Raw genomic sequence first — 57,671 nt, forward strand, 5'->3', positions numbered from 1 at the left:
GTCTTCCGCGGGAAGTGGTTATCGACGGCGCCAGGCTGCTATTCCGTCCGCTTGAAGAGGTAAAGAATTACCGATGCAATCTGTTCGAGCAGCGGGATATCTTACTGACAGGTGAGCAGATTATGGACGCGCGTGGAGATAGCTACGAACTGAAGGTCGTATTTGAGTTTGAGGCCAGTAACACCGACGAATTCGGTTTAAAACTGCGGGTGGGTAGCGAAGAGGAGACTGTACTGTCGTATCGTCCCGATGACGGTCTGTTCCGTTTCAACCGTGAACGTGCTGGTATAGGCCCAGGAGGAGAGAGAAGAGTGCCTTTGGACTTACACGAGGGCCGTCTGGAGCTTCGGGTTTTTGTCGATAAAAGCTCCGTGGAAATATTCATCGGCGACGGTGAATACGTCCTCACAGGAAGAGTGTATCCGGGAGTGGAATCTACGGGCATTCGAGCGTTCGCGAGCGGAAAGTGTACGATTGCTTCGTTTCAGAAGTGGGATATATCCACATAGAAATGCATGACACACAGGAACCCGACCATCAATGGTCGGGTTCCTGTTTTTTTGTAGGATTGTAATTGTGTGATTTACACAAGCTTATTTTGAAGATAGGCATCAATTTTTGCGAGGGCTTCTTCTGTACCGCCAGATTGCTGGAAGCTATCGTTTATTTTTTGTACCCCCTCTCTATACGCCGCGTTCGACATTACCTCATGTACGGCATCTCTTAACGATTGTACATTGATTTGGTCTTTGGTTATTCGATAGCCAGCCTGAAGTTCTGTTAACCGCTGCGCGACCATGGGCTGATCCTTGTCCTGAGGCAGTACAACCAAGGGTACATTAAAGTGAATCCCTTCATTCACACTGTTCATTCCACCATGAGTAATAAATACATCCGAATGACGTAATACCTCCAATTGAGGAACATAGGGCGAGATGATAAAGTGCTCTGGGGCCGGATTGATTTTTGAAAAATCAGCTTTCTCGCCAGCTGCAATCACGACGATACCTTCAAAATCGGAAAAAGCTTCAATACAGGTGTTGAAAAAGTCCTCAACATGATCCAAAACCGTTCCCATCGAAATATACAGAACTTTTTTATCTTGTAGTGCGTCCAAAGGAAATGAATTTTCCCCTTTGCGTTCTGGGAAGCTGGGACCAATAAAGAGATTCTCTTCACCAAAGCTGTCAGCGTCTGGTTGGAAATATCGGCTGGTGTATACAACGTTTAGAGCCCCTGTATTGTTCATAAATTGAACCATATCTTTGGGAGCAACACCGAATCTTTCTTTCATGAGATGTAGTGAGGTCGTGGCCTGTTCATCAAGTTGAAACGGCTCATTTCCATTAGAGCGAAAGAGATTGGTAGCCATCCGATTCTGCGAAATCAGAAAAGATGGGGAGGAAGCAATACCAGGGATTTTCAAATAGTCTCTAACTAACTCGCCAGCTCCGAATCTATCATAGAATACAAAGTCAAAATCAGTGCTTTCAGACAGTTGCTTAGTGATTGCTAATATGTCCATCGAAGTCTGAATATGAATATTCATAAATGCACTCAACCCAGCCGGAGTACTGGAATCAATAGAAGCAGTCCTGATCAGATCGGTATGCAGGTGAACCGTTGCTCCAACGGCTTCGAGTCTGTCCTTGTATTTCTCAGTTGTAATGTAATGTACTTGGTCCCCTCGTGCTGCAAAGGCTTGCGTCATCCCGATCGTAGGGTTTACATGTCCTTCTGCCGGAAAGTTAACCATTAATATGTTTAACATTCATCATTACTCCTTTTCTCTACAATTAAGATCGCAGTTTTCACTGAATCTCTCAATCCATAATAACAATAATATTTATTTTTTCAAATGATATCCTTTCACGATCGTGAAACACATGTTGGCATGAAATGTGTATAACAAATATTTAACTCGTGCATAGTAAAGGCGAACTCTACTTAGCAAGGGAGGTTTTTTCTAAGTGAATGTTCAAAGAGCGCAAGAAATAGCGTCCTCTTCCATAATGGCGAATGTGTTGTGTGATGGTTTACCCATTTATATTCAGCATGTGAACGAGCAGAGTGAGACGGCACGCATTTATGCGCTGAACCATCCAGAAGAGGAACGGGAAGTACCTTTGTACACGTTAACGGAAAGAGATCAGGTACTGGAATAAGAAAGGAGCGCTATGAAAAATGAAACCAAATCAACAGAAAGTAGTCGAGGCAGACCGTTTGAATTTTCGTGACCAGACGGATGATGTGGTTAGAGAAGTGCCGGCCACGACGGATGCCAGCGAAGCAGTTGCAGCAATAACCTCACATATCAATAAATACGATGTACCGGATGAGTTGGAGGAGAAATAGAGAATGACCGAGCGCGCACAGGATAACCTGTTGCGTGCTTTTTATATGATGCATAAGGATAACCAAAGATTTAGCAGCTCTGTAAGGGGCTGCTTCTTTTTATTGTTTCGAAAGCATCATAAATATTTTTAAAAAAGTATTGCATATAGGTTTACTAGGTATTATGATAACAACAGATTTATATTTTTTTGTTTTTTACAATGGTATAAGGTTTAGACCTTAAAGATTTATGATCGGAGTGTTCATATGTTAATCCAAACTCCTCTGCGCTTTGAAAAAGTATCAGCTAAAAAAGTGAGTGATTTTATTAGAGAGCAGTTGGAAGAGGCTATTATTTTAAAGGAATTGCTTAGCGAGGAGCAACTACCGACAGAACGGGAACTCGCAGAAATATTTAATGCCAGTAGAATTACAGTTCGTGAGGCGTTATCTCAATTGGAATCCAAGGGACTCATTGAAAAGAGAGTAGGTGCCAAGGGAGGGACCTTTGTTCTTCCAGTGACAGCAAACTCTCATAAACGTACCCGGGAAGAAATTGCAAAAGATTGGGAGCACATGCTGAAGGTCTTTGAATATCGGATGATTGTGGAGCCAGAGGGTGCTTTTTTAGCGGCTGCGCGGATCACCACGGATGAACTGGACCTGCTTCAGCATTACCTGGAACAGAGTATTGAAGCGGACTGTACCCGAGAATGGTTTCGGGCCTTGGATGTTAAATTCCATCTGGCCATTGCCAAAGCATCTGGCAATCCATTTTGTGAAGATGCGGTTAGGCAGATTCGTACCAAGATTAACCCGGCACTTGATCTCATGCCCTATGATGATCAGATTCGGACGGTGAATTACGACGTCCATACAGAAATTTTGAGTGCACTTCGGGCACGAGATGCTGAGAAGTCGCGGGAAATGATGAAGCATCATATCGGACATTCCGCAGATGCCATTTATGCAAGAGTAGTTGCAAAAGGCTAACGATATCATACAGAAAAAGAATACGATTCGAGTGGGGAGGGTGAAAACATGAACATACACGAGCTTTTGGCTTTATCTAGACCACTTCAAGAGCAATTGATCACATGGCGAAGGGATTTTCATCGCCATCCTGAAACGGGTTATGAAGAGATTCGTACATCGGGCATTGTAGCTGAGCACTTACGTAGCCTCGGGTTGGAGGTGACAACCCAGGTAGGGAAAACCGGGGTTGTGGGTCTGTTACGGGGAAAAAGCCCAGGGCCTACCATCGGTCTAAGGGCAGATATGGATGCATTACCGATTCAGGATCAAAAAACGGTCCCCTATCGTTCGGAGATCCCAGGTAAGGCCCATTTATGTGGGCATGATGCCCATACAGCCATACTGATGGGAACTGCACAGTTACTTGCTCATTTGGAGCGACCTGAAAGAGGAAATATCAAATTTGTCTTTCAGCCGGCTGAAGAAGGTTTGGCAGGGGCCAAGGCTATGATCGATGACGGTGTATTGGAGAATCCAAAAGTGGATGCGATGGCAGGACTACATATGTTCCCGGGTCTGAAGACAGGAACACTGGGGGTCAGCAAAGGGGTCGCTTTTGCATCGGCAGATAGCTTAACCATTAAGATTCTAGGCAAAGGCGGTCATGCTGCCCGTCCACACGAGGGAATAGACGCCATTGCCGTGTCCGCGCAGGTTATTTCTGCCCTGCAAAACATTCCAAGTCGTATGGTTGATCCCCTTGAAACCATGGTCATTACGATTGGCAAAATTAGTGGCGGGTATATGGGAGCGGCCATTGCACCGGAAGTAGAGATGATCGGTACCGTGCGTACCCTATCTGCGGAACTGCGTAACCGGATGCCTGAGCTGATCGAACAGGTGGTCCGTGGGGTATGTGAGTCGTTCGGAGCTGGATATGAGCTGAGTTATCAGCAGGGCTACCCGGTTGTGCAGAACGACCCGGATATGGTCGATCTGATGACGGAAACGAGTGAGCAGTTGTTTGGCTCCAAGGAGTGGGACTACATCAAACCGTCAACAGGCGGGGAGGATTTCGCTTTTTATTGTGAGCAGGTACCCGGCGTGTTTTTCCGGCTGGGATGTGGGAGAGGTGATGAAGATACCAGCTATCCATTACATCATCCCAGATTTGATTTAGATGAAATGGTACTGCCTTATGGGGTAGCCATGATGTCGGCCACCGCGCTGAATTTTTTGAAGACAACATAAAATTGGGATTAAGACGCTCAAATGCAGCTGTGTGGCAATATACAACCTTAATGGAGTGGAGTGGACAAGATGAATAGACATAAGTGGTTTAGAGGCGGGATTACGTTACTGATTGCTGCGATGATCCTGGCAGGCTGCGGTACCCAATCCACAGGCGATAGTAAAGACAGCGCAACATCGACCGACAGTAAAGTACTGACAATTGCTAATGCTACGGATATTGAAAGTTTTGATCCACATAACAATAACAATACGGCGAGTGAAGCTGTTCTGGTTAACGTATTTGACTACTTATTGAAAAATGATAGTCAGCAAAAGAAAGTACCTGGACTCGCTACTTCCTGGGAAAAGGTAGATGATACCACTTGGCGTTTTCATCTGCGCGAAGGGGTAACCTTCCATAACGGTGATCCATTCACAGCCGAAGATGTGAAGTACACGATAGAAAGAGTAGCAAAGGATAACACACTCAAACAAAATTCCTACTTTAAAAATATCAAAGAAGTGAAAGTGGTAGATGAACATACGGCAGACATCATCACCGATGGACCTGATCCGTTGCTGTTGAATCGTTTATCCAAAATGGGAGCTGGCATCTTACCTTCCAAGTATATTGAGAAAAATGGGATAGAGGCATTCCTTAAGAATCCGATAGGTACGGGCCCTTATAAATTTAGCCAATGGATCAAGGATGACCGGGTGGTACTCGTTAAAAACGATAAGTATTACGAAGGTCAGCCCAAATGGGATCAAGTTGTCTTCCGCTCCATTCCAGAAGCCTCTACGCGTGTATCTGAACTGCTCGCAGGCTCGATTGACATTGCATCTGGTATCCCTTCCACGGATATAGAACGTGTTCAAGGCGAAGAGGGTAAAAAAATCGTTAAGGCTCCGATCCAGCGTGTGCTGCAATTGATTTTACGTCAAAGTCAGGGCAGTGTTACGGCTGACTCCAAAGTGAGAGAAGCGATAGATCTCGCGATTGATAAAAAAGGAATCGTAGACAGCATCGCAGGCGGTGCTGGGATTGTAACCCGTACTTCCGTTACACCAGGCAACTTTGGTGCCGATCCTTCCTTATATGAGAAAACATTATATGATCCGGCTAAAGCTAAGGAACTGCTGAAGCAGGCCGGTTATGCTGGCGCAGGCCCGACATTGACCCTTTCAGTATCCTCAATATACAAAGAGTATGCCGAGGTCGTAGCCGCTATGTTAAATAAAGAAGGATTCAACATTAAATTGGACGTGCTGGAGCCAAGTGCTTTCAGTGAGCGTTACAGTTCCAAATCTTTCAAAGAAATGTTTATGATCGGCATTGGTAATTCTCTATTTGATGCTTCCAACAACTATAATCGCTATCTGGTAGAAGAGGCAAAAGGCGAAACGGATTATAACAATCCGAAGGTAGAGAAGCTGCTGCAGCATGCGCTGACGAATTTGGATACAGCCTCGCGTGAAAAAGAGTATCAGCAAGTGCAACAGATTTTGGCTGAAGATCGTCCAGCCGTATATCTGTTCCAAATGGAAGGGATTTATGGCACCGGTAACGGTGTGAATTTCCAACCGAGAAGCGATGAGATGTTCTATGCACAGGATATTACACCTGCTAAATAAAGAAGAGAAATGAACGGGCGGGGACCTCAATGAAGGTTCCTGCCCGTCCTTTTAAAAAAAGCCTGCTGGTTATGGAGGTGACAGATTGAAAACGTATATCGCTAAATCACTGCTTCAGGTTATCCCTGTACTGTTGATTGTCTCCCTTATTGTATTCATCCTGGTGAGGGTAACTGGGGACCCTGTGGCCCTTATGCTGCCGGAGACCGCTACAGCTGAGGATCGTGCAGTGTTAACGCAGGCGCTGGGGCTAGATCAGCCCTTATATACGCAATACATTAAATTTATTGGCAGTGCCTTACAAGGAGATTTTGGCACCTCGTTTCGCTATGGTGAATCGGCTTTGCCGTTAGTATTGGAACGGCTGCCTGCCAGTTTTGAATTGGCAGTAGCCGCCATGATTTTTGCGGTCATCATTGCTGTGCCGTTGGGCGTCATCTCAGCAGTCAAACGGGATACCTTTACCGATTTAATCATTTCCAGTTTATCCGTAGTCGGAAAGGCCATGCCTAACTTTTGGATGGGGATTATGCTCATCTTATTATTTTCCGTCATGTTAGGGATGCTTCCGGTGTCCGGCCGGGGCGGGATGGATCATTTAATACTCCCGGCCTTTACACTGGGTGTCGGCCTTTCTGCACAGATGACCCGACTCATTCGCTCCAGTATGCTGGACATTTTGAATCAGGACTATATTCGAACAGCCCGAAGTAAAGGGATTCTAGAAATCGTGGTTATCGGAAAACACGCTTTCCGTAATGGATTGATTCCGGTCGTTACGATTATGAGCTTGCAATTTACGAGCTTGATCGGCGGTACACTGATTACAGAGACGGTATTTGCATGGCCGGGTTTGGGACAGTTACTTGTCGTCGCTGTGAATACGCACGACATGGCTATCGTTCAGGCTGCTGTATTTGTGATTGCCTTTATTGTGGTGGTCAGCAATATTTTAACCGATGTCGTTTACCGACTGCTTGATCCAAGGATTAAATACAACTAGAGAGGGGAGGGGGAAGCGTGGCAGGCATTCATGATGTACAAGCCCTTGGTCCAGATCTAAACCTGGATGGCAAAAAGCAGACACAACCGTCCGGTATCGGACGCATATGGAAGCAACTATTACGAAGTAAAACCGGAACGGTCGGCGCAGTAATCTTACTGCTCGTTAGTTTAACGGCATTATGTGCCCCTATGCTGGCCAGTCACAATCCTGCGGAAATTGACCCGCTTAACCGTCTGAAGCCGCCTATGTGGCTGGATGGTGGATTGCCGAAACATTGGCTTGGTACAGATAACCTAGGACGAGATATGTGGAGTCGTATCGTATATGGAGCGAGAGTTTCGCTTATCGTCGGTATTGGTGCAGTTCTGGTCTCAGGCACCATTGGCGCAATACTCGGCCTCCTCGCCGGGTTTTATGGTAAATGGGTGGATGCCACCATAATGAGAGTTGCCGACGCCTTTTTGGCTATTCCGGCTATTCTGCTGATGCTGGTTGTCTTGGCCGTGGTAGGACCTGGCATGACTACGCTCATTTTCGTCATTGGCGTTACAAATTGGGTTTCTTATACGAGAGTTGTCCGGGGCGAGGTATTGAGTATCAAGGAACGAGACTTTGTTAAAGCAGCCAAGGCGATTGGCTCTAAAAATAGTAGGATTTTGTTGAAGCACATTTTACCGAATGTCCTGTCTTCGTTTATCGTCATTTCCGGTATGAATGTAGCAACGACGATTATTATGGAAGCTTCTCTTAGTTTCCTCGGGTTAGGGATTACACCGCCGGCAGTGTCCTGGGGTGGCATGCTGAGCGATGGGAGACAGTATATAGCCACGAGCTGGTGGGTGGCAACGTTTCCCGGTCTGGCGATTACCATCACAGTCCTGGGCGTCATTTTTCTAGGTGACTGGCTTCGCGACGTGTTAGATCCCCATATGAAAGCGAAAGAATAGCAGAAAGCGGGGGATCGGAAAAGATGACCACGAGATTGCTTGAAGTGAATCATTTGAAAACCTACTTTAAAACGGAGGATGGCATCGTTCCTTCGGTCAACGGTGTCAGCTTCACTGTGAATCCAGGCGAAACAGTAGCTATTGTTGGAGAGTCCGGTTCCGGTAAAAGTGTAACCTCCTTGTCTATTATGGGTTTAGTGGCAGCACCAGGTAAAGTCGTGGGCGGGGAGATTCTGCTTGAAGGACGAGACTTGCTCCAATTGTCCAAGGGAGAAATGCGCAAATATCGGGGAAACGAGGTATCCATGATTTTTCAGGAGCCAATGAGTTCGTTGAATCCTGTATTTACGATTGGCAACCAAATCAGTGAGGTCATCCGGCAGCATCAGAAGCTGAGCAAACCCGAAGCACGGCAGAAAAGTATAGAGATGCTGGAAAGGGTAGGTATACCTGGCGCGTCGAAAGTGGTAGGTTATTTCCCACATCAGTTGTCGGGAGGAATGCGTCAGCGGGTGATGATCGCAATGGCCTTGGCCTGCCAGCCAAAACTGCTCATCGCTGATGAGCCGACGACGGCTCTGGATGTAACGATACAGGCTCAAATTTTGAATTTAATCCACAAGCTGAGCAAGGAAGAGAATACAGGCATCATTCTTATTACCCACGATTTAGGTGTCGTCGCGGAAATGGCTGACCGGGTAGTCGTGATGTATGCCGGGGAAGTAGTCGAGGAAGCGGACGTATTTGAATTGTTCGAAAAGCCGGGCCATCCCTATACGATCGGACTGCTAGGATCACTCCCTAAGCTTACGGAACAGAGAGAATGGCTGGATTCCATTCCCGGTACCGTTCCTAATATGATGCAGATGCCAAGTGGTTGTCCATTTCATCCCCGCTGTCCTTATGCCCAGGAACAGTGCACAAGGATTCATCCTGAAATACAGGCTAAGAATCCAGGACACTATGTCAGATGTTTACGGATGGAGGAGGTGTCAGTATGAACGAGACAGCACAGAAAACACCGCTTCTCGAAGTGAATGGGCTCAAGAAATATTTTCCGATGAACAAGGGCTGGTTTTCCAGAAAGAGCGGTTATGTACGGGCGGTTGATGATTTGAGCTTTAAGGTGATGCCAGGAGAAACCTTAGGTATTGTAGGGGAATCAGGGTGTGGCAAATCAACAACAGGACAAATGATTACACAACTGCTAGAACCCACGGCAGGCGAAATTCGTTTTCAAGGGCAAAGCCTGTCTGATTTAACAGACGAAGAAGTCCGTAAAGTCAGACGAGATTTACAATTTGTATTTCAAGACCCGTATTCCTCTTTAAATCCAAGAATGAAGGTTTTTGATATCGTCGCGGAACCGCTGCATGTACACGGGATTGCTAGAGGCAAGGAGCTTAAAGCTGAAGTTTTTCGACTGTTGGAAACGGTAGGGTTAGGCGCGCATTTAGCGGATCGGCATCCCCATGAATTCAGTGGCGGGCAGCGTCAACGGATTGGCATAGCGAGAGCACTGGCTATGAAACCGAAGCTCATTGTTTGTGATGAACCTGTATCCGCGCTGGATGTGTCAATTCAGGCTCAGATTTTGAATTTGTTAAAGGAGCTTCAGCAGCAGTTCCAGCTTACCTACATTTTTATTGCCCACGGGTTGCCCTCCGTCAAGCATATTAGCGACCGCATCGCGGTGATGTACTTGGGCAAAATCGTGGAGCTTGCAGATCGTGACGAGTTGTTTGCAAGACCGCAACATCCGTATACAAAAGCATTGCTTGAGGCAGTGCCTGTTCCTGATCCGAGGCTGCGTAAAGAACGGATCACATTGACGGGGGAAATCCCCAATCCTGCCAATCCGCCTTCGGGCTGTACTTTTCACACGCGTTGCCCCTATGCACAAGAGATATGCCGACTACAGAGTCCATTGCTCGAAGAGCATACTCCAGGACATATTGCTGCCTGTCATTTTCCTCTGCATGAGCAGGTGGCTCACGAATAGATGAACTTTTGGAAGTAGGCGTTAACCAAAAAAAGGAGATTACTCATGAATAAACGATCAATTGTACCGGAGGATTTGTACGGATATCAGTGGATCAGTGATCCCACAATAAGCCCCGATGGAACGATTGCCTACGTCAATAAAAGCATAGATCGCCCAAAGAATGACTACCAAACACACATCCGTGTCGCATCCCTTCTTGGGAACGACGATCAGCCGTTGACCGGTGGCCACAAGGATTCGGCTCCAGCTTGGTCACCCGATGGATTACAGCTAGCTTTTTTACGTCTGGCGAATGGAAGCAAACAGCTATGGACGGTTCCGGCTGAAGGTGGAGAGGGACAGCAGCAGACGGAGGTGAAGCGGGGAGTGGGTGCATTCGTCTGGTCACCGGACGGAAAGTATATTGTATTCACAAGTATGGTGAGTATACACGCTGAGCGGGAAGCCATGGGGCTTGAGGAATATAGCAAGCAATCAGGTGAGCGGGGGCGTATTGTGGATCGCACCACTCCCAAAGCTGAAGGATCGGGCTGGTGGAATGGTCTATTTAGTCATTTATATGTATTGGAGCTTGAAAACGGCCGGATCACGCCAATAACGTCGGGACCTTGGAATGCATCTTACCCTGTATGGTCCACGGACAGCAAGCAGATTTCCTTCTTGTCCAAACGTGTAGACGACGACATGAAGGATGCAGACATGCTTTCGTTTTCGGATGTGTATACGATCGATTGCGACGGCGGTAATCTGGTGAAAGTTACGGATTCCAGCTTGGCGATTAGCCAATTTTCGTATGCCCCAGACGGAAAATCATTGACTCTGATCGCTAGTGATCGCATTTATGGAAGTGGTAGCCAGAATCGACTATACACCGTGCCTGTTACGGGGGGAGCCCCGGAACTATTGGTTCCTGAATTAGACATGCAAATCGGCAACTTCGCCTTAAGCGATATGAAATCATTTGGTCCGTCTCCATCTCCGTTATATGCTCCTGCACGATTGAAGCCAGAAATGTATGTGCTCGGGACGTTGCAGGGTGCTGTTCATATATACCGCATCACAATGGACGGGGATGTTCAAGCGGTGACTGGCGGAAGTGATAGAGATATCTATCAGTACACGCTATCTGCTGACGGTCGCTATTTGGTTTTTGCTGCACTTGATGTGGACCGGCCAGGCGAGCTGTATCAAATGAATCTGGAGACAGGGGAAGAGAAGCGACTTACGCACCATAACGACGATCATATGGCTTCCTTGCAAGTGAGTTCACCAGAGACATTTTGGTTTGAGGCTTCGGATGGCTTCAAGGTACAAGGATGGATTTTCAAACCGGCCGGAATGGTTCCGGGGGATCAGGTTCCTTTGATCTTACAAATTCACGGAGGACCCCATGCGATGTATACCAGCACGTATAGCCATGAGATGCAGACGCTTCTGGCACAGGGATATGCCGTGCTCCTGACCAATCCGCGCGGCAGCTTTGGTTATGGTCAGGATTTTGCCCAAGCCTGCCGGGGGGACTTTGGGGGAGGAGATTATCGTGATCTGCTGGACGCCTTGGACTTTGCGCTGAACCAGTTTGATTGTATAGATGAAACCAGGCTCGGGGTGGCTGGCGGCAGTTATGGCGGCCTGATGACCAACTGGATCATTTCTCACACGAACCGATTTCGAGCTGCCGTTACACAGCGCTGCATCTCCAACTGGCTCTCCTTCTATGGCTTGAGCGATATTGGTATTTCCTACACAGAGGGAATCGTGGGGGCTAACCCGTGGGAAGATCCTGAGCTACTCTGGTCCAAATCCCCACTGGCACATGTAAATAGCATTGAAACTCCGTTGCTGATTTTACACGGCGAGGAAGACCTGCGCTGCCCTGTTAGCCAAGGGGATGAGTTATATACGGCTCTGAAGCGGTTGGGTAAAATAACACGCCTCATTCGATATCCCGGGTCCAATCATTCATTGCTAAAGAGCGGTAAACCGTCCCTTCGTGTGGATAACTTTGAACAAGTGGTGGCTTGGTTCAATTCCTACTTGAGTAAAGGAGTATACTCCAATGAGTAAAGTGAAATTGTCCATCCCAGTGGCCTTTCTGATCGAGAACTTACGTACGAGTGGTGAACCGAAAGACGTCATCATTGAATGTATCAAAAAACAGGATTTCACTCCTTTGCTCGACAAGGTTAAAGAAAAAACAATGGATTTCAAAGAACGTTGTCAAACGGCAGCAGACATAGGAGACGAGTGGGAAGAAGCGATCCTTAGTGGTTATGAATTTAAGTTTTTACACATCAATGGATTGAAAAGGCTGCTTTATTTTCGTTTTGATCGAGCCCTAGATCGCGATTATGAGCAAGATGGGATCACGTTGAAAAATCTGTATCTTGATCCTCTCGAAATCGATACTTTGCAAGGGCTTATCGGCAGACAGTGGCAGGTGATTGCTGAAGACAATGAAGCTGCAGGTAACGTGCAGAGGAGAGTTAGCATTAAGCTTTTATACCAAAATGAAGATGATTCTTAAAAAGCAAATAGTATTTAGTGCCCAAACGTACAAATGATGTTGCCCATGTGTACGTTTTTTTCTGTTTGTTTTTTTGTAAAATAATATATAAATGATTTCTGTTCAAACTAAATGGACCAGGCCGTCATAGTGCCATTATCTCTATTAAGTTGAAAAGCCGAATTTAGAATTGTAGGAGGGAATTATGAACGATGAATTCAATGTACAGGTCCAGAATGTAGATACGGAAATAAGTGAAAGTGAAGGTGAATTTGAGAAGAAAGATATTTCAAAAGTATTAACTATAATATGGATTTTTATAATTTATAGTGAGTCTGTCATTCTTCAACATTTGTCTAGTGGACTAAATCTTCTGCAAAGTGTCTTATTTACTGTAATTGTCATATTACACATCCTCTTGTACTTGCATGCTCAAAGAGTTGCAAAATATTTTTCATGGGCTTATTTTGTTGTACAAGGAGGATTGATCTTTTCAAGTGCCTTACTTTTACCTGAAAGTTTCTCCATTGTACTGGTTGGGTTAATGCCAATTTTGGTGGGGCAGAGTATAGGTATTTATTATAAGCCGCTTAAGGTCATTCTTGTATTTTTGATCTCCTATGTACTTTTTTGTGTGGCTGTGGTCTGGCATAATGATGGCAAGCAGTTTGTATTGTTCATCCCGCTATTTTTTCTAATTGCAGTTGTTATAGTAGCTTATGCCATTCTTTTTCTCAAACAAGTCCAAGCACGAATCCACACGCAAAATGTTCTTAAGGAACTTGAAATCGCACATCAAAAGGTCGAAGAACTTACAATTGCTAACGAACGACAGCGTATGGCCCGTGATCTTCATGATACGCTGGCACAGGGGCTTGCTGGGCTAATCATGCAACTTGAAGCCATTGATGCCCATCTGACAAAAGGAAGTACGCAAAGAGCTCAGGAGATCGTTCAACAATCGATGTCACAAGTGCGAAGAACATTGTCTGATTCAAGGCGAGCTATAGACAATCTGCGTTCGAAAACCATCTCGGAAGTTGATTTTGCAGAAGCAGTGGAGGAAGAAATACAGCGATTTACAATGGCTACGAGCATTCGTGTAATACGCAACATCAAAATTAAAGCTTCGGTTCCCAGACTGGTGTTCGAACATGGATTGTTTATTATAAGCGAGTGTTTAACCAACGTAGCGAAGCATTCACATGCTAATACCGTATGGATTAATATTTTAGATAACGAAGGCAAGATTGAAATCGAGATTCGCGATGATGGAAAAGGATTTGATACGGATATTATTGCCAAGCAAACAGGGCATTACGGAATAATAGGTATACATGAACGTGTACGGATACTGGGTGGAAAAATCAATATTAGCAGTATATTTCAAGAAGGTACAGCTATAAAAATAGAGGCGCCTCTTACTAAAGGAGACCTATCATGAAATACAAGATTTTAATTGTCGACGATCATTGGGTAGTTAGAGAAGGATTAAAGCTAGTGCTGGAGACCAATGACAGTTATGAGGTTATTGGTGAAGCCGGAGAAGGTGTAACGGCTCTTAAATTGATTGAAGAACTTCAGCCGCATGTCATATTGTTGGATTTATATATGCCACAAATGAGTGGTTTGGAAACCATGAAAGCCCTCAGAGAAAAACAAAATGAAACACCAGTCATTATCCTGACGACCTATAACGAAGATGATTTAATGATTAAGGGACTCTCTTTGGGAGCAAAAGGATATTTATTAAAAGATACCAGTCGAGAAAATTTATTTCGCACTATTGAGTCTGCGCTAAGGGGGGAAACGCTGCTTCAGCCAGAAATAACAGCAAGGGTATTCGCTGCCACGAATAAGAGAGAAGCTGAGATAGAGTCACACGAAAGAAACTTAGTTCTGACTGATAAGGAAAAGTATATATTAAAGTCTGTTGCACATGGTTATAAAAGTAAGGAAATTGCGTTTGATATGGGAATTTCCGAGCGTACCGTAAAGGCACATTTAACGAATATTTATAACAAGCTTGGTGTTGATTCCAGATCCGAAGCTGTTGCTGTTTCGCTGGAACGTGGTATTTTACAGCTTTAGAAATAATAACTGAAAATATGTTATTTATTTGCCCAGTCGTACATAAGGTGCTTGCCCCTTTGTACGATTTTTTTGTTTGTTCATTGTTATAACATGAAAAAAGGATGAAAAAGTTTACTTGACCCACGGGTTGCTGATAGCACCTTTAGAAGAGGGAATCAGAGAGGATGACATTAGTTGAAGAGAAAAGGAATCAGAATAATGATTGCAGGGGTTGCATTAGCTATAGTAGCTTCTGGTTGCTCCAGTGCAACGGAGAACTCTGTAACACAAGCCAGTCACCCGGTAAAAGTGGAGAAACTTGCAATGAAACCTTTGACCAATGATTTTAATTTGGCGGGGACATTGCAGGCAAGTAATGAGGCCAATGTTTCCTTTGAAGCGGATGGACGTATATTGAACACCATGGTCGAGGTTGGAGATTCAGTAGAAAAAGGGAGTGTCCTTGCGAAGTTAGATACATCTGCTTATCAGTTACAGCTGGATCGGGCAAAGGCAACCATGGAAAAGGCACAGGCGGGTGTTAGCCAAGCGGAGGCTTCTGTTCAATCGGCACAGGCGGGCATTCATAGTTCACAATCCCAGGTCAATGCGGCCCAATCCAAATTGCAGGAATTGAACAATGGCGCCAAAAAGCAGGAGATTGCACAGTCTCAAAATGCGGTTACTGTAGCAACTAATAATTACAACAAGAAGAAAGCGGATGCCGCACGGTCCCAAAGTCTATTCCAGGCAGGTGCAGTATCCTTAACGGAAAATGAGAATGCACAGCTGGAATTAACGAACGCACAAGAAAGTTTAAGTGATGCGCAAGAGAAATTGTCTCTTTTGCTTGCAGGGGCATCCCAAGAACAACGTGCACAAGCTTCGGCTGGGGTAGATCAGGCCAGAGCAGGGCTGGAGTCAGCTAGGGCTACTAGGCAACAAGGGATAGCCAGCAAAGCCCAGGCGCAGGCTACCTATGAGGATGCACTGGCTGCTTATGAACAGTCATCCTTGTCACTGAAAAAAGCTACTTTAACCTCCCCGATCACTGGTGTTGTGATTGAAAAAAAGATATCTGATGGTCAATTGGGCTCCAGCGGGAGTGAGGCATTTGTTGTCGGAAATATCAAGACTTTAAAAGTACTTCTCCCCGTACCGGACAGTGAAATCTTATCGTGGAAGAAAAACCAAAAAGTAAATATATCTCTCTATGATGAAATCAGAACAGGGACTGTTACCCAGATCTATCCATCGACTAACTCCAAAACGGGAAGCATCAATGTGGAAGTTAGCATTGCCAATCCTGAACTGGATTGGAAGCCTGGTCAAGTCATAAGCGCATCTAAAAGCATGGATCAAAACGAAGCACTTTTAGTGCCCGTAGAGGCCGTAATTAGTACGGGAAATGACCCTTATGTCTTTAAAGCTATAAATGGAAAGGCCGTTAAAACAGTGATTAAACTGGGAAAAGTGACTAATAATCAGCTCGAAGTTGTCTCTGGACTACAGGCAGGCGATCAAATCGTTACGCAAGGAGCAGGCACCTTATTTAATGGTGATTTAATTGGGAATGATGTACTTGGGAAATCGGAGGAGTCGTCCGAATGATTAAATATATCGTTAAAAAGCAGAAAATTACACTCATTTTCTTTGGCATGTGCATTGTGCTAGGGCTCTACAATTTTACATCGTTACCTAAACAGGAGCAGCCCGATGTTATTCCCTTGTCAGCCAGTGTTACAACCATCTATCCGGGCGCTTCACCCGAAAGAATCGAGCAAACCATTACTAAGGTCATGGAACAGAAAATTAAAGCAGTACAAGGTGTCAAAACGATTTCTTCCACTTCATCTAAAGGCCAATCCAGTATAACTGTAGAAGCTTTTGAAGATGCGGACCCGACAAAGGTGTAGGCTGATCTTCGTACAAAGGTACAGGATGCACAGTCCGAGCTTCCAGATGATGCGATGCAGTCTATTATCAATGATAGCATGACAAGCTCTTTCATTGGTTCATATGCGATTACTTCTGATAAAATTGAGAATTTATACTCGTTAAATGAATTGATGAACAAATGGAAGGATCAATTAAAAACGGTATCAGGTGTTTCGCAAGTTAATATTCAAGGAATACCAGATCAAGAAGTACGAATTAGTTTAGACACACAAAAGATGCAACAATATAACATCTCCTGGGAGCAGGTTGTTCAAGCAATCAAAAATGAGAATGAAAGAGTTCCTACAGGAAGTATGGATTTCAATGAGCGTACTTATCAGCTGACGGTAAATGCCTCTACCGATCCATCCATTCTAAATAACGTCCAGATTTCAAGCAATGACGATGGATTCCCCATATCTCTGAAAGATGTAGGGACAGCCTCACTTGTTTTTAAAAAAGCGGCTAGTTATACGTATGTGAATAACAAGCCAGCTATTTCAATCAGTGTGAGTGGAGATACAGGCACAGACGTGCCAACGGTATCTAAAGCGACAACAGCCAAAATCAATGAACTTGTGAGCAGTTTACCGAAGAATGTGCATTTTGAGCTGCTTTTTGCACAAAATGATCGAGTCAATGAAATGTTTGGAAACCTGACCAAAGAGATGATCATCGCTATTATATCGGTCATTGTTATATGTACATTAGGTTTAAATTTGCTGACTTCTGCATTTGTTGCCTTGGCCATTCCTGTTTCCATCGCCATCGGCTTTATTTTCTTGCCCACAACAGGAATCACGCTGAATCAAATTTCAGTCATCGGATTAATCATCGTGCTAGGGATATTGGTTGATGATGCCGTCGTGGTCAATGACAATATTGAACGCCGACGCACTGAATTTGGGGAAGATGCTACGGAGGCGGCTATTAAAGGGACGAAAGAGGTATCCTTATCGATCATTACAGCTACGCTAGCTACGGTTGCAGCATTTGCCCCGCTTTTATTCCTGCCGGGCACCATTGGTGACTTTATTAAACCGATACCTACCGTTATTTCGTTAACGATGCTGGCTTCCATGATTATGTCGCTAACGATCATTCCTATTTTCCGTCAATGGTACGATCAACGTCGTAAAGGAAAAGAGAGTAGTAAGACAGTTAAGCCACCTGGACTTCTGGGGAATCAAATCCAGTCTCTATCCAATGTGTACTCTAAAAACTGGATGCCAAGGATCCTGCGACGTCCACTGTTAACAGCGCTTATTGGTCTTATGATGGGTACAGCAGCTTATGGACTACTTGCTGTTGTTCCCATTGAATTATTTCCGGATTCTGATAAAGCGGATGCTACGATCAGCGTAACGATGCCAGAAGGAACGTCGTTGCAGGCAACCAATCAGGTTATTAACGAGATTGGGAGCTGGGTCAAAAAACAGCCAGAAACAGAGCGACTGGCGGCAACGGCAGGTGGAGGAGCACCTCAGCTGTACAGCGATGTTGCAGGTGGTCACGGCTCTGGGGGAGCGGTAAACGGCCAAATTGCTGTCGTTGGAAAAGAGGGGCTATTTGATCTCAAAAAAACAGTGGATAACTGGATCCATACGCTACAAACTAAATATCCATCTGCATTAATCAGCATTCGTGTTCCCCAATTAGGTATTCCGGTCGGCAGTGCGGTGTCTATCCGTATTAAAGGAGAAGACATTGATAAGCTGCAAAACATGACAACTAAAGTCAAAGAAATTGTTGCGGGGACCCCCGGAGCTGTAGATGTGACCGATAATATGGGTATGCAAAGCTATAATCTGAATTTCCAAATCAATCAGCAAGCCCTGGATAAATATCAGGTTAGCTATTCCGATTTAACGCGTACCTTGTTACTAATGGGTGACGGTGTGAATGTAACGGATTTTGATACGGGTAAAGAATTGCTTGATATAAATGTATATATGAACAAACCAAACAATGATCCTGAGGTATTATTCCAACAATTAAGCGTGAACAATTCGGCAAGGGAGCAAATCCCCTTATCCCAATTAGCCACGATGAAACCGGACTTTTCCATCCAGCAAATCCACCGCTATGATTTGGAACGGACGGTAACGATCTCATCCGATGCAAATGGGCGTACAGCTACAGAACTCACTCAGGACATCCGTAGCAAACTTACCAATACACAGTTTGAGCCAGGCTACACATGGGAGATGGGAGGGGAAACATCCGCGCAGTCCGATATGTTTAAGGATTTGGGCAAATTAGCTGTGATTGTTATTTTTCTTATTCTCCTCTTAATCACCATGCAGTTTTACTCGGTTTCCACACCGCTAATTATTATGACCACTGTTTATCTGGCAGCGGCAGGAGGAATCCTTGGAAGTTTTATTTCAGGGATGCCCATTGGATTCATGAGTATTATGGGTATCATTTCACTTGCTGGTATCGTCGTGCGTAACGGTATTGTGTTAATAGAGTTTATTGAAGATGCGCGGCGTGAAGGCGCTGATTTAACAGACGCCATCTTAATGGCATGCTCTGCCCGTTTCCGTCCGATCTTGCTCACCTCGCTAACTGCGATCGTCGGAATGATACCGATTGCTACGATGGGAGAAATTCTATTCAAGCCATTGGCAGCGACCATTATATTCGGACTGATTTTTTCAACCATTTTAACGTTGTTTGTAGTTCCGACTCTTTATATGGTCGTAGCTCATCTGAAGCTGAAACGGAAGCATAAGAAGGAAAAGGCTATAAATAGCGATAGCTCAATGACCTTGTAGGTAAATATAGAAAAGAATATACTTCATTTTTCCTTATTATTATGAAATCGTACATTAGACGAGTGTCTTAATGTACGATTTTTTCTTTTGTGATTATTATTTCATTGACAGAGTCCACAAAAATCATTACTATAATTGTTGCAAAAGTCCACTAAATTGGGGGAGTTATGATCAATATAAATGCTAATATGATAGCGGATATGAGGCGTTTTAATCGGTTCTATACGAATATACTGGGGGTTTTAGATAGACATGTGCTGGATAGCGGATATTCCTTTACCGAGGCCCGTGTCATTATAGAGATCGGGTTGATCGAGCCATGTATTGCGAATACTCTTGTCGAATCTCTTAAAATTGATCGCAGCTATATGAGTAGGATCATTGCTAAATTTTGCAAAGAGGGCTTTCTTGTTAAGGAAAATTCAACGTTGGATAATAGAACAAATCTGATTCGTTTGACTCCTAAAGGAAAGGAGTTCTATAACCAACTGAATGAAAGGTCTGATGAACAAATTCTAAAATTAGTTCAAGGACTTTCAGAAGAAGAGATAAAGGAATTACATGCTTCTATGTTGTTAATTCAGAAGAAATTGGATAATTTGGAGAGGATACAGAATGATACGATTTGAATGCGACTATACCGAAGGTGCCCATGAGCGCATATTAAAGCGACTACTGGAGACTAATGATGAACAAACTCCAGGTTATGGTGTGGACGATCATTGTGAAAAAGCCAGAGCATATATTAAAGAAGCATGTGACTCCCCAAATGCGGATGTACACTTTTTGGTTGGAGGTACACAGACCAATACCACCGTCATTTCTTCTATTCTGCGTCCACATCAAGGCGTCGTTGCGGCAGTTTCTGGACATGTTGCTGTTCATGAAACCGGAGCAATTGAAGCTACTGGACATAAAATACTTACTTTGCCAAGCGGGGATGGGAAGATCCGGGCCGAGCAGGTACAAGATTTGTATGACGCTCACTGGAATGATGCCGCTCCTGAGCATAGTGTACAGCCCGGTATGGTTTATATTTCCCAACCTACTGAAAATGGAACGATCTATAGTAAATCAGAGCTGGAGGCATTAAGTAGAGTCTGTCGAGAGTGTGGTTTACCACTGTTTATAGATGGAGCCCGATTAGGTTATGGCTTGGTGGCCGAAGATAGCGATGTATCTTTAGCAGATATAGCGAAGCTATGCGATGTATTTTATATTGGTGGAACCAAAATTGGAGCCTTGATGGGAGAAGCAGTAGTCATTCTAAATGGTACATTGAAAAAAGATTTTCGATATATGATCAAGCAAAAAGGAGGGCTGCTGGCTAAGGGAAGAATGTTGGGCATTCAATTCGAAACTTTGTTTGAAGACGGTTTATACGTTGAAATTTCCAAACACGCTATAGATATGGCCATGCTGCTTCAAAACGGATTATCTGAGCAAGGGTTTTCTTTTCAATACCGTTCTACAACCAATCAGCAGTTTCCGATTTTACCAGATCGTATACTAAAGGCATTGAGTGAAAAATATACTTACTCCTTTTGGGAAAAGGTTGATGATGCACATAGTGCTGTTCGATTCTGTACCAGTTGGGCAACGAAGAAAGAAAATGTTGAATTGCTAATTCAGGATATTAAAGCATTGCGATAAAGGTCATAGAAAGAGTAATTTATAATTTTAAAGATGTAGAATGACTATGTAATAGCCATACTTCGTTGCATGCATTGCAGCGAAGTATGGTTTTTTTTGTGCATTTTACTTATTCCAAAGTGGCTTGTCTTTAGTTCCATGAAAGAGCAAGTGGATATAAAAATGGAAAAACAAGACAAGAGCGGAGGTATAAAATCGGCGTCTAATTCTTTACACTGAATATCTACCGAACCTGCTTGCGGTACTGAAGAGGGGAGAGCCCAGTTATTTTTTTGAAGATTTTATTAAAGTGGGAAGCATGACCGAACCCGACATCCTCTGCAATATGCTGGATTTTGTCCTTGGTGGTTCGAAGTCTGGTTTGGGCCGCCCTGACCCTCACTACGCGGATGTATTCGCTGAAATGAAAACCAGTCAACTTTAGAAAGATACGGCTTAGGTACGCTGGACTAATGAAAAAGCAGGCGGCCACTTGTTCGAGAGTTAACGGTTCATTGTAATGATCCTGAATAAAAGAAGAAATTTCCGTGATTTTCTGATGCATGGGATGAGAGGAAACAGGTTCACTACGCTCGATCGCTTCCGATCGGTGCACCAGGATCAGCATTTCCAGCAGTAGATGCTGTACGCAACGGTCATGCAGAGGCTGCTTATTCCTGCATTCGGTATTCATCTGTAGGAATAAACGTTCAACTTCCACTTGCTCTCTCGCAGGTAAGCGAAGCAACGCGGATTGCTGATACGGCGGCAGGTCAAGAATGTCATGATCCTGCTGTGGGAGAAACGTCGGAGAAAAATGAATCAAGATGCGCTCTGTTTCCTGCAATTGCGTACTGGCGGTAGAGTGCAAGTCATGAGGAAGGATGAATATCAGATCCCCCTTGCGAGCGGTGTATACCTTGCCATTCATAAAATAGATGCGTTCGCCTCGCAGTAAGAGATACAGCTCATAGTTCTCATGGACATGAGGCCGGGGCATGACTGTGAAACCGGTACGATAGATGTGATGAATGGAGAATTGTTGTTCGCCAATGACATATTTATCTTCTTTCATTTCATTCATGTGCTTCTTCCTTTACAAATTAAGATAAGTAAGCGCATTCATATACCAACAGTATATATGACAACCTGCCAATGATAAAAGCAGAAAAGATTGATGAAAGGAGGTGAAGGCGCTTCTGAACGTCTCGAATCGTGTTTTTATAAAAATATGCGCTGATGTGGAAGAAAATCTTAGGGAGGAAACAGAATATGAGCAAGCAGCGTACATGGAAAAAGGTGCTATGTAATGTGGTTGTGGGTTCATTGTTGTTGACCTTGTGCCCACCACTAATCCAAGCGGAGACTGCGGTAGGAACAGAGAATGCAAAGGTGTCGAAAGTAGCGACGGATATTCCGGCGTTTCCGGGGGCTGAGGGTGGCGGTAAATATGTTACCGGTGGACGCGGAGGTGAAGTGTATGAGGTTACCACGCTGGCAGACTACGGCAAAGGGGAACAGATAATACCCGGATCTCTTCGCGCAGCGGTCAGCTCCGATAATCGGACGGTCGTATTCCGGGTGGGTGGAACGATTCACCTCAAGGAGCCACTTAAAATCTTGGGAAACAACCTGACGGTTGCTGGTCAGACAGCTCCTGGCGACGGTATAACTGTAAGCGATTACACAACAGGGATTGATGCAGATAACGTCATTCTCCGTTACCTGCGTTTCCGATTGACCGACCGTTACCCCAGTGAGGATGACGCGTTAGGGGCCAGATACCATAAAAACATAATGATTGATCACTGTTCCTTTAGCTGGTCGGTGGATGAGGTACTGAGCCTGTATGACAACGTCAATACAACGGTACAATGGTCTATTGCGTCGGAGAGTATGCTAATGACCACGCACCAGAAAGGTCGCCACGGCTATGGCGGCATATGGGGCGGACGAAATTCCACCTATCATCATAACTTGTTGGCTCACAATGCAAGCCGTAATCCGCGTTTTCCAACCGATAAAAAACAAATAGACGCTGTGGAAATGACTAATAATGTCATTTATAACTGGGGATTTTTCTCTTCGTACGGCGGAGGTGAAGGATCGTATAATGTGCTAAATAACTATTATAAGTATGGCCCCAACACATATCAGGACGTTCGCGGTCAAATCTTTGTGGACGTGGGTAGTAAAAAATATAAAACACGCATCTTTATTGGTGGTAACTACATGTACGGCAATGACTCGGTTACAAAAGACAACTGGCAGCTTGGAACATCCATTGGGTCAATTATTGATCCTTCCACCCGTTTGGCGGAGCCGATTGAAGTTAGAGGGGAATACGACAACGGAATCTCACCAGATGCGTATGGTCCATATCAAGCGACAGATGCACAAACCGCATATACTGAGGTGCTTGCCGGCTCAGGAGCCACGCTGCCAAGAAGAGATGCGGTGGACGCTCGAATTATGAATGATGTGAACAATGGAACGGGTGCGTTTATTAACTCTCCGCGTGAAGCAGGGTGGATTTATGACGATTATAACGTAACGACGACGGAGCTTTCTGACAGTGACCATGATGGAATGCCGGATGAATGGGAACGTGCCAATGGGCTGGACCCCAATAATGCAGATGACCGTAACGGTCAGGGGCTTGCCGGTACAGGGGCGTATGCTCATTTTGCCAAGGGTTATACGAATCTTGAGGTCTATTTAAATGATCTTATTGAGAAGCTAGCGAATGGAAATGAGGTGGATAATCCAGAGGCCGTCGTTCAGGTGTCGGATGCAGACGGACGTCCACTAAAGCATAACGATATTTTGGAAGCAGGCCGGGATGCGACCATAACAGCAACAGCCAAGGATAAAGATGGTATTGCTCACGTTGAATTTATCATTGACGGCAAACTTGTTGGTAAAGTAGAGACCGCACCTTATCATCTGGATTGGAATCATGTAACAGACGGTACCCACAATATTATTGTACGGGTGACTGACCGCAAGGGGACTGCTGTATTTTCCAATCCTGTTACCATTCACGTCAATACGACTGCGCCATCGGGAAGTTGGCTCAGCGAAGAGATTGGCTCTGAGGGCAACGATGGTTATATAAAAGGGCATACTCAGGTCTTAAAAGAAGATGCAAGCGGTAGCAGCATACGACTGAAGTCAGCGGGAGACGTTGACGGTAAGGCAGATATTTTCCATTATGCTTATCAAAAATGGGAAGGTGACACTGAGATCACAGCCCGTGTGGAACAAATTACCCCGGTGGATGATAATGCCGAAGCGGGTGTAATGATTCGTGAATCGCTGAAGCCTGGATCAAAAATGGCTTTTATGTCTTTAGCATTTGTTAAATATGGCAAACAGGGTATTCTTATCAGTCGTGATCAAACGGATGGTAAGACGAAACGTGCGTCAATGGAGGCTTTTATTACAACGCCATATTCGGTTCGTCTTGTACGACAAGGACAAAAGGTTACCGGCTGGGTATCCGCAGATGGTGTGGCGAACTGGGAGAAGGTTGGTGAAACTGTTATAGATGTGCCGGATAATCAGCCGCTATTGATCGGGTTGGCTACCGATGCATCCAAACAACAAAACGATGTATGGAATTACAATACGTCGGAATTCAGCAATGTCACCATCCGCAACCTGACAGACTCAGGAGGAACTCATCCCACTAGTGTGGTGGTAGCGACCTATGGCCCTGCTGACTTTAGATCTCTTCAGGCAGCTATTGACGCAGTCCCTGACGACAGCAACACAAGGACAGTTATCCATCTCAAAAACGGTACGTATCGTGAAAAAATAAAGGTGAATTCCTCCAAAAAAAATCTGAGCATTATCGGAGAAGATCGCGACAAAACGATCATTTCTTTTGATGATACGGCCAAAACCGTGGTGGACGGAAAAGAATTAGGAACAAGCAACAGCTATACAATGCGTGTGCAAAGTCCCGATTTTGTGTTGGAGAATGTCACGGTTGCCAATACAGAAGGAACTGGGCAGGTGCAGGCTGTAGCGTTATATGCCGAAGGCGATCGTGGTAAGTATCACAATGTCAAAATTACCGGCCTACAGGATACGTTGCTTGTGAACCGTGGCAGACAGTATTTCAAGGACAGCTACATCAGTGGCAGTGTAGATTTTATATTTGGCAATGCACCTGCCGTGTTTGATAATTCGATCATACACAGCCTGCGTGCTGGATATGTGACAGCAGCTTCAACAGAAGAGAACAAGCCGGGCTTTGTATTTATTCAATGTCGGCTGACAACAGAAAATGGCTTGACAGGCAAGGTGGATCTCGGACGGCCATGGCGCCCTTACGCTCATGTTACTTTTTTGAAGACCTATATGGATGACCATATCAAGCCGGGCGGCTGGAACAATTGGGGCAAGGAATCCAATGAGCAGACCGCAAGATTTGGAGAGTTTGACAACTTTGGGCCAGGTGCAGAAAGTAGCGGGCGTGTACCTTGGGCCAAACAGCTTACCGCCGATGAAGCAAGCCAGTACACCGTTGAAGCTGTTCTGAGCGGGACAGACCATTGGGATTGGCGTCTTTAAATTTGATGTTCAATGGTTAAGCGGGGCAAGCGCTTCTAGCGTTCAGCCTCGCTTATTTCTATAGTTTGAGTAGAGGATACATACTTAATTTTCGGTGTTGAAAATACTTGTTTATATGGTAAATGTTTGCTATGTTAAAAGTGCATTTATTTCAAATTGTAATTTATTATTGATTTGGAGGTGTAAGGTATGGCACGTGTGTTAGTAGTGATCACGCCTGCTGAAGGCCATGTTAATCCGACACTAGGATTAGTGAAAAGGTTGGTAGACAGTGGGGAGGATGTTGACTATGTGTGTACGGAAGAATATCGTACGAGAATTCAACAGACAGGAGCACAGATGATCACCTACCCTTTTGTTGATGATGCTTTTTCTAAAGACTCTGATTTAAAGCCAGCAGAATACAAACATCATTATCAATTTGTGTACATGATGGTAAAAGGTATGATTCTTCCGATTATTCCAGAGGTTTTGAGAGTTATTGAAAACAGAACCTATGATTATTTAATCTATGATTCTTTGATGGGCTGGGGAGGCACGATTATTGCACAGAAGCTAGGAATCCCTGCTGTGTGCTCTATCGCTTCTTTTGCTTTCGTAGAGCCGTTGGGATCGGGACAAGGCATGAATGACAATGATCCGGAGGTAAAAAAGTTGTACACGGCTACGATGCAAATAACGCATCAACTAGCTAATGAGCTTCAGGTTGACGCTCCGGCTATAGAAGAGATTGCTCCTCATGGCGGGCGCTTAAGAATAGTTTATACAAGCCGCTATTTTCAACCGCAAGCCGAAAAACTGGATCACAGTTTTATTTTTACAGGTCCTTCTATTGTACCGCGTAAAGATGCTCCATCTTTCCCGTTCGAACAACTTCGTGTTCTGCATCCACAGGCGGTTTACATTTCAATGGGTACTATATTGAATAAAGACTTGGAATTTTATAAGCTTTGTTTTGCAGCATTTCGCGATTTGCCTGTGCAGTTTGTGCTGTCTTCAGGCAATTATACAGACATGGAGCCATTGGCCCCGTGTATCCCTGACAATTTTATAATCAAGCCTTATATTCCGCAATTGGAAATGCTTCAGCATGTGGACGCTTTTGTTACACATGCGGGGATGAACAGTACAAGTGAAGCCCTATATTACAATGTACCGCAGGTCATGATTCCTTTAACATCGGATCAGCCGATCGTAGCCAGTCGGGTGCAGGAACTGGGAGCGGGTGTTGTTGTGGATAAAAATAAGCTTACACCCGCTAGTTTGAGAGCTGCCTTATTAGAGGTATTGAGTCATCCAACCTATAAAGAACAGGCTCATGTGATCGGCGAATCATTACGCCAGGCTGGTGGGTATAGACATGCTGCAGATACAATTATGAGTCATTTCTCCACCATAGAAAAATAAGCGCAGTCTATATACTGTGATTCCTTTCTTTTAAAGCAGCAGATTTTTCAAACTCTAATTTCTTCGAAATTGCCAGGAGACCAAGGGAGCAGATGATTAGGGCCAAACATACCCAATAGGTGTTTCGGTAACCAATCCATTGAGCGGTTAATCCGCCCATCAAGCTCCCTACCAGTCTTCCGATGGTTGTCGCATTGGAATATAGCGTCGATGCGTACCCTGGAAGAGAGGGCAACAAATCCTGCATGTAACTAATGCCAATGGCAGAAATCACTGCAACAAAGAAGGCTAGAAGAAGTTGCCCCACGAATAGCTGCCACATCTCCGTAGACATAATAACAAGGATATAATAGACAACTCCTGTTAATGCCCCTAAAAATACAAGCAAACGGTTGGAGTATTTAGCTGCTAGTACGCCTAGCATGAGCATCAAGGGGATTTCTAAAATGGCGCAAATACTGGATACTAGAGCAACGTCACTCGTGTCACCTTTTAAATTGTGAATGATGAACAAAGAAATATTTAAACTGTTCATCCAGTGAGACGTATAGAGCAGAGTAAGAACTAAAAAGGGGATCAGAATCTCAATATTTTTATGTAATGTAATGTTATGAAGTGAAAGTTGATTCTTATGTTTAAGCTGAGCGGGAGTCTGCTGGATAAAAAAGAATAAAAGAACAGCAATGAGAACAAAAATAGAGGTCGTTCCCATAAAGATACCTTTAAAGCCCGTATGTGCAATCAAAAAGGAACCAAAAAGCGGCCCAGTAATAAAGCCAAGAGAAAACATAGACCGAAGCGTTGAATTAGCAAAGGCGTGATCCGCAGATTTACTGCGATCTACTGCTTCACGTGCACTGGCAAATAACTGCGGCATCCCAGGAGCACCAATGGCCGTAAAGATCGTCATATAAACAAAAAGTACATAAAAATTTTGGATTACAAGATATCCTGCAAATGCTACGGCATTAAATAACGTACAAATCACCAAAATTTGTTTACGATCTAATCCGGTATCAGAACGTTTGGCAATCAGAGAGCTTATCCATATGCCACAAATCAAGGTCACCGCTGTAAACACACCGAAGGTTCCCACAGATACGCCAAGTGTACTTGTAAAATATACAGCTAAAAAAGGTGCGCTGATGGATATAGCCATGCCTTGCAATAACATGCAGATCATGAACAATGGGTAGTTAGGGATAACGAAAAGATTTTGAATACGCTTTAGCATTTCTTTTTTACACCCCTTCGGATTTAGTAGCAGAAACATTTCTATCCTTCCTAAACTATATATGATTTTAGTATAAAATGTATATTCACATGGTGTGAAATATTATATATTATTTTTCACTTTGAGGAGCAGGTCAATATACAGGCAAAGATACAGTAACAGGCTAAGAGTCAAACTCTCCATACCTTCAACTACTAACCTAGCTATGAGATCATGAGATTAACCTGAATACGGAGGGTAACTCATGAATGCCAAAGAACAACGCAGACAAGATTGGCACACACGTATCGCAGCCTATCGGGCAAGTGGCCTCACGATGAAAGCTTGGTGCTCCGCAAATCATTGTTCTGTCGAACAATTGAAATATTGCTGTACAAAATAAAGCGGTATCATCCTCAGCTACTCCAGATCCAAAGACTTCTCCCGTACAGTTTGTACCTCTTGCCACTGTAGATCCACCTGGCAGCGTTTCTCCTTCTCTAATCCTTCATATCGGTGAAGCCAGTATCGAGCTTCATTCCCGCTTTGACCCAATGCTTTTGCGCGAAGTGATTCACGCGCTTACTTCACCATGCTGACCTTTCCAAGCATCAGCGTGTGTTTCTTGCTTGTGGTTCCACCGATCTGCGCAAGTCGATCGACGGACTTGCTGCCATCGTTCAGGAAAGCTTTGGTCTGAATCCGTTCTCCTCCGGCTTATTCGTATTCTGTAACCGGGCATGCAACAAGCTCAAAATTCTATATTGGGATCACAATGGGTTCTGGCTTTACTATCGCAGCCTAGAACGTGGCAGATTTCAATGGCCTACAGGCAAGGAAGAAGTAGTAGCCATTTTACTAAGGTGGTAACGCTGATGTTATGTTTTTTGCTACTTCCACACGGCTGCTCTGTCCTGCTTTTAACTCCTGTATGATGGCTAGTTTCTCAATCGCATTGTATTCGTTCTTCTTAGACAAAGGAAAACTCCCCTTCAAGTAGCGGTTTATTTATTAAACCTGTCTACTTGAAGGGGAGCATATCAAAATCGGTAGCCTGTTCCGTAATTTATAATAGCGAGGTTACGAATTTCACCTCCGGAAAGCGGCTATCCGGTCCTTTCATTAAGATTCCGCCTTGATTTTTCAGATACCTATCGAAGAAATCCAGCATATAGGCATTGATAACGGAGTTCGCTCTTTCGGGCGCAATCTTTCCTGTAATGCCCAGCATTTTGAAAATCGGAGAAATGAACTGTACGTCGGCAAAATTCAAATGCTCCGTATTTTCGATATAGAGGACTTGTCCTCCTTCGTCGACCGTTTCGCGCATCCGTTCAAGCTCCAACTTTTTATCTTCCGTTACTTGATCCTCCCACTCTCTTGTTGAGCCCATATGGTTAAGCTCTGCATCCGTGTAGACCCGGTTATCCATCACCATTTTTAATTTTTCGAAATAGCTTTCCGAGTTGATGAACAAAAACGGCTTTCGCAGACCCTCTCTGTCACGCAGTCGATAAAGCCCTCCATCAAGGTCTATTCCAACCGCGATTCGCGGATCGTAAGAAGCGTCATAGGCCGTCGCTCCGCCGATGGAATGACCGAACACCCCGACATGACCAAGATCAATTCTCCCTTTTAGATGACTTGGAATCTGTCCCGATTGGATGAGCTCGAATTGGTCCAGCGCAAACGCCACATCGCCGGTTAAAACTTGTCCCAACTTGTCACGATTTCCTCTACTCGTCTGGTAATCATGGTCGGGCGAGAATAAGTCGTTGGTTGTGCTGGTCGTGATTCGCCCGTCCGGAAACTCGGTTGCAAATGTATTGTAGGTGTGGTCGATCACTGCCACGATATATCCATGACTCGCGAGATTTTCGGCTTGCGACGTGTGGAGGTACCTGGAAGAGCCGTTGCCGGGATTCGCAAGGATCAGCGGGTATGAAGTCTGTGCCCAAGAGACTTCGGCCCCCGAATAAGCATGACTGGGTACGTACTTCAGGTGTTGAAAAGTAAACCCGGGAAGGCCATAGTCCGCGGCCATATAACGTAAAATCTGGGTTTCGGGAATAAAGGGAGCATACTTGCCGATGCCAGCTTGAGCTGGATACCATACCTGAACCATCAATTCCCTTTTGCCTGTCGTGGTTTTGCCAAATGTCTCCTCCCGGCTTGGATCGATGAAATGAAAGACTTGCGTACCTACCTTCAACTCGCCGGTTGGCGCCGGAAAGTCGAATACGGGAAACACATAGAGGAAGCACCCCGTTGCGATTAGCCCAATCACGATAAAAAGGCGGCCCAGCACCCTACGGATTCGCGAGGCAGTCCGAACGACTTTCAGCGTTATGAAAACGTCTATAAGTGAGAGCATAAGCATCAGGATCGTAAATCCGTATAAAAATAAAAGCTGAACCCTGTATCCTTCGACAAGCAAATGTATCACTAAAAAAATGGAGCCTGCTCCGCTTGTTAGGAGCAAAGCTGGTTTTCGAATACGTTGATTGATAATGAACAGGAGTGCCAACAAACAAGCACTTGAAAAGAATAGCAGCATTTCAAAAAACCTCACGCCAACTCCTCCTTAAAAATAATCCTATCAATGGATTAGTATAGAGGAGCAGCTAGGTTGATACCATTGATCTAGATGACAATTGCCTAACACTCTTGTAAGGTTGCGCGACGATGGCGCAGAAAACGGCATGTAATGTGCTGATTCCTGCCTTTCGGCCGGGGTTGTTTGTTTCACAATTGTGAAGACAGCTCAATCTCCAATCTCCGATAAAATGATTTTCAGAACTCAGCTTCTTGCTTCGTTTATGGAAGGGTTCAAAGGCGAGATTGACCGAAACACCTCGGTCAGCATCACTTCCGCTAACTTGTTAAATCATAATTCAGCATAACTTAGCCCTCATTTAGTTGAACAGGTGGGGGCTACTTGACGCTTACGTAACAGGAGTGGGATGTAGATATGTATGTGGAATTTTCCTGTAGGATTTACCTTAAAGACTGAAGCGATCTACGAACTGCTTGATCAGTTCATTCAATAATCTGGCGGCCTTCGTAGGAAGGCGATGATCAGCTTTCTTAAGGAAAACCAGCTCACTATTTGGTAATTGTTGATGCAATATTTTGGCATAGGGATGAAAGTGCTTATCTTCTTCACCATAAACGAGCAGGACAGGAAGCTGGATTTCCTTGAGCAGAGAGGTGCAGTTGTACTTCAAGCTGTAACGGTAATATTGTTCGACATTCCTGGGATTTCCCTGCTTCGCATCGTTGAATAACTTACGGAACAAAGATAGCTGTTTCGTTTGTGACCAAGCAATAGAAAGGGCAAGCGTACCGACTGCGCCGATTTTGGAAAGAGCAAGGCCCAAAGAAATTTTGTTTCTTAGTCGCCATTCGTTTACTTCCGACATTCCACTGATAACAATTCCTCCCCATGCCCGATCTGGATAAGTCAAGAGGAACTCAAGTACTATCGAGCCTCCGGTAGAATATCCACACAAAAATACTTTATCTAAGCTCATCCGGTCCATCAAATGTTTAATATCCAGGGCGATGAGAGGATAAGTAACCGTTTGTTCGGAAGGCTGACTTTTACCGTGTCCTCTGATATCAAAAGCTATAGTTCGAAAATCGGATGACAACTCTTGGAATTGGTATGTAAAATTTAAGCTTGTGAGTACTGGAGGGTGAATGAATAGGATGGCCATTCCTTCACCAGAATCCATGTAATGCATAGAGTATTCGTTTATGTTTGTAGTAGCCATGGTTATGCTCCCTCCCTGAATGGTTTGATCTTAAATTTGGCCTATTAGATCCAAAAAATTCATGGAGGCGTAACTTTAATTGCTTGTATGAAATACCTTTGTCCCGATGATCCAATACAGGAATAATATTTTTAGTACAAGAAAAAAATAAGAGGATCAAGTTTTTCTAAGAAAGGGACACATACATGGGCATGAAAAATAAAGTTACCATAGCACTAGTGCTAAGTTTATTGTTGATGATCTTGGGCTGTAGAGCGGACTCCAGTCAACAGCTAAAACAACAAAGTGTGAAGTCACCTATCATAGTAAATCAAATGGGCAAAAAACCTGTCATTGTGATCTTGATTGATTCATTAATGGATAAGCCTTTGCAAGATGCGATTCAAGAAGGCCGTGCACCCGCGATGCAATATCTCCTTCATCAAGGGCAATATTTCCCGCAAGTAGTGAGTTCATTTCCCACGATGTCTGTGACAATCGACAGTACATTATTAACGGGAACGTATGCAAACCAACATCATGTGCCCGGACTCGTTTGGTACAGCGACCAAAAGAAACGCATGATTCTCTACGGCAATGGTGCCAAAGAAGCCTTGAAGATAGACCAACTGCAAGTATTCTTAGACGCAATTTACCAATTAAACCAAGTTCATTTGAATAAAAAAACGAAAACCATACATGAGGAATTGGCTGACAAAGGAAAAGAATCCGCGTCCATCAATGCTATTGTCTTCAGAGGGAAAACGAAACATGCCTTAAAAGTGCCTGACTTCATAGCGAATAGCAGCAGGGTGCCAGAAAAAATGATAGTAACAGGGCCTAAATGGTTATCTTATGCAGCTTTGGCACAATTGAATCCGAAAAATAGCTGGAATACTCCTTTGTGGAAAAAATTTGGGATGAACGACGAATTTTCCGCAAAAGATACCGCTTTTCTAATAAGCCAGAAGAAACTTCCAGACGTAACCATCACATACTTTCCAGAGAATGATAATTTAGCGCATAGAAAGGGCCCGACTCAACTGGAGGGAATCGAAAAAGCAGATCAAGCACTGCAAACTGTGTTGAATGCATATGATTCGTGGGAACAAGCTGTAAACAATGCGATATGGGTTGTCATGGGTGACAGTGCGCAAAGCGCTGTTTATGATGATCGACAGGTTGCCGCTGTTGATTTAAAGTCGCTTTTGAATCATTACCGTATTGCAAAATTAAATCAACCTGTAAGAAGTGATGACCAAATCGTGATTGCCGCTAATGAACGGATGGCCTATATCTATGCGATAAACGATAACGTAGAGCTGTCCAACGTGGCGAAGCTTTTACAGCATGAGGACAAGCTCGACATTATCGCTATGAAAGATGGTAAAAACAATATTCATGTTACAAAGGGAAAAAAGGGTAAGCTGTTTTCTTATCATCCTGGTGGAAAATTCATCGATGAATATGGGCAATTGTGGACCTTGTCGGGCGAAGAGGACCTTGTGGATATTACGGTGAATAACAACCGGATCCAATATGGAAAATATCCAGACGTTTTGGCGAGGCTACACGGGGCAATGAATTCACATGAAGGAAGATATGTTGTCGTCACGGTCCAACCTGGATATGAACTCGTCGGCGAAAGTTCCCCTACTCACATCGGAGGGGGAGCTCATGGATCGCTGCATGAAAAAGATTCCCTTGTCCCATTAATTATTTCCGGAACGAATACACGTCCCAAAACACTGCGAATCGTGGATATAAAAGACTGGATTATGCAATTGGTGAACGAATAAGTATTATTCGTGCTTGATATTAAAACCGTACTACATTAGTATATAAGCATATAGTTATATAAGTGGAAGGGGGGGCACACCTTGGATCAACTTGGTTATGTAGCCGATCATTTAAAGCTATTGGGGGATAAAACTCGGCTGGCCATGCTTTCCCTGCTAAGAGAGAGAGAATGGTGTGTTTGCGAATTTGTAGATATCTTTGATATGTCGCAGCCAGCAATTAGCCAACATTTGAGAAAATTAAAGTCGCAAGGGATTGTAAAAGAAGAACGACGAAGTCAGTGGGTATACTATTCCTTAAATGTAGACGACAAGCCGCATATTCAAGCTGTTCTTGAGAGTATGCCAGACTCTAAGCAGATTTTAAAATGGCTGAATAAAGAGGAGCCGATCGCATCTTGTGGACCGGATTCATCGGCTTGCTGCTCATCCTAAAGGCTGCTCCGTTTAACTCCTTGCAGGGATAAAGATGTTTTTAATATAAGTATATGTTTATAAGGTGATGTAATGGAGGTTTAAAACATTGATTTTGTTGGCATGCATTATATTCTTAGCCACTTTAGTGTTGGTGATCTGGCAGCCTAAAAATTTGTCCATCGGATGGTCTGCCTGCGGCGGTGCCATACTCGCCTTGCTGGTGGGTGTCGTCGATTTGCATGATGTTTGGGAAGTTACTCATATTGTCTGGAATGCGACACTGGCTTTTGTAGCCATTATTCTGATTTCGTTGGTGCTTGATAAAATAGGCTTCTTCGAATGGGCGGCGCTTCACATGGCACGAGCTGCGCGAGGAAGCGGAACCCGGATGTTTGTTTATGTGACCATTCTTGGCGCCGTTGTTGCTGCTTTTTTTGCGAATGACGGTGCGGCCTTAATACTGACACCGATTGTACTGGCGATGGTTCGGGCACTTAAATTGGATGAGAAAATGGTTTTTCCTTTTATCATAGCGAGCGGTTTTATTTCAGACACGACGTCGCTTCCGCTTGTGGTCAGCAACTTGGTTAATATTGTGTCAGCCGATTTCTTTGGGATCACCTTTATGGAATATGCGAGTCGCATGATTATACCTAATTTATTTTCTTTAGCAGCCAGTATAGGAGTACTGTATCTCTTTTTTCGTAAAAGGATTCCGAAAACGTTTGATGCGACACAATTAATCAGGCCTGCGGAAGCGATTAAAGATCCAAAGATGTTCCGTATGTCCTGGATCGTTCTCGCGGTTTTGTTCATTGGCTACTTTGCATGCGAATTTTTTAATATTCCCGTTTCGGTGGTGGCCGGTATTATTGCTATCTTTTTCTTATTGATGGCGCGTAGAAGCCCTGCAGTGCCGATGAAAGAAGTCATCAAGGGCGCTCCATGGGCTATCGTATTTTTCTCCATCGGAATGTATGTTGTGGTGTATGGTCTGCGTAATGCCGGTTTGACGGATCTGCTGGCCCATGTGATTCAAGCGGCTGCCGATCAAGGTATGTTTGTGGCCACCATGGGCATGGGTTTTATTGCGGCGATTATCTCGTCGGTCATGAATAACATGCCTACGGTCATGATTAATGCGCTTGCCATTGATGCCACCCATGCAACCGGTATAGTCAAAGAGGCGCTGATTTATGCTAACGTCATTGGGTCGGATCTCGGGCCGAAGATAACTCCGATTGGTTCATTAGCCACGTTGTTGTGGCTGCATGTGCTTCGTTCGAAAAACGTGAAAATTTCTTGGGGGGCTTATTTTAAGACAGGCATTGTCTTAACCATTCCTACACTTTTTATGACCCTACTGGGCTTATACCTGTGGTTAGTCATTTCATAGGGCTATAGTATTTCAAACAAGCACGCCTCCTTAAAGAGGTGGTGCTTGTTTGGCGTTTTTTTCCCTCACAGTATACTCTTCCAGCACCTTTGTTTTATCTCCATAGATCCTATCCAAATGATCTTCTCCCCATAAGCAAAAACGATCAAGCAGATCTTTAAAATCCCATCCATATTCACTAAGCTCGTACTCCACTTTGGGTGGAACCTGGTTATAAATGATACGGTGGATGATTCCATCCTTTTCAAGCTCTCTAAGCTGTTGGGTGAGCACTTTTTGGGTGATTTTGGGAATGAGTTGACGAAGTTCGTATGTACGTTTTCTGCCGCTGATTAAATGGTGTAGGATGATGCCTTTCCACTTTCCACTGATGACCTCCAAAGTTGCTTCGATCCCGAGCATATAGGTTTTGGCGTTGTCTTCCATAAACTTTCCCCCTCCAATTTGTAGTTCTAAAAGCACTAAGGAACCTTAAAGTACCTACGGTACAATGAAGTGCGTACTTCACACTTTTATATATATCAACCATAATAGCATCTGTAAACAGGGTACACCAATCACGAGGAGAAAGAAGGTTACGGATACATGAAAGTTCTATTGGTCGTCACGCATCCTAGAGAAGATTCACTTACCCTTGCGGTCATGAATCGTTTTGTAGAGGGATTGAAAGAGAATAAGCACGAGGTAGATATTTTGGACTTGTATCGGGATGGATACAATCCGGTATATAGCGCGGCAGATGAGCTGGATTGGAATACGCCTCATAAACAATATGCTCCTGAAACACGGAGAGAGATGGACAGAATTGCTGCTGCGGATGCTCTGGTCTTTGTGTTTCCTCTATGGTGGTACAGTGTTCCTTCCATGCTAAAAGGGTACCTGGATAAAGTCTGGAACATAGGTTTACTTGAGGAGTTCAAGACAAAACAGGTCTTGTGGCTGTGCTTGGCGGGAGGAACGAAAGAACATCTGATCAAGTATGAATATCACGATTTAGTTACTAATTATTTGAATAAAGCCATTGCTGGTTACGCAAGAGTAAGAGAGTCCAAGGTGGAGTTCTTCTATGATACTTTGTCCGAATCGAAAGAATACATTGAAGGTTTACTGGAGCACGCTTATCAATTAGGTCGGGCATATAAGTGAATTTTATTCTGATAACAATGGGAAGTTAATATTATTGAAAAAGGGTTAAGGCTCGTTAGACGGCACTTAACCCTTTTTTATTTTATAGACGAGACTCTATCCTTTTATAGGCTCATGCATAGGTGCTGATGGTGCCCCTTGCATAGATAACCCGCCGCCAGTTGAGCTTGCTGGAACAACGGGATGTGGTGATCCCTTTTCAGAAGCATTGCCAGCAGTTTGCTTGGCCAGCTTTTGTTTTTCCCACAGTGCTCTGGCGATAACCAGCATGGAGAGTACACCCACATATAGTAACAGAGAACCGAGTTCGGGAAGCATCTCTTGCAAAGGTGCACCACGCAGACCCATGGTACGAAGGAATTTGTACATCCATACAAAGGGGAAGAAATCACCGATTTGAATCGCTAAAGGTGGAAACAGTGATCTGGAAAGAACAGCCCCTGATAAAACAAAAGCAGGCATGAGTATCATCACCATTCTGCCGATGGCTATTCCTGGATGTGCAGCGCCCCATGCAACCAGGACATTGATACAAACGGTACCGAATACATACAGGACAACCGGAATTATAAAGAGAATCGGATTGGCCTCGAAACGGCCTCCTCCAAACACTTTAAGCATCCCGAGAGAGAAGATTAAGCCAGCCGTCGAAAACAGCGTATAAGGAAGCATACGCAGTAGTATGTTGAACGGATTTTGCAGCTCAGCAGCCAGCCTCTTGGAAACCCGGAGTCTAGCGACCAGAGGTAAGCTATTTATATTGAGTATCATAAAAGAGAACATACAAGTGAATGCAAGTATCGTCGTATTCTGATAGTCATTCGTTGGATTAAACAGGGAACGCACTTCCAAGGCGATACCATTGAGGGCCCCTTGGGCCTGTTCTGCGTTCATCCCGGTTTTCAACATAGCTGGAACAGACAGTTCCATATTCTCGGAAACGCTAATTTCCTGCATAGCTGTACGAATCGAAGTAATAGATTGAACATTGGTATTATCGAGAATGAGACCCACGCGGCTGGAAAGGGAACGATTGTGATTATCCTCTAAACCATGCGGCAGGGAAATAACAGCCAAATATTGCTCATGATAAAAATACTGTTCAGGGTTGTCCGTATACGAAACAATCTCAGCTACGTTCATATACGGGGAAGCATCTATTTTCTGAATGAACTCACGGCTGTAAGCTGTGTTATCTTGATCCACCACTACCACGTTAGCGTCGTTAATTTGGCTGCTTGGGAGCAACAGTGAATACCCCAGTACGGCAATCAACGGGAAGATGATAGCTATGATCGGATACTTGGAGTGAACCAGATACGACCATTCATCACGAAGAGATTTCATTTGTATTCACCTCAACTGTCATGCCTGGTAGCAAAGCTGCTTCTCTTGTTACATATACACGTACCTGGAATGTAGCGGTATCTGCTTCTCCTTTTTCACGGGACATCTTCACATTAGCGAATTGTGGTGCGGCAGTTACATAGCGTACCGTACCTTTCAGGTCCTTATTGAGACCAGAGATATGAGTTTTAATTTCTTGATTGGCCTTGAATTTCCCCGCTTGTTCTTCATTCACATAGAGATCGTAATATAAATCATTGGTTTCCAGGGTAATCACAGGAGCCCCTTGCGCCACATTTTCGCCGACTTTGGTACTAATCGAAGTAACCTTGCCATCCTGTGGTGCTTTTAACACCAGGCGTTCTTTTTTGAGCAGCAACGTTTTAAGCTGAACTTCCTGTGTGTCTTTTTGTTGCTTTAAGAGGTCAATAGCCAGCTTCTGATCTGCCAACTGTTGACGACTCTGCTGAATGGTTTCCAGTTGGGTCTTGGAACGATCGACGGACAATTGGGCACCGCGAATTTCTTCCTCGGCTTGTTTTACCGAAACGGCTGCTTGTGTCGTCTGTTCACTGGCCTGCATACGTTCTTCAGAAGTGGCACCATGAAGTAGCTTTTGAAGAGACTCTTTTTGCTGGCTCAACTGATTTGTCGCTAAAGTCAAAGAGGATTCGGCATCATCCAACGCTGCTTTGGATGCACTTCCTGCATCATAGAGTGCTTTATTACGCTTATAGTTGGTCTGAGCCGTCTGAACATTTTTGGTGGCTGAGGCTACGGCAATTCGTTGCTGCTGAACATCTTCATCCCGAGCCCCGTTATTGACCTGTTGTTCCGCAGCAGTGGCTTGACGTTCAGCCGCTTGTGCCCGCTGCAATGCGGCCTGACTTTTACTCTCAGTCACTTGAGCTTGCGCGATATCTAGCTGTGCCTGTTTTTCCTGAGTTGCTGCTCGTGTATACCCTAAATGGATGGATTGTTGTTGTTGGCTGATTTGCGTATTGAACTGGGCGATTTGTGTCCGCAGCTGCTCAATTTGCAGATCCACATCTTTGGAATCCAAAGTCATAAGGACAGTTCCTTTTTTCACCTTAGTTTCTTCTGTTACCGGGATGTTCAGGATTTTGCCTCCTACTTGTTCAAACGATACATGAATGCTATCCGCATTTAGTGTTGTGCCTTTAACAGATCGAGAAGCATTGACTTGATCTTGTCCGTTAGTCTGAAGCAGGAACCCCCCGCCGATAAGGCAGGCAATAGAAATGACAGGGATGATGAGGCTGGCGACTTGTGTGCGATTCATGAGTAATACGCTCCTTACATTCATAAAATGAGTTAAACATAGACTCGAATAAATATCCTGGTATGTAAATTTTATTTATTCTTTTATTTAATAATTTAAAAGTTAGTCGGCTAACTAAAACGCAAAATTAAAACTTATTCTGGCTTTGCTGCTTTATATATCTCTTTTGCTTGAGGGATGCCGCTTTCTATTTTTTGGAGTAATGTCAGGAGCAGCTCTTTTTCATCGGTGGATAGGTGGCTCATCAGTGTGGAAGTGCTTGTGAAATGTGTAGGCAGCAGTCTTTCCATCATTTCTGTTCCTTGTTCGGTCAGTTTAACAATGCTCATACGGCGGTCGGAAGGGTGTACGGATCTCATAGTAAGCCCATCGCGTTCCAGGCGATCAAGCAGACCGGTAACGGTAGGCTTGCTAACCCCTACTTTCTCCGCAAGCTCTGTAGCCAGCAATCCTGTTTGGATGTTGCGGTACAGGAGAATTAATATTGAAAATTTTCCATGAGATATACCGAACTTCTCAAAGCCCTCAAAACTGACTTTAAAAACACTGGAAGATACTCGCATAAAAAATAGCATAGCTTCTGTCGCTCTTACATCAATCTCGGGGATACGCTTAGAAAATTCTTGCAGCGCCTCACGAGTGGGCAAGTCCCGTAAATCAAAATCCATAGGGTTCTCCTTTCTTCTTACAGTATGTTCCAATCAACAAATTAGTTAGCCGACTAATCTTAATCTATTCAAAAATGAATTTCAAGCTAAATTTTGTTAATCGTCATGTGGATTTTTCACTATATGGAGGTTGTTGTCAAAAGAAAATAAAGTATTAGACTGAAAAATAAAGTGTTAGACTGACGATGCTTCATTAAGCTAACTGGCAGATTAGTTACATAGACGTCAGAATTTTGCATAGGAGTGTAGTCCACCATCCCATACTAATTGTATGGAAAAGAGTCTAGATAAACAGTATACTAGCTATAATTGTTTTTTGTTGAGGTGCATATCAAATGGATGAAATCGATGAATCAAAACAAATTGTATTACAAATCGGCGGTGTCTTGAAAAAGTACAGAAAAGAAAAAAACATGAGCTTAGACGACTTAGCGGAATTAACGGGTGTAAGCAAACTTACTCTGGGGAATATCGAACGTGGCGATACAAATCCAACTTTGGCGATTATATGGAAAATTTCAAAAGGCATATCTTTACCGCTATTAGCTTTGTTGAAATCAGAAGACCCTGTTAGTTTGTATCGAGCAGGCGAAGGACTGCGGTTTTCTAATGATCAAAAAAATTGGATCATTGAACCGGTCTTTAAAAACGCAAGCAACGATATTGAAATGTGTCGGGCTTACTTACAGCCGAATAGCTCGTATCACCCTGAAGGTCATCATGTGAATACAACTGAAATTGCGACAGTAATGACTGGTTCCATTGAAATTCAAGTCAATGGAGAGATTTACACATTGAATCAATATGATACGATCAGTTTTCGTGCAGATTGTCCTCACTCTTATACCAATCGTACGAATAGCGAAACAGTGCTCCATATATCCTTAAAGTATGGTTTCTAAAAGTCGAAAATTCCACTTATTAAATACAACTCCGAATTCCATGACGGGAATTCAGAGTTGTATTTTTGTTTTTAGATGAGTTAATGTGTGTTATAAAATAATTATTGTTAAAAATAATATATTATAAAATAATTATTGTTAAAAATAATATATTATAATATACTTTTATTGTTCGCGCGGATGTTATTTCATAGTTTTTCAATCAGCAGGAAACAAATTTTACGTATGAATTTAGTAAGGAGAAATGAAGAATGTCGAACAAACAAAATATAAAAGCCGTACCATCCTCTATAGGACTGATAATTCTCGGCATTATTATTATTGCAGCTAATTTACGTGCTCCCTTAACCTCAGTCGGTCCTTTAGTGAGTCTCATAAGGGATGACGTTCGTATTTCAAATACAGTAGCAGGCCTGATAACAACGCTACCTTTGCTTGCCTTTGCTTTATTATCACCTCTAGTACCCAAATTTGGACGAAGGTATGGGATTGAACGTATCATTTTGATTGCCCTAATCGTTCTGACTGTTGGCATTGTAATACGTTCTTTATCTGGCGCAGCTAATCTATATATTGGGACAGCAATTCTTGGATTCGCAATTGCCGTATGTAATGTATTATTGCCAAGTTTAATCAAAAGGGATATCCCAAATAAAATTGGCTCCATGACAGGTGTTTACTCAATTTCAATGAGTTTATTTGGAGCAATCGCATCGGGAATCAGTGTACCGCTAGCCGTGAACGCAGGTCTAAAATGGCAGGGAGCATTGGGAATATGGGGGATTCTAAGCTTTGTATCGATTCTCTGTTGGTTACCCCAATTAAGAAATCAAACGAAGCAAACAACCACGACGAGTCAACAGATGGCCAGCAACGATGTGAATGTTTGGCGATCCCCTCTTGCCTGGCAAGTAACCTTGTTTATGGGTATACAGTCCATGGTTTTCTATGTGTTGATCGCATGGTTGCCTGAAATTTTAAAGCAGCAAGGAATTGGCTCAAACCAATCAGGATGGTACCTCTCGATAATGCAGTTAGCTCTGCTTCCATTTACCTTTATTGTCCCCGTTATTGCTGGGCGCATGTCTAGCCAACGTTTGTTAGTGGTCATCACAATCATTTTGCTTTTAACGGGAACGCTCGGACTTCTATACGGAAGCTCCAATATCATTCTGTTGTGGATTATAATACTCGGAATTGGTGGAGGCTGCGCCTTTAGTTTGTCCATGATGTTTTTCGGTTTACGTACTGAAAATGCGCATCAAGCAGCGGAACTGTCTGGCATGGCGCAATCGATCGGATATCTTCTTGCCGCAATCGGTCCTGCCCTTATAGGATTTCTGCATGATGCGACAAATAGTTGGAATCTGCCACTTTTCATTCTGCTTGGCGCTTCGGTCTTACTCTTTTTAGTCGGTATAGGAGCAGCAAGAAACCGTTTTGTAGGTAGCCGAAATAGTTACGAGCTGCCACGGAAAGGACGATAAATATGTTTGACAAAATTATTGTGGCAATTGATAAAGCTGAAATAACGAACAAACTCCTCGATGCAACCGTTGAAATAGCTCGAAACAAACAAACTCAAGTTACCTTGGTTAATGTCAGCCAGGAATATGTATCGAATGGCATGACATATTTACCAGGGCATTTCTTGGAAGAAATATTGAACGAAATGGAGAAAGCGAGTTTGGAACAGTTGCAACAAGCCAAATCCAAATTAGAATCTGCGGGGATTAACCCGGAAACACTTCATCTTAAGGGAGATCCTGCACATGAAATATTAAATTATGCAAGAGATTCCAAGCAGCAACTCATTATTATTGGAAGCCGTAGGCTAAGTGGCATAAAAGAAATGATGCTTGGAAGTGTCAGCCACAAGGTTTCACAGCTATCAAGTTGCCCAGTCCTCATTGTGCATTAACTCCTTCGGGAACCGTAAAGATGATGCATTGTTATACTAACGGAGAACTTTAGTTCAATAAAACAGCGACAGTCTAGGACTTTATTTTCTCGTCCACGGCTGCCGCTGTTTTTATAGCTGGGGCCAGTCTAATACTTTTTTTACGAGATCTGACGGTTTTATAATTCGAAATGTCGCGTGGGACCAACATATCCAGTCTAGTACTTTATTTTCTTTCTACAGTTGTTCGTGCCATGGTTCAAGCTTTTCCCTACATTGATATTTACAATGAAGTGCTTGATAATAAGTGGATATCGTACGAGACAAAGAACCCAAAAGTGAGGAATCTGGAATGACGACAAAATTATACTACACTGCTCCAAATCTTACGGAGTGGGACACTCATATTACACAGAGCATGGAAAGAGACGGAAAATATTTGGTTATGCTGGAGGAAACGGCCTTTTATCCGCATGGCGGAGGCCAGCCTTGTGATACAGGAACAATTCAGGGCGTCCGTGTATTAGATGTTGTTCTCGAAGATGGGGATATTTGGCATCAGGTAGAGCGTTTGCCGGAGGATAGGAAAGTAGCCTGCCAATTGGATTGGGAGCGCAGATTTGACCATATGCAGCAGCATAGCGGACAGCATTTGCTGTCAGCGGTTTGTCTGGAGTTGTTGGGTGCGCGTACTGAAAGCTTTCATCTGGGACAAGAATATGCCACGATTGATGTGAACTGTTCGGATGTAACACCTGCGCAGCTATCGGCAATCGAACAGGAAGTAAATCAGCAAATCTATAGTAATCGCAACATAAAAAGTTTTTTTGTAACCAGTGAGCAATTGAAGGATATTCCGCTGGTGAAAACGCCCAAAGTGACGGAAAATATTCGGATTGTCGAGATCGAGGGCATTGAATATAATGCTTGCGGCGGTACTCATGTAGCTCAGACCGGGGAAATTGGAATGATTAAATGCTTGAAATGGGAAAAGCAAAAAGGGATGGCGAGAATCCATTTCAAATGTGGTGCTCGCGCACTCCAGGACTTTAATGAGAGTGTTCGGATTTTGGACGTGTTATCTACGAAGTTCAATACTGGACGAAAGGATATTTTGACTCGATTCGAAAAGTGGGAGCAGGAGCATAAGCAGCTCAAGGCGCAAGTGGAGTTCTTGCAAGAGGAAAATGCATCGTACCAGGCGAAAGAGTTGCTATCTGCTGTGCAGGGGCATGTTCTTGCTCATGTATTCGAACAAAAATCCATTCAGGAGATGCAGCAATTGGCTGCCAAGCTGACCGCTGAGCATGATCTGCTTGTTTTATTTGCCACAACAGCCGAAAACAAAATCATTCTTGCACATAATGGTACCCATTCCATTAGCTGCGGAGCGTATTTAAAGGAAAATCTGGGCGCGTTTCAGGGCAAAGGGGGCGGTAGCAACCAATCTGCTCAGGCAGCATTTTCGTCCCGCAATGACCTCTTGAATTTCTTCGAAACGGCCCAGCGGCAGTTCATTCAGGGCTGATGTAATGGAGGATTAGTGACGAAGCGGCAGCTTCCACTTTTCCTCTTCTGTAAATAAAATAAAAGAAAAAATAAGTGCAACAACAGCGCCCCAAACGGCTTTATCCCCAATCGTCAAAGTCAGAAATCCCCCCAGCAAGGCTCCTACCAAGAAGGCAGCCAGGATGACACCATAACGCATCGCTCGAATGGCAGCGTTCGTGTCCTTGGTCGTTACAGCGACATACACAGCCTCGATAGCTGATCGAAGGTTACCGGTGCTGACCGTGGAGGTGTACGGCACATCAATGAGCTTGCGGAAGGAAGTCATTTGTACAGAAGCGACGAACGAGACGATCACCACCACTACCGTATTGGGAACTCCTTGTGGAATCAATCCCACGATGAAAAAAATTGCAATTTCCAGTAAAAGAATAGCGCGGGCCCAGTCTGGAGTTAAACGGTGAGTTGATTTTCTTTTAATCCATTCTGCAACAAAAACGCCCAGTGAAAAGGCAATTAGGGGCGGGATAAAGGCTAACGCCTGAATCCAGTGCCCTTCAATGGCTTTGACAGCCAGCAGCACGATATTACCTGTCTGTGCGTTGGCGAACACACCGCCTCTCCCAACAAAGGTATATGTGTCCAAAAAGCCCCCTACTAATGATAGTAAGGCGCCCAGTCGCAACGATTCGGACGTTACCTGATGTAAATGGATTTTGCCTTTCATAAACACGGCATATAAGCCTCCTATACTAAACGTCGATTTTTTAAAGCTAACACGAAAATCCAGGACCATACAATTAAATTAATCACTTAAGCATGAAAATGGCACAAAGAAGCCGCATCGGGTCCCATACAAAAGAAAGGACGCGATGCGGCTTTTTGGAGTGCTGTTTAAAGTGCCCACCTAGAACCTCAAAGATGTGCTTATTGCAGGGCTTTGACAAGTGCTGCGCCGAAGTCCTGTGCACCATCTGGACCGTCGGCTGTAATAATGTCGCTATGCGCAACGACATGCTGTGCCACATATTCGGCTTGATGCGATTGGAGCTGGTCCTTTTGTACATCCACAGGATAACATGTAGCCGTTCTGCCGGAGAGCAGTCCAGTTTGAGCCACGGCTACAGAGCCTGCGCAGATGCCAGCCAATAGTTTCTTTTGCTCATAAGTTTGTTTCAGCAGAGCTTGGAGATCCGCGTTATTCCAAAGATAGTCATTCGTTCCTGATCCGCCGATCACAGATACCACATCATAATCAGCCAGCACAGCGTCAGTAAAAACAAGATCAGCTGTCGCTTTACCGTTGTAGTCACCTATGATTTCGCCTGTTTTTGTACTAGCTAGCGTCACAGTAACACCTGCTTGCTCCAGCGCTTCCTTCGGTTTAAACAATTCATCCTCATTAAAGCGCTCTGGGGGTATAATAAAAAGAGCTTTTTTACTCATACTTCATTCCTCCTTGAATGTGAAACGATATCTACTATTGTAGGATGGCTTCGTCAGGCTGTGAAGAATGCACTTTCAAGTACGGAGGTTACCTGCAGGTTACTATTAGAGTGCAAGACCATGATGATTTAGAAGGAGTTAATTGATATATGTCCGATACGCTAAGAGAAGAAATACGGGAGAAGATCGTCAACGGAGACTATAACTGCGAAAAGGAACTGACCCTTTCGGTCTTAAGCGGAAAGTGGAAGGTCGTCATTTTATGGCATCTGGGTGTAGAAGGGGCGCACCGTTTCAGTGACCTGCAAAGGCTGTTTCCGAAGCTGTCGCATAAAGTGCTGACCAATCAACTGCGGGAGTTGATGGAGGACGGTATTGTGCACCGGGAAGTGTATCCCGAGGTACCTCCAAAGGTGGAGTATTCGATGACCGAGCTGGGAATGACGATTTTACCCATTGTGGAGATGATGTATGACTGGGGGAAAAAACGGGTGCAATCCATTCGTGAGGAAATGCAACGTAGCGGTGAGGGAAACGTTTAAATAATGGAATCGATATGTAGGTGAATCAATAAAGTTCCTTCATATGAAAAATAGAACGCCTTGCACTATGAGTACAAATTGTACTTAGAGCAAAGGCGTTCTTTGGCATGTTAGCAGTCTGTGTGTTTTTATCATGTTAGTTTAGGAAAAATAGCTGTAGCCCATATGGATCATTGCTTTTCAAGTGCTGGTAGAACCTCAATCCAGCGTGTAGCCCAAGTACCGATATGGTCAAACAAAGGAGCTAAATCGCGTCCCTTATCTGTAAGAGAGTATTCAATCCGTACAGGCTTCTCAGGATAAACCATACGTTGTATGATTCCTTCTTCCTCCAGCTCTTTTAGACGGTCGGAAAGGACCTTTCCACTTAAATTAGGGATTGAATTCTCAATAGCGACGAAACGTTGCGGACCATTAGTTAGTTGAAATACGATCAACACCGTCCAACGCTTACTCAGTAGCTCCATAGCTTTTTCAAACCGTGGGCACATCTGCGGAATGTTCATGTGATCACCTCATGCTCCTATTATTAACGATCCACTGTTAAAAGTAAATGATTTTACTTTACATAAATTTATTACTTGACGAAATGGTGTGATATAAATATACTTTGTTACATAAAGTAACTTGTTGGCTTTGATACGGAGCTTGAGATATGAATACTTAAAATTTGAACTTAATTTGATATTATTTTTGATATTATTAATGATGTAATTAAATGAACAGATACGAACTAATCGTTATGGTGATGGTTTGGGCGTAGGGGGAAGTCAGATGAAGTTGGAATGTGAAGTGTGCGTAGTTGGAGGGGGACCCGCAGGAACTTTGTTGTCCTGTCTACTGGCGGCGCAGGGTGTATCCACGATATTGATTGAGCGGCAGAGCATAGCGGGAAAGGCTTTCCGCGGTGAAATCTTGAATGATGAGGGTCAGGAAGTGATCCAAAAGCATAAGCTGCTCGAACAAATTCATAAGGACTATGTTCTCGCCTCTACAAGAATCGAATATTGGGAGCATCAGCAGCAAGTGAAGACGGTCAAGCCAGCATCAGTAGATGGTAATGTGGGGGTTCATATTCCACAGCCTCGATTTTTGGAGGCTCTGCTCAAGCAGGCGTCAACCTACGAGTCCTTCCGTTACCTGGCGGGTACAACTGTGACTACCTTGGAAGGTAAGAGCGAGCAGGGGTACACGGGCTTGGCCGCCCGCGATAAGAACGGTCATGAGATCACGATTGACAGTTCGTTGATTGTAGGGGCAGACGGTCGCTATTCGACTGTGCGCAAGCTGGCGCAGATGCCTGTGACAAACATTCGACACGGCTATGATCTGCTATGGGCGAAAATCACAGCACCTGCTGGGTGGGAGCCCGTCACTCGTCTGGCACGGGTCAACGGAGGGCAGTTGGCTTTATTCTCGCAGGCTGAGGGCTATATTCAAATTGGCTGGAATGTGGAGGAAGGTAGCTTTCCAACCCTGTTTAAGCAATCCTTTGAACCCTTTATACAACTGCTTACCGAGGCTTTTCCGGATTTGAAGCATAGTGTGCATGATCACATTCGTTCATGGAAGGACTTCGTACCGTTGGATATTTTCAGCAGTCGCAGTGACACCTGGGCGCAGAACGGGCTGGTCCTTATTGGAGATGCGGCGCATACCATGACACCTACCGGAGCTTTTGGCTTGAATGCAGCTTTGAAGGATGCCGATGTGCTAGCCAGTGAGCTTCTTCGTTTACGACAGAAGAGCTATACCGCAGGAGACCTAAAGGCGTTCGAAGACGGACGGCGACAGGCTGTCACCGAGCTTCAGGGACGGCAGCTGACGATGGAATCCACGTTTCATGAACATTTCTTACAAGCCGATAATCAAAGGATATAAATCCTGACAACAACATGAATTACCGGAATTTTCATATATAGAGTTTATATAAAGGATGGTGCAGAGAGATGAACCCAAAAGATGTAGCTACGCTACTTAACGATAAAATTCAAACCGTTCGCGGAGAGCAATCTTCGACGATTTTAGTAGGACCGATCAAGCTACCAGTTAATTTGGAAGGAGAAACGGTTGTTTTTCAGTGGTACTGCTGGTTGCCTGTACGGGATGAGGAAGATCGTCAGGACTTACTGAATGCCACCGCTGAGACGATTGTGAAGCGATTGTCCACACTGGATTTGGCAGAGGGACAACAGTCAAGCGTTTTGGTGTATGGCGATCTTCAACAGTCGGAAAATGCATTAGTTCGCATGCATAGTATTTGCCATACTGGAGATATTTTTGGTAGCAAGCGTTGTGATTGCGGATTTCAACTCCATCAGTCCATGAAAATGATTGTGGAACATGGAACGGGTGCATTGTTCTATCTGGCTAACCATGAAGGCCGCGGAATCGGTTTGTTTAGTAAAGCAATGGCTTATATTCTGCAGGAAGAAGGCATGGATACTGTAGAAGCCAACCACCAATTGGGTTTTGAAGATGATACCCGCAACTATGCAGACGCCATTAGTGTGCTCCGTCACCTGAGACAAAAACCGGTAACCCTGATCACAAATAATCCCAAAAAACTGGATGCCTTGAAGAAATCGGGTATGAATGTGGCGGGTCGCATGCCGCTCTGGGGCGATGTGTCGCAATATAATGAACGGTATTTGAATACAAAAGTGGAACGATCCGGCCATTTGCGGGATTCCGATCTCAGGGAGGTTCTATGACCACTCACGAAAAATATATGCGCCTGGCACTGGAAAATGCCAGAAGTGCTAAAGGGCAAACAGAGCCGAATCCGCTCGTCGGATCAGTCATTGTCAACAACGGTCGTATCGTTGGGATCGGCGCTCATCTGAAGCCCGGCGAGCCACATGCCGAGATTCATGCGTTGCGTATGGCGGGTGAACACGCTCAGGGAGCGACAATTTACGTAACGCTGGAGCCGTGTTCTCATCACGGTCGGACAGGCCCGTGCGCGGAAGCCATTGTGAAGGCAGGCATTCGTCGGGTGGTGGTTGCAGCGCTGGACCCGAACCCGCTGGTTTCCGGCAGAGGGGTACAGATTTTGAAAGATGCGGGCATTGAGGTCATTGTCGGAGTATGTGAGCAGGAATCCATCCGCATGAATGAAGTGTTCAATCAATATATTGTGAGCAAGCGTCCTTTTATTACGATCAAATCGGCAGTAACACTGGACGGTAAAATTGCAACCCGGACCTCGGAAAGCAAATGGATTACATCTGAGGCTGCACGGGAGGATGTGCATCGTCTTCGTAACGAGCATGTGGGAATCCTGGTCGGTGTACAGACGGTGATTCACGATAATCCTCAGCTTACGACTCGTCTATCAGAAGGACGGAATCCGATTCGTATCATTTTGGATAGCAAGCTTCGTATTCCATTGGATGCCCGTGTCATTACAGATGGGGAGGCGCCTACCTGGATATTCACAGGACGCGCTTATGATGAAGGCAAGCGTAGCCAGTTGGAACAGCTAGGTGTAAAGGTATTTCCGACTCAGGATGAAAACAGCGATCGGGTTAACCTGCCGCAAATGCTGGATATTTTGGGTGCGGCAGAGGTATCATCGGTGTTCGTGGAAGGCGGAGCCGAGGTGAACGCTTCCTTCGTGCAGCAAGGGCTGGCAGACAAGCTGGTGCTGTACATGGCACCAAAGCTGGTTGGAGGACGCGCAGCCCCGGGATTTCTCGGGGGAGAGGGCGTGTCTGCGATGAGCGATGCGGTGGCATTGCATGATTTGAGCGTGACACAGGTTGGTGTAGACTGGAAACTAGAAGGGTATTTTGAGCGGGAAAAATGAGTGTTGTTTGCGGGGGAGAAGGCACTCCACTAAGGGGTTGATCTTCCGATCGCTGTTGCAGTGGGATTCTTCGGATTGTATAAGACATTTAAAGGTAAGAATCCCACTGCAAAGGCGAACGCTTACGCTTCTCCAGATTCAACCCCTTCGCTCCGCTACTGCCCACCGCAAAGTCACTCATTTTTTCGAAATGGTGTGGAGCATGGGAAAGGCAAAAGGACTCAAAAGCTTATATACTTAAAAGCTTATATACTTAAAAGAACAGAGAATCTGAAGGGCTACAAGGCCTGGAGGATTCTTTTTTTATATACTAAACGTTTATTAGGGTGAATGATTAATGGGATGAATAACTCATAGGGTAAATGTCTAATGGGGTGAATTCGAGATAACATAATTACACATGCTTGGGTTTTTCGTCCTGGTTTCTCATGTATTTTTAGAGACTTTCGCCTCGTTTAGTTAGAATATAGAAATAAAAGGATTGACCTGGAAATTGAGATCAAGCACAATGAAGTTGAAATCAACTTGGAAGAGAAGGGAAAAGCCTTGCAGTGAAAGGGATTATAGAATTCAAAGGAGGATGTAGGTTGTGAAAAAAACGTTATTATGCTTGTTAAGTGCCAGTCTGATATTTTTAGCTGCACCGGTTTCTACTAAAGCCTTTTCGGGTGAGGTCACACAAGGCGCTGGCTCATATTCAACCACACTACCTGCCGGAGCAGCAACACCGCAAAACGAGATTTACAAAACAGCGAATGTAAACAGCCCAATGCCTACCAATGACTGGTGGAGCAGCCTCGCCTGGGTACCGTACTCCGAGGCTCAATATCCGCATCCCCTTGCCTTGAAAAATCAGCAAAACGGTTTACGCATCTTTAACCCGAGTGGGAAAATTACGGTAAATCCGGGATACATCGCAGGTTGGATGGATGATGTGAACGATTTTTCCGTCGGTCATTCTGTAAGCGCTTCATTTCCTGATGCCAAGGTGGACGGTTTCAGCGACTGGTTTGTCAAATCATTATTTCAAAGCGGCAGCAATAAAATGAGTGCTACCTATGGACACGGCTCCCCCTATGTTTTTTTTGAGTTTGGCGGTGGCAATCCCAAGCTTTCATTTAATGGGGTGCCAGAGGTTTGGTCTGGGTCAGCTAGTTCCCCTGTGCTTGGCATTACGGTTAATGGCTCACACTATGGTCTGTTTGGTCCTTCCGGCAGCACCTGGTCTGGCCTCGGAACGAGTACTCTGATCAATCAATTGAACGGGAAAAACTATTTTACAGTGGCCGCTTTGCCTGACAAAGCAACCGCGACATTGGACAAATTTCAGCAATACGCCTATTCTTTCGTTACAAACTCCAAAGCACAGTACAGCTATAACGAAGCCTCTTCCGAGGTGACGACCACCTTTACTGTTGCGACAACAGCGAAGGAAGGCACGCAAAGCGGTACTATTTTTGCCTTATACCCGCATCAGTGGAAAAATTCATCACAACCCCTGCTAGGCTATACGTACAATTCTGTACGCGGTCTGATGAAAACAGCAGAAGGTGCTTCTTTTCAAACGAAAATGAAGTTTACAGGGGTACTGCCTTCCCTGCCCGACTTGGGGTCCTACGATAAAAATACGCTCAACAGTTATATAGACGAAGCGAAAGCGGAAGTCTACTCCGGCGATAGAGACACGTACTGGACTGGAAAACGTCTGGGCAAGCTAGCAGCGCTGGCGCCGATTGCCGACCAGGCTGGCAATACCGCAGCAGCGACCCAGTTCCGCAATGAGATCAAAAGCCGGCTGCAGGACTGGTTTAAGGCCAGTGACAGCTCGGGTAATCTGAAAAGCTCCAGTCTATTTGTGTATAACAACAATTGGGGGACACTGATCGGTTATCCCGACAGCTTTGGCAGTGCGGTAGAATTAAATGACCATCACTTCCATTATGGATACTTTATCAAGGCCGCAGCCGAAATTGCACGTGTGGACAAGAGCTGGGCATCCAATTCCCAATGGGGGCAGATGGTACAGCTGCTCATTCGCGACATCGCCAATATCGACAGGTCTGATTCGAAATTTCCGTATTTGCGTAATTTTGATCCCTATGCCGGGCATACCTGGGCTTCCGGCCATGCCAAATTTGGTGATGGCAACAACAATGAATCCTCCTCGGAAGCGATGAATGCTTGGGCAGGTCTTATTTTATGGGGCGAGGCGACGGGAAATACTCAAACTCGTGATCTGGGCATCTATCTATACACAACGGAAATGAATGCGATTAACGAATACTGGTTTGATGTGCATGGCACAAACACCCCTGCAGGGATGCAAAGCGCGACGGCAAGCATGATCTGGGGTGGTAAAACCGTAGGGAATGCAACATGGTGGACCAATAATGCCGCAGAGGTTCATGGTATCAACTGGCTACCGATCACCTCGGCTTCCTTGTATCTGACGCAGTATTCAGATTATGCAGCTAAAAATTATAACGATCTGCTGCGAAAAAGCGGTGGGAATTTCAGTCCATGGGAAGATATTGTGTATATGTACAGAGCGATCTCGGATCCGTCCGATGCCAAGGCCAAATTCAGTGCACGCGTAGCGGCCATGACACCGGAAGCGGGGAATTCCAAGGCGAATGCCTACCACTGGATCTACAATTTGGATGCTTTAGGCAACATCGACCGCAGCATCACTGCTAATTCACCTATTTATGCCGTATTTCATAAAAACGGTGTAAAAACTTATGTGGCCTACAATTTTACAAACCAAGTCAAAACAGTAACCTTCTCAGATGGGCACAGTATTACCGTGCAGCCGAATAGCTTTAATACCGGAAATGGAAGCGGCGGTGGCAATCCGCAACCTGATACGGAGGCTCCGTCCATCCCGGCGAATGTTCGAGCTACGACCAAAACGGCTTCGGTAGTCACTCTGGAGTGGGATGCAGCTACAGACAATGTTGGCGTTACGGGTTATATCGTTTATAAGAACGGGGCTCAGGCCGCAGAGATAAGCGGTACTTCCGCTTCAATTACAGGGCTGAATGCAGCTTCCACTTACAGCTTTACCGTTAAGGCTCGCGATGCAGCTGGTAACCTATCTGCAGCAAGCAATGCGGTAGGGGTAACGACAGACCCAGCATCTGGCGGTAATGAGGGTGGTGGAGAAACGGAGGATTATAAAGTAGGAGCTCGCTTTGTCAGCGATCATGAAGCATTGCTTCAATTTACACCCAAAACAGCCTCGGCCTATGTTGACGTGCATTATACTTTAACTGGTGGACAACAGCTCAATTACCGAATGACAAACAACGGCGGTGTCTGGGAGCAGCGGATTACAGACCTCGATATCGGGAAGGCTGTCAGCTATTGGTTTACCTATGAAAAGGCGGGATTGCAATACGAGACCCCTTCATTCAGCTATACACACCAGCAGACCGCTTCTACAACGACAGACGTTCCACAACTTCCACTACCGAGCGTTGATCCCGTTTTCGAAAAAACATCCTAGTGGATCAGGCCTAAGATACGAACGCGACAGTTAACTATAGAAAGAAAGACACAAGGGAAGCAAATACGCTTCTCCTGTGTCTTTTTTTGTTTTTTTATAGGGTCGTAATACTTTCGCCATGTTCGTGAGTTCCAGGTTGCGCGATAATGATAAAGGCTGATACAGGAAGATATTACCGAGGCGAGGATTTCCAAAGGTCCCGCAGTGCCTGCCCTGATGGGGTCAGGTATCCTGTAATTCTGATGTATCCACCAACATTAGGGTTCAATTCCCAATCGCCTTCCACGCGACTTCTGGTAGAGTATTCGAATGATCGAATAAAAACAATGAAAAGACCCGGATAAGAGCATCCCATGTCTGGTCTCGATGACAGGTACCGGGGCGATGGCTATGCGGCCAGCGGATACCGGAGAGAGCAAGCGCCGACAGGGTTCGAGGCTTCGGGGATACAGATTCACAATCGATGTTGGGCTGATGAATTCCATCCCTAGAACACGGAAACAGGCGGTATCTTTCTTTTTCCTCAAGCTTGACCCCGCCGTCCACCCGGAGGGATGCTCTGCAAGGGTCACTAACCCTACTACAACAAATAAAAGTGAAAAATCCTCATTTTAAAAATGTGTGTTTACTATAACATGCGAATCAGCGGAGCGGTCCATTTTGAATCTGAAGAAGCGTTAGCGTTCGCCTTTGCAGTGGAATTCCTACCTTTGAATGTTTTATGTAATTGAAGGAATTCCACTGCAACAGCGATCGGAAGATCAAATGGAACGTGAAGCCGCTACACGCGGAAATGTACATTTTTAAGTTGAGGATTTTAAATACTAGGAGTGATACGATGTTTAAGAAGATAACGATTAAATCTGATGAGCGAGGGTTGCTGTTCAAAAAAGGAAGCTACCACAAGTTGTTGCACCCAGGAACTTACCTATTGAAAACATTTCAGCAGGAAGCAGTTGAAATTTTGAATGTAGCCGAACCTTTTTTTGTACCTGATCATGACATTCGTTTGTTTTTGACAGATCCCCTATTGCTTGAGCAATTGAATGTCATTGATGTAGAGGACCATGAATATGTGTTGCATTATGAGGATAATCGATTTGTGGAGCTACTGACGGCAGGGAAATATGCTTTTTGGAACATGCTCAAGAAACATCGTTTTGTTCGTGCAGATACTCGGCAGCCTGCGATTGATAAGGCATTGGGGCAAGCATTCTTGTCCAAGACACCGGGCTTCTGGAAGGCACTTCAGGTGGGCAGCTATGAATTGGGATTTTTATATTACGATAATGTGTTGCAGGGTGAGCTGAAACCGGGCAAATATTATTTCTGGATGTCCACAGTGAATACAGAGATCAAAACGATAGATATGCGACAACAGCAGATGGACCTGATGGGACAGGAAATCATGACAGAGGACAAAATCACGCTGCGCCTCAACTTCGTCTGTCAGTACCGTATCATCGACCCGTTGCGGGCGTTGGAATTCCGGGCATACGAGGAACAAATGTACATTATGCTTCAACTGCTGCTGCGCGAATATGTTGGCACGATGAAGCTGGATGATTTGCTGAAAATGAAGCAGGAGATTGCGGAATATGTTTTGACTCGACTGAATGAGCAGAGCGGCGAATATGGAGTGACTTTTACGTCAGCAGGGGTGAAGGATATTATTTTGCCGGGGGATATCAAGGATATTCTGAATACCGTGCTGTTGGCAGAGAAGAAGGCACAGGCCAACCTCATCACACGACGTGAAGAGACGGCATCCACTCGTAGTCTGCTCAATACGGCCAAGCTGATGGACGAGAATGCCACCCTCTTTCGTCTTAAAGAACTGGAATTCATGGAAAAAATCTGCGAGAAGATTGGCACGATTTCGCTGACTGGCGGAAATACGTTGCTGGAGCAGCTGAACACACTGGTTCACATGAAAGAGGGGCAGGGACTCCAATAACTGAAAATACTCCCGAACGATGAGTGCAAGCCGGCTCAAGGTTCGGGAGTATTTTTTGCTTTTTAGTTCGTCTTGGTGGATGCAAGAAAAGCGTCCATATCGATCACCGGAATGAGGGTACCCTGATGCTCCATTACTGTAGGGAACAACTCGCGTTGCCACTCTTCCTCATTGCTTTGTAGCTGACTGTCCTCAGCAGAAGCTGTGTCTTCCACCTGATCGACAAGCAGAGCAATCTTCGCACGGCTGAGCAAAATCATTTTGTCCTCGGCGGAATCGCTTGATGCAGGAAGAAACAGCTTTTTGCGTAAATTAAGGATCGTAAATACATTGCCGCGAATAGTCACCATTCCTTCATGCCACGCCTCGGAAAAGGGAAGCGGCGTTCCTTTTTTGGCATTCATGACTTCTTCTACTTCCACAAAGTTTAAAGCGAACTTTTTGTCCGCCAGACTGCACACAATAAATTCAGACATAGCAATTCTCCTTACATATTCAGATAAGCCATCACAGATTGTGAATGAGCGGTAAAATGGTTTAACTATTGCGTTTTGACAGATGGAACGATAAAGTTGAGGATGCGGTAAAGTAGTTGTAGTTAATCACAGAATATCACAAACGAGCAGTTAAATCTTCCAAATTAACAACTATACGGCCAAGGCGTGGCTTCAAGTTTCCCTTCATATATAATGTTTGGGACTAAAGCTGTGTCCGCTGGCACTACATTTTAAGATAAGCGGGTTGAGGTAGAATGGATCATGAAAAGCAGCGATTAAGTATCGAGGCAGCCAGATTATACTATCTAAACGACTACAGTCAGCAAGATATCGCGGTCAGACTCGGGGTTTCGCGTCCTACGGTATCGCGGTTACTGCAGGCTGCCAAGGAACAGGGATACGTGCGGATCAGTATTGTGGACCCGATGGAGGATATGGACGCGCTCGGAGAGCAGGTGAAGAAGAAGTACGGACTGGATACCGTGTTAGTCTGTTATTCGCCGTTAAATGAATATCAGGAGATTAAGAAGCATATCAGCAAAAAAGCAGCCGATTATTTGCATGAAACGGTACAGGATGCTGATATTATTGGAGTGACATGGGGAACAACGATGCATGCCGTAGCGCTTCATCTCCAGCAAAAGCAGGTCAAGGGAGTTGAGGTGGTTCAGCTCAAAGGAGGCGTGAGCCATTCGCATGTCAACACATATGCCGTGGAAACCGTGAATTTGTTCGCAGAAGCCTTTCATACCATAGCACGGTATTTGCCGCTGCCTGTGATTTTCGACAGTCACGCCGTTAAGAAAATGGTCGAGGAGGATCGGCATATCCAGCGTATCATTGAACTTGGCAAGCAGGCGAACATCGCGGTGTTTACGGTGGGTACGGTCAAGGAGGATGCATTGCTGTTCCGATTGGGCTATTTTAACGGAGAAGAGCAGAAGCTACTGCAAAGAATCGGCAAGGGCGATATTTGCTCGCGCTTTTTTGACGCTGAGGGCAACATATGCAGTCAGGAAATCAATAGCCGTACCGTCGGGATTGATTTGCCTGATTTGCGAAAGAAGGAGAAGTCCATTCTCGTCGCTGGAGGCCAGCGTAAAGTGGAGGCCATTCGGGCATCGCTGCGTGGCAAGTATGCGAATATCTTGGTGACAGATCAGTTTACGGCACAAGCACTTTTACAATAGAGCAAGTCGTTCTCAATCCAGCAAAATACACGGTTATGGCGTTTCCCTACAGGGTAATATGAATTGTAGGTGACGCCTTGCGCATAAGCTTGAACATAATTTCAAAATGTGTTTTACATATGTTCAAAGGCGTGCTATGATGGTCTCATCACAGAGAAATAAAGGACTTTTGTCTTCACACTATTTATCTAATGAAGGAGCTTTTAGATATGAACATTGCAGCATTAATCGACCATACATTGTTGCGTGCAGATGCGACGAAGGATGAATTTACGAAATTGACTGCCGAGGCAAAAAAATATCAGTTTGCTTC

At 44.6% G+C, this 57,671-nt stretch carries 51 protein-coding genes and 1 pseudogene (2 of these 52 cut by a window edge); 39 read left to right on the forward strand and 13 right to left on the reverse strand.

Features of this window, described 5'->3' with window-relative positions; translation table 11 throughout:
* A protein-coding gene (locus MKX30_RS25335) for a glycoside hydrolase family 32 protein (RefSeq protein ID WP_316244255.1) crosses the window boundary here: on the forward strand, positions 1-509 show its 3' end. Its footprint begins 907 nt before the window's first position; 509 of the gene's 1,416 nt are visible here — the last part of the coding sequence; its start codon lies beyond the left edge, outside the window; its stop codon occupies positions 507-509.
* Positions 510-583: 74 nt separating this feature from the next.
* Here the strand turns inward: MKX30_RS25335 and MKX30_RS25340 are convergent, their stop codons facing one another.
* Positions 584-1,771 carry a macrolide family glycosyltransferase gene (locus MKX30_RS25340; protein ID WP_341063821.1) on the reverse strand — a complete coding sequence of 396 codons (1,188 nt, stop codon included), beginning with the start codon at positions 1,769-1,771 and terminating at the stop codon, positions 584-586.
* A gap of 199 nt (positions 1,772-1,970) precedes the next feature.
* Here MKX30_RS25340 and MKX30_RS25345 point away from each other — a divergent pair, with 199 nt between their 5' ends.
* The 17 genes and pseudogenes from MKX30_RS25345 (at position 1,971) to MKX30_RS25425 (ending at position 21,085) form a co-directional block, all read left to right on the forward strand.
* On the forward strand, positions 1,971-2,165 hold the full coding sequence (locus MKX30_RS25345) for an H-type small acid-soluble spore protein (RefSeq protein ID WP_023990429.1): 195 nt from the start codon (positions 1,971-1,973) through the stop codon (positions 2,163-2,165).
* Positions 2,166-2,184: 19 nt separating this feature from the next.
* Positions 2,185-2,355 carry a hypothetical protein gene (locus MKX30_RS25350; protein ID WP_023990428.1) on the forward strand — a complete coding sequence of 57 codons (171 nt, stop codon included), beginning with the start codon at positions 2,185-2,187 and terminating at the stop codon, positions 2,353-2,355.
* Between the two features lie 246 nt (positions 2,356-2,601).
* Positions 2,602-3,327 carry a FadR/GntR family transcriptional regulator gene (locus MKX30_RS25355; protein WP_023990426.1) on the forward strand — a complete coding sequence of 242 codons (726 nt, stop codon included), beginning with the start codon at positions 2,602-2,604 and terminating at the stop codon, positions 3,325-3,327.
* A gap of 48 nt (positions 3,328-3,375) precedes the next feature.
* Entirely contained in the window at positions 3,376-4,560 is a 1,185-nt protein-coding gene (locus MKX30_RS25360) for a M20 metallopeptidase family protein (protein ID WP_340959802.1), read from the forward strand.
* 69 nt (positions 4,561-4,629) lie between these two features.
* Positions 4,630-6,177: an ABC transporter substrate-binding protein gene (locus tag MKX30_RS25365; RefSeq protein ID WP_023990424.1), complete on the forward strand. Its 1,548-nt coding sequence runs from the start codon at positions 4,630-4,632 to the stop codon at positions 6,175-6,177.
* An 85-nt stretch (positions 6,178-6,262) separates the two neighbouring features.
* The gene (locus MKX30_RS25370) at positions 6,263-7,180 is read left to right on the forward strand and encodes an ABC transporter permease (protein WP_341063823.1); all 918 of its coding nucleotides are present in this window, start codon (positions 6,263-6,265) and stop codon (positions 7,178-7,180) included.
* A 17-nt stretch (positions 7,181-7,197) separates the two neighbouring features.
* A complete protein-coding gene (locus MKX30_RS25375; protein ID WP_023990422.1) occupies positions 7,198-8,130 on the forward strand; it encodes an ABC transporter permease in 933 nt (310 codons plus the stop codon).
* Positions 8,131-8,153: 23 nt separating this feature from the next.
* The gene (locus MKX30_RS25380; protein ID WP_023990421.1) at positions 8,154-9,131 is read left to right on the forward strand and encodes an ABC transporter ATP-binding protein; all 978 of its coding nucleotides are present in this window, start codon (positions 8,154-8,156) and stop codon (positions 9,129-9,131) included.
* Positions 9,128-10,132 (forward strand): ABC transporter ATP-binding protein, encoded by a 1,005-nt coding sequence (locus MKX30_RS25385; protein ID WP_341063824.1) that lies wholly within the window; start codon positions 9,128-9,130, stop codon positions 10,130-10,132. The genes MKX30_RS25380 and MKX30_RS25385 overlap by 4 nt, the downstream gene beginning before the upstream one ends.
* 45 nt (positions 10,133-10,177) lie before the next feature.
* On the forward strand, positions 10,178-12,202 hold the full coding sequence (locus MKX30_RS25390; protein ID WP_341063826.1) for a S9 family peptidase: 2,025 nt from the start codon (positions 10,178-10,180) through the stop codon (positions 12,200-12,202).
* Positions 12,195-12,662, forward strand: coding sequence for a hypothetical protein (locus tag MKX30_RS25395; RefSeq protein WP_341063827.1), 468 nt, complete (start codon positions 12,195-12,197; stop codon positions 12,660-12,662). Before MKX30_RS25390 ends, MKX30_RS25395 begins: the two co-directional genes overlap by 8 nt.
* 184 nt (positions 12,663-12,846) lie before the next feature.
* Positions 12,847-14,085 carry a sensor histidine kinase gene (locus MKX30_RS25400; protein ID WP_023990418.1) on the forward strand — a complete coding sequence of 413 codons (1,239 nt, stop codon included), beginning with the start codon at positions 12,847-12,849 and terminating at the stop codon, positions 14,083-14,085.
* Positions 14,082-14,732, forward strand: coding sequence for a response regulator (locus tag MKX30_RS25405; protein WP_069080157.1), 651 nt, complete (start codon positions 14,082-14,084; stop codon positions 14,730-14,732). Before MKX30_RS25400 ends, MKX30_RS25405 begins: the two co-directional genes overlap by 4 nt.
* A 201-nt stretch (positions 14,733-14,933) precedes the next feature.
* A complete protein-coding gene (locus tag MKX30_RS25410) occupies positions 14,934-16,325 on the forward strand; it encodes an efflux RND transporter periplasmic adaptor subunit (RefSeq protein WP_076295680.1) in 1,392 nt (463 codons plus the stop codon).
* A pseudogene (locus MKX30_RS25415) lies at positions 16,322-19,432 on the forward strand (efflux RND transporter permease subunit). The gene MKX30_RS25410 and the pseudogene MKX30_RS25415 overlap by 4 nt, the downstream one beginning before the upstream one ends.
* Positions 19,433-19,599: 167 nt before the next feature.
* Positions 19,600-20,061: a MarR family winged helix-turn-helix transcriptional regulator gene (locus MKX30_RS25420; protein ID WP_028541769.1), complete on the forward strand. Its 462-nt coding sequence runs from the start codon at positions 19,600-19,602 to the stop codon at positions 20,059-20,061.
* The gene (locus tag MKX30_RS25425) at positions 20,048-21,085 is read left to right on the forward strand and encodes a threonine aldolase family protein (protein WP_028541770.1); all 1,038 of its coding nucleotides are present in this window, start codon (positions 20,048-20,050) and stop codon (positions 21,083-21,085) included. Before MKX30_RS25420 ends, MKX30_RS25425 begins: the two co-directional genes overlap by 14 nt.
* 223 nt (positions 21,086-21,308) lie before the next feature.
* On the opposite strand, the gene MKX30_RS25430 is transcribed toward MKX30_RS25425, so the two are convergent.
* Complete coding sequence (locus tag MKX30_RS25430; protein WP_023990412.1) at positions 21,309-22,148, reverse strand: helix-turn-helix transcriptional regulator; 840 nt, start codon at positions 22,146-22,148, stop codon at positions 21,309-21,311.
* A gap of 188 nt (positions 22,149-22,336) precedes the next feature.
* On the opposite strand from MKX30_RS25430, the gene MKX30_RS25435 reads away from it, so the two are divergent.
* Both MKX30_RS25435 and MKX30_RS25440 read left to right on the forward strand, forming a co-directional pair.
* Complete coding sequence (locus tag MKX30_RS25435; protein ID WP_341063828.1) at positions 22,337-25,645, forward strand: pectinesterase family protein; 3,309 nt, start codon at positions 22,337-22,339, stop codon at positions 25,643-25,645.
* A 189-nt stretch (positions 25,646-25,834) separates the two neighbouring features.
* Positions 25,835-27,052 (forward strand): macrolide family glycosyltransferase, encoded by a 1,218-nt coding sequence (locus MKX30_RS25440; RefSeq protein ID WP_341063829.1) that lies wholly within the window; start codon positions 25,835-25,837, stop codon positions 27,050-27,052.
* Positions 27,053-27,059: 7 nt separating this feature from the next.
* On the opposite strand, the gene MKX30_RS25445 is transcribed toward MKX30_RS25440, so the two are convergent.
* Positions 27,060-28,286, reverse strand: coding sequence for a sugar efflux transporter (locus MKX30_RS25445; protein WP_341063866.1), 1,227 nt, complete (start codon positions 28,284-28,286; stop codon positions 27,060-27,062).
* A 244-nt stretch (positions 28,287-28,530) separates the two neighbouring features.
* Here MKX30_RS25445 and tnpA point away from each other — a divergent pair, with 244 nt between their 5' ends.
* Positions 28,531-28,668, forward strand: coding sequence for an IS66 family insertion sequence element accessory protein TnpA (gene tnpA, locus MKX30_RS27440; RefSeq protein WP_397344732.1), 138 nt, complete (start codon positions 28,531-28,533; stop codon positions 28,666-28,668).
* A gap of 215 nt (positions 28,669-28,883) precedes the next feature.
* Positions 28,884-29,135 carry an IS66 family insertion sequence element accessory protein TnpB gene (gene tnpB / locus MKX30_RS25450; RefSeq protein WP_071558214.1) on the forward strand — a complete coding sequence of 84 codons (252 nt, stop codon included), beginning with the start codon at positions 28,884-28,886 and terminating at the stop codon, positions 29,133-29,135.
* Positions 29,136-29,331: 196 nt separating this feature from the next.
* Here tnpB and MKX30_RS25455 read toward each other — a convergent pair whose 3' ends face one another.
* Together MKX30_RS25455 and MKX30_RS25460 are read right to left on the reverse strand one after the other, a co-directional pair.
* On the reverse strand, positions 29,332-30,837 hold the full coding sequence (locus MKX30_RS25455; protein ID WP_023990408.1) for an alpha/beta hydrolase family protein: 1,506 nt from the start codon (positions 30,835-30,837) through the stop codon (positions 29,332-29,334).
* Between the two features lie 430 nt (positions 30,838-31,267).
* Complete coding sequence (locus MKX30_RS25460; RefSeq protein WP_076264970.1) at positions 31,268-32,041, reverse strand: alpha/beta fold hydrolase; 774 nt, start codon at positions 32,039-32,041, stop codon at positions 31,268-31,270.
* Between the two features lie 185 nt (positions 32,042-32,226).
* Between MKX30_RS25460 and MKX30_RS25465 the strand changes: the two genes are divergently transcribed.
* The 3 genes from MKX30_RS25465 to MKX30_RS25475 all read left to right on the forward strand — a co-directional run bounded on the left by MKX30_RS25465 (position 32,227) and on the right by MKX30_RS25475 (position 35,632).
* On the forward strand, positions 32,227-33,819 hold the full coding sequence (locus MKX30_RS25465) for an alkaline phosphatase family protein (RefSeq protein WP_341063830.1): 1,593 nt from the start codon (positions 32,227-32,229) through the stop codon (positions 33,817-33,819).
* 81 nt (positions 33,820-33,900) lie between these two features.
* Positions 33,901-34,254 (forward strand): ArsR/SmtB family transcription factor, encoded by a 354-nt coding sequence (locus MKX30_RS25470; RefSeq protein ID WP_023990405.1) that lies wholly within the window; start codon positions 33,901-33,903, stop codon positions 34,252-34,254.
* 88 nt (positions 34,255-34,342) lie between these two features.
* A complete protein-coding gene (locus MKX30_RS25475; RefSeq protein WP_028541774.1) occupies positions 34,343-35,632 on the forward strand; it encodes an arsenical efflux pump membrane protein ArsB in 1,290 nt (429 codons plus the stop codon).
* Between the two features lie 30 nt (positions 35,633-35,662).
* Here the strand turns inward: MKX30_RS25475 and MKX30_RS25480 are convergent, their stop codons facing one another.
* Positions 35,663-36,058 carry a winged helix-turn-helix transcriptional regulator gene (locus tag MKX30_RS25480; RefSeq protein ID WP_023990403.1) on the reverse strand — a complete coding sequence of 132 codons (396 nt, stop codon included), beginning with the start codon at positions 36,056-36,058 and terminating at the stop codon, positions 35,663-35,665.
* A 159-nt stretch (positions 36,059-36,217) separates the two neighbouring features.
* Between MKX30_RS25480 and MKX30_RS25485 the strand changes: the two genes are divergently transcribed.
* Positions 36,218-36,778: an NAD(P)H oxidoreductase gene (locus MKX30_RS25485; protein WP_254349024.1), complete on the forward strand. Its 561-nt coding sequence runs from the start codon at positions 36,218-36,220 to the stop codon at positions 36,776-36,778.
* Positions 36,779-36,874: 96 nt separating this feature from the next.
* Here the strand turns inward: MKX30_RS25485 and MKX30_RS25490 are convergent, their stop codons facing one another.
* From MKX30_RS25490 to MKX30_RS25500, 3 genes are all read right to left on the reverse strand, one after another.
* Positions 36,875-38,125 (reverse strand): ABC transporter permease, encoded by a 1,251-nt coding sequence (locus tag MKX30_RS25490; protein ID WP_023990401.1) that lies wholly within the window; start codon positions 38,123-38,125, stop codon positions 36,875-36,877.
* Complete coding sequence (locus MKX30_RS25495) at positions 38,109-39,428, reverse strand: HlyD family secretion protein (protein ID WP_023990400.1); 1,320 nt, start codon at positions 39,426-39,428, stop codon at positions 38,109-38,111. The genes MKX30_RS25490 and MKX30_RS25495 overlap by 17 nt, the downstream gene beginning before the upstream one ends.
* A 134-nt stretch (positions 39,429-39,562) precedes the next feature.
* Complete coding sequence (locus MKX30_RS25500; protein WP_023990399.1) at positions 39,563-40,096, reverse strand: MarR family winged helix-turn-helix transcriptional regulator; 534 nt, start codon at positions 40,094-40,096, stop codon at positions 39,563-39,565.
* Positions 40,097-40,431: 335 nt separating this feature from the next.
* On the opposite strand from MKX30_RS25500, the gene MKX30_RS25505 reads away from it, so the two are divergent.
* The 4 genes from MKX30_RS25505 to MKX30_RS25520 all read left to right on the forward strand — a co-directional run bounded on the left by MKX30_RS25505 (position 40,432) and on the right by MKX30_RS25520 (position 44,426).
* Positions 40,432-40,998 carry a helix-turn-helix domain-containing protein gene (locus MKX30_RS25505; RefSeq protein WP_023990398.1) on the forward strand — a complete coding sequence of 189 codons (567 nt, stop codon included), beginning with the start codon at positions 40,432-40,434 and terminating at the stop codon, positions 40,996-40,998.
* Positions 40,999-41,249: 251 nt separating this feature from the next.
* On the forward strand, positions 41,250-42,485 hold the full coding sequence (locus MKX30_RS25510) for a CynX/NimT family MFS transporter (protein ID WP_028541778.1): 1,236 nt from the start codon (positions 41,250-41,252) through the stop codon (positions 42,483-42,485).
* A gap of 2 nt (positions 42,486-42,487) precedes the next feature.
* Positions 42,488-42,919 (forward strand): universal stress protein, encoded by a 432-nt coding sequence (locus MKX30_RS25515; RefSeq protein WP_075154783.1) that lies wholly within the window; start codon positions 42,488-42,490, stop codon positions 42,917-42,919.
* A 331-nt stretch (positions 42,920-43,250) separates the two neighbouring features.
* Positions 43,251-44,426, forward strand: a complete 1,176-nt coding sequence (locus MKX30_RS25520) for an alanyl-tRNA editing protein (protein ID WP_053326139.1) — start codon at positions 43,251-43,253, stop codon at positions 44,424-44,426.
* A gap of 12 nt (positions 44,427-44,438) precedes the next feature.
* On the opposite strand, the gene MKX30_RS25525 is transcribed toward MKX30_RS25520, so the two are convergent.
* Positions 44,439-45,140, reverse strand: coding sequence for a YoaK family protein (locus MKX30_RS25525; RefSeq protein ID WP_075154782.1), 702 nt, complete (start codon positions 45,138-45,140; stop codon positions 44,439-44,441).
* Positions 45,141-45,334: 194 nt separating this feature from the next.
* Complete coding sequence (locus tag MKX30_RS25530; protein ID WP_075154781.1) at positions 45,335-45,853, reverse strand: DJ-1/PfpI family protein; 519 nt, start codon at positions 45,851-45,853, stop codon at positions 45,335-45,337.
* Positions 45,854-46,002: 149 nt separating this feature from the next.
* Between MKX30_RS25530 and MKX30_RS25535 the strand changes: the two genes are divergently transcribed.
* Positions 46,003-46,395, forward strand: coding sequence for a winged helix-turn-helix transcriptional regulator (locus tag MKX30_RS25535; protein ID WP_013312050.1), 393 nt, complete (start codon positions 46,003-46,005; stop codon positions 46,393-46,395).
* A gap of 170 nt (positions 46,396-46,565) precedes the next feature.
* On the opposite strand, the gene MKX30_RS25540 is transcribed toward MKX30_RS25535, so the two are convergent.
* The gene (locus MKX30_RS25540) at positions 46,566-46,901 is read right to left on the reverse strand and encodes a winged helix-turn-helix transcriptional regulator (protein ID WP_023990392.1); all 336 of its coding nucleotides are present in this window, start codon (positions 46,899-46,901) and stop codon (positions 46,566-46,568) included.
* A 268-nt stretch (positions 46,902-47,169) separates the two neighbouring features.
* Here MKX30_RS25540 and MKX30_RS25545 point away from each other — a divergent pair, with 268 nt between their 5' ends.
* The 6 genes from MKX30_RS25545 (at position 47,170) to MKX30_RS25570 (ending at position 55,671) form a co-directional block, all read left to right on the forward strand.
* Positions 47,170-48,276 (forward strand): FAD-dependent monooxygenase, encoded by a 1,107-nt coding sequence (locus tag MKX30_RS25545; RefSeq protein ID WP_341063832.1) that lies wholly within the window; start codon positions 47,170-47,172, stop codon positions 48,274-48,276.
* A gap of 68 nt (positions 48,277-48,344) precedes the next feature.
* Positions 48,345-49,109: a GTP cyclohydrolase II gene (locus MKX30_RS25550; protein ID WP_341063833.1), complete on the forward strand. Its 765-nt coding sequence runs from the start codon at positions 48,345-48,347 to the stop codon at positions 49,107-49,109.
* The gene (gene ribD / locus MKX30_RS25555) at positions 49,106-50,206 is read left to right on the forward strand and encodes a bifunctional diaminohydroxyphosphoribosylaminopyrimidine deaminase/5-amino-6-(5-phosphoribosylamino)uracil reductase RibD (protein WP_341063834.1); all 1,101 of its coding nucleotides are present in this window, start codon (positions 49,106-49,108) and stop codon (positions 50,204-50,206) included. Before MKX30_RS25550 ends, ribD begins: the two co-directional genes overlap by 4 nt.
* Before the next feature lie 589 nt (positions 50,207-50,795).
* Positions 50,796-53,714 carry a glycosyl hydrolase gene (locus MKX30_RS25560; protein ID WP_341063835.1) on the forward strand — a complete coding sequence of 973 codons (2,919 nt, stop codon included), beginning with the start codon at positions 50,796-50,798 and terminating at the stop codon, positions 53,712-53,714.
* Positions 53,715-54,067: 353 nt separating this feature from the next.
* Positions 54,068-54,205 (forward strand): hypothetical protein, encoded by a 138-nt coding sequence (locus tag MKX30_RS25565; protein ID WP_155990463.1) that lies wholly within the window; start codon positions 54,068-54,070, stop codon positions 54,203-54,205.
* 347 nt (positions 54,206-54,552) lie between these two features.
* Positions 54,553-55,671, forward strand: coding sequence for a slipin family protein (locus MKX30_RS25570; protein ID WP_023990388.1), 1,119 nt, complete (start codon positions 54,553-54,555; stop codon positions 55,669-55,671).
* Positions 55,672-55,733: 62 nt separating this feature from the next.
* Here the strand turns inward: MKX30_RS25570 and MKX30_RS25575 are convergent, their stop codons facing one another.
* Entirely contained in the window at positions 55,734-56,147 is a 414-nt protein-coding gene (locus MKX30_RS25575; protein WP_023990387.1) for a chemotaxis protein CheW, read from the reverse strand.
* A gap of 275 nt (positions 56,148-56,422) precedes the next feature.
* Here MKX30_RS25575 and MKX30_RS25580 point away from each other — a divergent pair, with 275 nt between their 5' ends.
* Positions 56,423-57,358 (forward strand): sugar-binding transcriptional regulator, encoded by a 936-nt coding sequence (locus tag MKX30_RS25580; protein ID WP_023990386.1) that lies wholly within the window; start codon positions 56,423-56,425, stop codon positions 57,356-57,358.
* Positions 57,359-57,567: 209 nt separating this feature from the next.
* Positions 57,568-57,671: the beginning of a deoxyribose-phosphate aldolase gene (gene deoC, locus MKX30_RS25585; RefSeq protein WP_341063836.1), read on the forward strand. Its footprint extends 559 nt past the window's final position; only the first 104 of its 663 coding nucleotides appear in the window; it begins with the start codon at positions 57,568-57,570; its stop codon lies off the right edge, out of view.

This window comes from Paenibacillus sp. FSL P2-0173, from assembly GCF_038008045.1.
Lineage (GTDB): Bacteria > Bacillota > Bacilli > Paenibacillales > Paenibacillaceae > Paenibacillus > Paenibacillus polymyxa_B.

Coding starts and splice junctions, on each gene's coding strand:
- MKX30_RS25495 (WP_023990400.1), bottom strand. CDS start 39,428: ATGAATCGCACACAAGTCGCCAGCCTCATCATCCCTGTCATTTCTATT.
- MKX30_RS25355 (WP_023990426.1), top strand. CDS start 2,602: ATGTTAATCCAAACTCCTCTGCGCTTTGAAAAAGTATCAGCTAAAAAA.
- MKX30_RS25360 (WP_340959802.1), top strand. CDS start 3,376: ATGAACATACACGAGCTTTTGGCTTTATCTAGACCACTTCAAGAGCAA.
- MKX30_RS25440 (WP_341063829.1), top strand. CDS start 25,835: ATGGCACGTGTGTTAGTAGTGATCACGCCTGCTGAAGGCCATGTTAAT.
- MKX30_RS25570 (WP_023990388.1), top strand. CDS start 54,553: ATGTTTAAGAAGATAACGATTAAATCTGATGAGCGAGGGTTGCTGTTC.
- MKX30_RS25545 (WP_341063832.1), top strand. CDS start 47,170: ATGAAGTTGGAATGTGAAGTGTGCGTAGTTGGAGGGGGACCCGCAGGA.
- MKX30_RS25520 (WP_053326139.1), top strand. CDS start 43,251: ATGACGACAAAATTATACTACACTGCTCCAAATCTTACGGAGTGGGAC.
- MKX30_RS25490 (WP_023990401.1), bottom strand. CDS start 38,125: ATGAAATCTCTTCGTGATGAATGGTCGTATCTGGTTCACTCCAAGTAT.
- MKX30_RS25565 (WP_155990463.1), top strand. CDS start 54,068: ATGTCTGGTCTCGATGACAGGTACCGGGGCGATGGCTATGCGGCCAGC.
- MKX30_RS25400 (WP_023990418.1), top strand. CDS start 12,847: ATGAACGATGAATTCAATGTACAGGTCCAGAATGTAGATACGGAAATA.
- MKX30_RS25395 (WP_341063827.1), top strand. CDS start 12,195: ATGAGTAAAGTGAAATTGTCCATCCCAGTGGCCTTTCTGATCGAGAAC.
- MKX30_RS25510 (WP_028541778.1), top strand. CDS start 41,250: ATGTCGAACAAACAAAATATAAAAGCCGTACCATCCTCTATAGGACTG.
- MKX30_RS25465 (WP_341063830.1), top strand. CDS start 32,227: ATGGGCATGAAAAATAAAGTTACCATAGCACTAGTGCTAAGTTTATTG.
- MKX30_RS25575 (WP_023990387.1), bottom strand. CDS start 56,147: ATGTCTGAATTTATTGTGTGCAGTCTGGCGGACAAAAAGTTCGCTTTA.
- MKX30_RS25390 (WP_341063826.1), top strand. CDS start 10,178: ATGAATAAACGATCAATTGTACCGGAGGATTTGTACGGATATCAGTGG.
- MKX30_RS25515 (WP_075154783.1), top strand. CDS start 42,488: ATGTTTGACAAAATTATTGTGGCAATTGATAAAGCTGAAATAACGAAC.
- MKX30_RS25420 (WP_028541769.1), top strand. CDS start 19,600: ATGATCAATATAAATGCTAATATGATAGCGGATATGAGGCGTTTTAAT.
- MKX30_RS25410 (WP_076295680.1), top strand. CDS start 14,934: ATGATTGCAGGGGTTGCATTAGCTATAGTAGCTTCTGGTTGCTCCAGT.
- MKX30_RS25480 (WP_023990403.1), bottom strand. CDS start 36,058: ATGGAAGACAACGCCAAAACCTATATGCTCGGGATCGAAGCAACTTTG.
- MKX30_RS25580 (WP_023990386.1), top strand. CDS start 56,423: ATGGATCATGAAAAGCAGCGATTAAGTATCGAGGCAGCCAGATTATAC.
- ribD (WP_341063834.1), top strand. CDS start 49,106: ATGACCACTCACGAAAAATATATGCGCCTGGCACTGGAAAATGCCAGA.
- MKX30_RS25405 (WP_069080157.1), top strand. CDS start 14,082: ATGAAATACAAGATTTTAATTGTCGACGATCATTGGGTAGTTAGAGAA.
- MKX30_RS25485 (WP_254349024.1), top strand. CDS start 36,218: ATGAAAGTTCTATTGGTCGTCACGCATCCTAGAGAAGATTCACTTACC.
- MKX30_RS25505 (WP_023990398.1), top strand. CDS start 40,432: ATGGATGAAATCGATGAATCAAAACAAATTGTATTACAAATCGGCGGT.
- MKX30_RS25500 (WP_023990399.1), bottom strand. CDS start 40,096: ATGGATTTTGATTTACGGGACTTGCCCACTCGTGAGGCGCTGCAAGAA.
- MKX30_RS25365 (WP_023990424.1), top strand. CDS start 4,630: ATGAATAGACATAAGTGGTTTAGAGGCGGGATTACGTTACTGATTGCT.
- MKX30_RS25550 (WP_341063833.1), top strand. CDS start 48,345: ATGAACCCAAAAGATGTAGCTACGCTACTTAACGATAAAATTCAAACC.
- MKX30_RS25340 (WP_341063821.1), bottom strand. CDS start 1,771: ATGTTAAACATATTAATGGTTAACTTTCCGGCAGAAGGACATGTAAAC.
- MKX30_RS25385 (WP_341063824.1), top strand. CDS start 9,128: ATGAACGAGACAGCACAGAAAACACCGCTTCTCGAAGTGAATGGGCTC.
- MKX30_RS25435 (WP_341063828.1), top strand. CDS start 22,337: ATGAGCAAGCAGCGTACATGGAAAAAGGTGCTATGTAATGTGGTTGTG.
- MKX30_RS25445 (WP_341063866.1), bottom strand. CDS start 28,286: ATGCTAAAGCGTATTCAAAATCTTTTCGTTATCCCTAACTACCCATTG.
- MKX30_RS25425 (WP_028541770.1), top strand. CDS start 20,048: ATGATACGATTTGAATGCGACTATACCGAAGGTGCCCATGAGCGCATA.
- MKX30_RS25430 (WP_023990412.1), bottom strand. CDS start 22,148: ATGAATGAAATGAAAGAAGATAAATATGTCATTGGCGAACAACAATTC.
- MKX30_RS25535 (WP_013312050.1), top strand. CDS start 46,003: ATGTCCGATACGCTAAGAGAAGAAATACGGGAGAAGATCGTCAACGGA.
- tnpA (WP_397344732.1), top strand. CDS start 28,531: ATGAATGCCAAAGAACAACGCAGACAAGATTGGCACACACGTATCGCA.
- MKX30_RS25350 (WP_023990428.1), top strand. CDS start 2,185: ATGAAACCAAATCAACAGAAAGTAGTCGAGGCAGACCGTTTGAATTTT.
- MKX30_RS25380 (WP_023990421.1), top strand. CDS start 8,154: ATGACCACGAGATTGCTTGAAGTGAATCATTTGAAAACCTACTTTAAA.
- MKX30_RS25530 (WP_075154781.1), bottom strand. CDS start 45,853: ATGAGTAAAAAAGCTCTTTTTATTATACCCCCAGAGCGCTTTAATGAG.
- MKX30_RS25460 (WP_076264970.1), bottom strand. CDS start 32,041: ATGGCTACTACAAACATAAACGAATACTCTATGCATTACATGGATTCT.
- MKX30_RS25540 (WP_023990392.1), bottom strand. CDS start 46,901: ATGAACATTCCGCAGATGTGCCCACGGTTTGAAAAAGCTATGGAGCTA.